This is a genomic window from Bacillus sp. LSHTCR4 (assembly GCF_057197025.1).
This window is the reverse complement of record NZ_JBXUNO010000001.1, coordinates 126,780-184,450: the sequence shown is the minus strand read 5'-3', so window position 1 is coordinate 184,450 and position 57,671 is coordinate 126,780. Positions and strand designations below refer to the sequence as shown.

The 57,671-nt window shown below is 35.9% G+C and carries 58 protein-coding genes and 2 pseudogenes (2 of these 60 cut by a window edge); 15 read left to right on the top strand and 45 right to left on the bottom strand.

What is annotated here, in order from left to right:
* From AC2CGR_RS00920 to AC2CGR_RS00910, 3 genes are all read right to left on the bottom strand, one after another.
* Positions 1-127: the 5' end (the start) of a hypothetical protein gene (locus AC2CGR_RS00920; protein WP_087965576.1), read on the bottom strand. It extends 302 nt beyond the left edge of the window; the window shows 127 of its 429 coding nt (coding positions 1-127); the start codon lies at positions 125-127; the stop codon falls past the left edge of the window.
* Positions 128-421: 294 nt separating this feature from the next.
* Positions 422-1,411, bottom strand: coding sequence for a lipoate--protein ligase (gene lplA, locus AC2CGR_RS00915; protein ID WP_071723806.1), 990 nt, complete (start codon positions 1,409-1,411; stop codon positions 422-424).
* Between the two features lie 9 nt (positions 1,412-1,420).
* The gene (locus AC2CGR_RS00910; protein WP_270185404.1) at positions 1,421-2,155 is read right to left on the bottom strand and encodes an MBL fold metallo-hydrolase; all 735 of its coding nucleotides are present in this window, start codon (positions 2,153-2,155) and stop codon (positions 1,421-1,423) included.
* A gap of 180 nt (positions 2,156-2,335) precedes the next feature.
* On the opposite strand from AC2CGR_RS00910, the gene yhfH reads away from it, so the two are divergent.
* Positions 2,336-2,464, top strand: coding sequence for a protein YhfH (gene yhfH / locus AC2CGR_RS00905; RefSeq protein ID WP_000567010.1), 129 nt, complete (start codon positions 2,336-2,338; stop codon positions 2,462-2,464).
* A 39-nt stretch (positions 2,465-2,503) separates the two neighbouring features.
* Here the strand turns inward: yhfH and AC2CGR_RS00900 are convergent, their stop codons facing one another.
* On the bottom strand, positions 2,504-3,517 hold the full coding sequence (locus AC2CGR_RS00900) for a LacI family DNA-binding transcriptional regulator (RefSeq protein ID WP_000103731.1): 1,014 nt from the start codon (positions 3,515-3,517) through the stop codon (positions 2,504-2,506).
* Between the two features lie 197 nt (positions 3,518-3,714).
* Between AC2CGR_RS00900 and AC2CGR_RS00895 the strand changes: the two genes are divergently transcribed.
* Both AC2CGR_RS00895 and AC2CGR_RS00890 read left to right on the top strand, forming a co-directional pair.
* A complete protein-coding gene (locus tag AC2CGR_RS00895; RefSeq protein ID WP_087965582.1) occupies positions 3,715-4,656 on the top strand; it encodes a helix-turn-helix transcriptional regulator in 942 nt (313 codons plus the stop codon).
* Positions 4,657-4,740: 84 nt separating this feature from the next.
* Positions 4,741-5,241, top strand: coding sequence for a DinB family protein (locus AC2CGR_RS00890; RefSeq protein WP_131101583.1), 501 nt, complete (start codon positions 4,741-4,743; stop codon positions 5,239-5,241).
* A gap of 106 nt (positions 5,242-5,347) precedes the next feature.
* Here AC2CGR_RS00890 and AC2CGR_RS00885 read toward each other — a convergent pair whose 3' ends face one another.
* From AC2CGR_RS00885 to AC2CGR_RS00865, 5 genes are all read right to left on the bottom strand, one after another.
* The gene (locus AC2CGR_RS00885) at positions 5,348-5,857 is read right to left on the bottom strand and encodes a GNAT family N-acetyltransferase (protein ID WP_087965586.1); all 510 of its coding nucleotides are present in this window, start codon (positions 5,855-5,857) and stop codon (positions 5,348-5,350) included.
* Between the two features lie 71 nt (positions 5,858-5,928).
* Positions 5,929-6,234: a DUF2087 domain-containing protein gene (locus AC2CGR_RS00880; protein WP_131101581.1), complete on the bottom strand. Its 306-nt coding sequence runs from the start codon at positions 6,232-6,234 to the stop codon at positions 5,929-5,931.
* A gap of 36 nt (positions 6,235-6,270) precedes the next feature.
* Positions 6,271-6,486 (bottom strand): hypothetical protein, encoded by a 216-nt coding sequence (locus AC2CGR_RS00875; protein WP_087965589.1) that lies wholly within the window; start codon positions 6,484-6,486, stop codon positions 6,271-6,273.
* Positions 6,487-6,630: 144 nt separating this feature from the next.
* Positions 6,631-9,492: a YhgE/Pip family protein gene (locus AC2CGR_RS00870; RefSeq protein WP_484480432.1), complete on the bottom strand. Its 2,862-nt coding sequence runs from the start codon at positions 9,490-9,492 to the stop codon at positions 6,631-6,633.
* Between the two features lie 216 nt (positions 9,493-9,708).
* Entirely contained in the window at positions 9,709-10,281 is a 573-nt protein-coding gene (locus tag AC2CGR_RS00865) for a TetR/AcrR family transcriptional regulator (RefSeq protein WP_000963375.1), read from the bottom strand.
* A 326-nt stretch (positions 10,282-10,607) separates the two neighbouring features.
* On the opposite strand from AC2CGR_RS00865, the gene AC2CGR_RS00860 reads away from it, so the two are divergent.
* A complete protein-coding gene (locus tag AC2CGR_RS00860) occupies positions 10,608-11,462 on the top strand; it encodes a hypothetical protein (RefSeq protein WP_087965593.1) in 855 nt (284 codons plus the stop codon).
* Positions 11,463-11,576: 114 nt separating this feature from the next.
* On the opposite strand, the gene AC2CGR_RS00855 is transcribed toward AC2CGR_RS00860, so the two are convergent.
* Both AC2CGR_RS00855 and AC2CGR_RS00850 read right to left on the bottom strand, forming a co-directional pair.
* The gene (locus tag AC2CGR_RS00855; RefSeq protein WP_014893236.1) at positions 11,577-11,876 is read right to left on the bottom strand and encodes a hypothetical protein; all 300 of its coding nucleotides are present in this window, start codon (positions 11,874-11,876) and stop codon (positions 11,577-11,579) included.
* Between the two features lie 103 nt (positions 11,877-11,979).
* Positions 11,980-14,346, bottom strand: coding sequence for a DUF6359 domain-containing protein (locus AC2CGR_RS00850; RefSeq protein WP_484480431.1), 2,367 nt, complete (start codon positions 14,344-14,346; stop codon positions 11,980-11,982).
* A 240-nt stretch (positions 14,347-14,586) separates the two neighbouring features.
* On the opposite strand from AC2CGR_RS00850, the gene AC2CGR_RS00845 reads away from it, so the two are divergent.
* Complete coding sequence (locus tag AC2CGR_RS00845; protein ID WP_087965600.1) at positions 14,587-15,939, top strand: DUF4026 domain-containing protein; 1,353 nt, start codon at positions 14,587-14,589, stop codon at positions 15,937-15,939.
* 56 nt (positions 15,940-15,995) lie between these two features.
* On the opposite strand, the gene hemY is transcribed toward AC2CGR_RS00845, so the two are convergent.
* The 4 genes from hemY to AC2CGR_RS00825 form a co-directional block, all read right to left on the bottom strand.
* The gene (gene hemY / locus AC2CGR_RS00840; protein WP_087965601.1) at positions 15,996-17,417 is read right to left on the bottom strand and encodes a protoporphyrinogen oxidase; all 1,422 of its coding nucleotides are present in this window, start codon (positions 17,415-17,417) and stop codon (positions 15,996-15,998) included.
* Positions 17,418-17,436: 19 nt separating this feature from the next.
* On the bottom strand, positions 17,437-18,372 hold the full coding sequence (gene hemH / locus AC2CGR_RS00835; protein ID WP_087965603.1) for a ferrochelatase: 936 nt from the start codon (positions 18,370-18,372) through the stop codon (positions 17,437-17,439).
* A 14-nt stretch (positions 18,373-18,386) separates the two neighbouring features.
* The gene (gene hemE, locus AC2CGR_RS00830; protein WP_000252613.1) at positions 18,387-19,433 is read right to left on the bottom strand and encodes a uroporphyrinogen decarboxylase; all 1,047 of its coding nucleotides are present in this window, start codon (positions 19,431-19,433) and stop codon (positions 18,387-18,389) included.
* Positions 19,434-19,610: 177 nt separating this feature from the next.
* On the bottom strand, positions 19,611-21,728 hold the full coding sequence (locus AC2CGR_RS00825) for a transglycosylase domain-containing protein (RefSeq protein WP_087965605.1): 2,118 nt from the start codon (positions 21,726-21,728) through the stop codon (positions 19,611-19,613).
* A gap of 127 nt (positions 21,729-21,855) precedes the next feature.
* Here AC2CGR_RS00825 and hmoB point away from each other — a divergent pair, with 127 nt between their 5' ends.
* Complete coding sequence (hmoB, locus tag AC2CGR_RS00820) at positions 21,856-22,353, top strand: heme-degrading monooxygenase HmoB (RefSeq protein WP_000644055.1); 498 nt, start codon at positions 21,856-21,858, stop codon at positions 22,351-22,353.
* A 184-nt stretch (positions 22,354-22,537) separates the two neighbouring features.
* On the opposite strand, the gene AC2CGR_RS00815 is transcribed toward hmoB, so the two are convergent.
* The 4 genes from AC2CGR_RS00815 to AC2CGR_RS00800 form a co-directional block, all read right to left on the bottom strand.
* Positions 22,538-23,956: a PH domain-containing protein gene (locus tag AC2CGR_RS00815; protein WP_087965607.1), complete on the bottom strand. Its 1,419-nt coding sequence runs from the start codon at positions 23,954-23,956 to the stop codon at positions 22,538-22,540.
* Positions 23,949-24,425, bottom strand: coding sequence for a PH domain-containing protein (locus AC2CGR_RS00810; protein WP_087965609.1), 477 nt, complete (start codon positions 24,423-24,425; stop codon positions 23,949-23,951). The genes AC2CGR_RS00815 and AC2CGR_RS00810 overlap by 8 nt, the downstream gene beginning before the upstream one ends.
* A gap of 73 nt (positions 24,426-24,498) precedes the next feature.
* Positions 24,499-24,795, bottom strand: a complete 297-nt coding sequence (locus AC2CGR_RS00805) for a protoporphyrinogen oxidase (protein ID WP_087965611.1) — start codon at positions 24,793-24,795, stop codon at positions 24,499-24,501.
* A gap of 302 nt (positions 24,796-25,097) precedes the next feature.
* Positions 25,098-25,901 (bottom strand): MerR family transcriptional regulator, encoded by an 804-nt coding sequence (locus tag AC2CGR_RS00800; RefSeq protein WP_484480430.1) that lies wholly within the window; start codon positions 25,899-25,901, stop codon positions 25,098-25,100.
* A 280-nt stretch (positions 25,902-26,181) separates the two neighbouring features.
* Between AC2CGR_RS00800 and AC2CGR_RS00795 the strand changes: the two genes are divergently transcribed.
* A complete protein-coding gene (locus tag AC2CGR_RS00795; RefSeq protein WP_087965615.1) occupies positions 26,182-26,817 on the top strand; it encodes a pentapeptide repeat-containing protein in 636 nt (211 codons plus the stop codon).
* Positions 26,818-26,925: 108 nt separating this feature from the next.
* Here the strand turns inward: AC2CGR_RS00795 and AC2CGR_RS00790 are convergent.
* From AC2CGR_RS00790 to AC2CGR_RS00755, 8 genes and pseudogenes are all read right to left on the bottom strand, one after another.
* Positions 26,926-27,773, bottom strand: a pseudogene (locus AC2CGR_RS00790) (hypothetical protein).
* 686 nt (positions 27,774-28,459) lie between these two features.
* A complete protein-coding gene (locus AC2CGR_RS00785; protein ID WP_087965616.1) occupies positions 28,460-28,831 on the bottom strand; it encodes a DUF1304 domain-containing protein in 372 nt (123 codons plus the stop codon).
* A gap of 427 nt (positions 28,832-29,258) precedes the next feature.
* Positions 29,259-29,525 (bottom strand): CPCC family cysteine-rich protein, encoded by a 267-nt coding sequence (locus AC2CGR_RS00780; protein WP_061688123.1) that lies wholly within the window; start codon positions 29,523-29,525, stop codon positions 29,259-29,261.
* A complete protein-coding gene (locus AC2CGR_RS00775) occupies positions 29,522-29,989 on the bottom strand; it encodes a hypothetical protein (protein WP_484480429.1) in 468 nt (155 codons plus the stop codon). The genes AC2CGR_RS00780 and AC2CGR_RS00775 overlap by 4 nt, the downstream gene beginning before the upstream one ends.
* An 84-nt stretch (positions 29,990-30,073) precedes the next feature.
* On the bottom strand, positions 30,074-31,525 hold the full coding sequence (locus tag AC2CGR_RS00770) for a PH domain-containing protein (protein WP_087965623.1): 1,452 nt from the start codon (positions 31,523-31,525) through the stop codon (positions 30,074-30,076).
* Positions 31,518-31,994, bottom strand: a complete 477-nt coding sequence (locus tag AC2CGR_RS00765; RefSeq protein WP_087965625.1) for a PH domain-containing protein — start codon at positions 31,992-31,994, stop codon at positions 31,518-31,520. Before AC2CGR_RS00765 ends, AC2CGR_RS00770 begins: the two co-directional genes overlap by 8 nt.
* Before the next feature lie 79 nt (positions 31,995-32,073).
* Complete coding sequence (locus AC2CGR_RS00760; protein ID WP_165507123.1) at positions 32,074-32,241, bottom strand: hypothetical protein; 168 nt, start codon at positions 32,239-32,241, stop codon at positions 32,074-32,076.
* 2 nt (positions 32,242-32,243) lie between these two features.
* Positions 32,244-32,825 carry a TetR/AcrR family transcriptional regulator gene (locus tag AC2CGR_RS00755; protein WP_087965629.1) on the bottom strand — a complete coding sequence of 194 codons (582 nt, stop codon included), beginning with the start codon at positions 32,823-32,825 and terminating at the stop codon, positions 32,244-32,246.
* A gap of 155 nt (positions 32,826-32,980) precedes the next feature.
* Here AC2CGR_RS00755 and AC2CGR_RS00750 point away from each other — a divergent pair, with 155 nt between their 5' ends.
* Positions 32,981-33,124 (top strand): YjcZ family sporulation protein, encoded by a 144-nt coding sequence (locus tag AC2CGR_RS00750; protein ID WP_087965630.1) that lies wholly within the window; start codon positions 32,981-32,983, stop codon positions 33,122-33,124.
* Between the two features lie 40 nt (positions 33,125-33,164).
* Here AC2CGR_RS00750 and ecsC read toward each other — a convergent pair whose 3' ends face one another.
* Genes ecsC through ecsA form a run of 3 tightly spaced genes read right to left on the bottom strand, consistent with a single transcriptional unit; the run spans position 33,165 to position 35,833 of the window.
* The gene (ecsC, locus tag AC2CGR_RS00745; RefSeq protein ID WP_044792652.1) at positions 33,165-33,872 is read right to left on the bottom strand and encodes an ecs operon protein EcsC; all 708 of its coding nucleotides are present in this window, start codon (positions 33,870-33,872) and stop codon (positions 33,165-33,167) included.
* A 13-nt stretch (positions 33,873-33,885) separates the two neighbouring features.
* Entirely contained in the window at positions 33,886-35,097 is a 1,212-nt protein-coding gene (gene ecsB, locus AC2CGR_RS00740; RefSeq protein WP_484480428.1) for an ABC transporter permease EcsB, read from the bottom strand.
* A complete protein-coding gene (gene ecsA / locus AC2CGR_RS00735) occupies positions 35,090-35,833 on the bottom strand; it encodes an ABC transporter ATP-binding protein EcsA (protein ID WP_001292603.1) in 744 nt (247 codons plus the stop codon). Before ecsA ends, ecsB begins: the two co-directional genes overlap by 8 nt.
* A gap of 559 nt (positions 35,834-36,392) precedes the next feature.
* Between ecsA and AC2CGR_RS00730 the strand changes: the two genes are divergently transcribed.
* From AC2CGR_RS00730 to AC2CGR_RS00720, 3 genes are all read left to right on the top strand, one after another.
* On the top strand, positions 36,393-36,827 hold the full coding sequence (locus tag AC2CGR_RS00730; RefSeq protein ID WP_001016840.1) for an HIT family protein: 435 nt from the start codon (positions 36,393-36,395) through the stop codon (positions 36,825-36,827).
* Between the two features lie 178 nt (positions 36,828-37,005).
* Entirely contained in the window at positions 37,006-37,368 is a 363-nt protein-coding gene (locus tag AC2CGR_RS00725; RefSeq protein ID WP_000030300.1) for a YtxH domain-containing protein, read from the top strand.
* A 298-nt stretch (positions 37,369-37,666) separates the two neighbouring features.
* On the top strand, positions 37,667-38,224 hold the full coding sequence (locus AC2CGR_RS00720) for an HTH-type transcriptional regulator Hpr (protein ID WP_000834919.1): 558 nt from the start codon (positions 37,667-37,669) through the stop codon (positions 38,222-38,224).
* A gap of 5 nt (positions 38,225-38,229) precedes the next feature.
* Here the strand turns inward: AC2CGR_RS00720 and AC2CGR_RS00715 are convergent, their stop codons facing one another.
* Entirely contained in the window at positions 38,230-38,565 is a 336-nt protein-coding gene (locus tag AC2CGR_RS00715) for a DUF1878 family protein (RefSeq protein ID WP_000383651.1), read from the bottom strand.
* Positions 38,566-38,683: 118 nt separating this feature from the next.
* On the opposite strand from AC2CGR_RS00715, the gene AC2CGR_RS00710 reads away from it, so the two are divergent.
* The 4 genes from AC2CGR_RS00710 (at position 38,684) to AC2CGR_RS00695 (ending at position 43,543) form a co-directional block, all read left to right on the top strand.
* On the top strand, positions 38,684-38,878 hold the full coding sequence (locus tag AC2CGR_RS00710) for a hypothetical protein (RefSeq protein WP_484480427.1): 195 nt from the start codon (positions 38,684-38,686) through the stop codon (positions 38,876-38,878).
* A 425-nt stretch (positions 38,879-39,303) separates the two neighbouring features.
* A complete protein-coding gene (gene prsA, locus AC2CGR_RS00705; RefSeq protein ID WP_071723759.1) occupies positions 39,304-40,170 on the top strand; it encodes a peptidylprolyl isomerase PrsA in 867 nt (288 codons plus the stop codon).
* A gap of 395 nt (positions 40,171-40,565) precedes the next feature.
* The gene (gene helD, locus AC2CGR_RS00700; RefSeq protein WP_484480426.1) at positions 40,566-42,899 is read left to right on the top strand and encodes an RNA polymerase recycling motor HelD; all 2,334 of its coding nucleotides are present in this window, start codon (positions 40,566-40,568) and stop codon (positions 42,897-42,899) included.
* An 86-nt stretch (positions 42,900-42,985) separates the two neighbouring features.
* On the top strand, positions 42,986-43,543 hold the full coding sequence (locus AC2CGR_RS00695) for a hypothetical protein (protein ID WP_087965637.1): 558 nt from the start codon (positions 42,986-42,988) through the stop codon (positions 43,541-43,543).
* 176 nt (positions 43,544-43,719) lie between these two features.
* Here AC2CGR_RS00695 and glpD read toward each other — a convergent pair whose 3' ends face one another.
* The 14 genes and pseudogenes from glpD to AC2CGR_RS00625 form a co-directional block, all read right to left on the bottom strand.
* The gene (glpD, locus tag AC2CGR_RS00690; RefSeq protein WP_087965639.1) at positions 43,720-45,402 is read right to left on the bottom strand and encodes an aerobic glycerol-3-phosphate dehydrogenase; all 1,683 of its coding nucleotides are present in this window, start codon (positions 45,400-45,402) and stop codon (positions 43,720-43,722) included.
* 133 nt (positions 45,403-45,535) lie between these two features.
* Positions 45,536-47,026, bottom strand: coding sequence for a glycerol kinase GlpK (gene glpK, locus AC2CGR_RS00685; protein ID WP_061686223.1), 1,491 nt, complete (start codon positions 47,024-47,026; stop codon positions 45,536-45,538).
* Between the two features lie 13 nt (positions 47,027-47,039).
* Entirely contained in the window at positions 47,040-47,861 is an 822-nt protein-coding gene (gene glpF, locus AC2CGR_RS00680) for a glycerol uptake facilitator protein GlpF (protein WP_001272193.1), read from the bottom strand.
* A 228-nt stretch (positions 47,862-48,089) separates the two neighbouring features.
* The gene (gene glpP, locus AC2CGR_RS00675) at positions 48,090-48,650 is read right to left on the bottom strand and encodes a glycerol uptake operon antiterminator GlpP (protein WP_061686224.1); all 561 of its coding nucleotides are present in this window, start codon (positions 48,648-48,650) and stop codon (positions 48,090-48,092) included.
* Positions 48,651-48,747: 97 nt separating this feature from the next.
* Positions 48,748-49,192 (bottom strand): annotated as a pseudogene (locus AC2CGR_RS00670) (helix-turn-helix domain-containing protein).
* Positions 49,193-49,551: 359 nt separating this feature from the next.
* Positions 49,552-49,854, bottom strand: a complete 303-nt coding sequence (locus AC2CGR_RS00665; protein ID WP_131101565.1) for a DUF3902 family protein — start codon at positions 49,852-49,854, stop codon at positions 49,552-49,554.
* Between the two features lie 35 nt (positions 49,855-49,889).
* A complete protein-coding gene (locus AC2CGR_RS00660; protein WP_087965642.1) occupies positions 49,890-50,681 on the bottom strand; it encodes a hypothetical protein in 792 nt (263 codons plus the stop codon).
* Positions 50,682-51,526: 845 nt separating this feature from the next.
* Positions 51,527-51,727, bottom strand: a complete 201-nt coding sequence (locus AC2CGR_RS00655; RefSeq protein ID WP_000449227.1) for a sporulation YhaL family protein — start codon at positions 51,725-51,727, stop codon at positions 51,527-51,529.
* Positions 51,728-51,805: 78 nt separating this feature from the next.
* On the bottom strand, positions 51,806-52,678 hold the full coding sequence (locus tag AC2CGR_RS00650; protein WP_131102711.1) for an alpha/beta fold hydrolase: 873 nt from the start codon (positions 52,676-52,678) through the stop codon (positions 51,806-51,808).
* A 246-nt stretch (positions 52,679-52,924) separates the two neighbouring features.
* Entirely contained in the window at positions 52,925-53,182 is a 258-nt protein-coding gene (locus AC2CGR_RS00645; RefSeq protein WP_087965646.1) for a Phr family secreted Rap phosphatase inhibitor, read from the bottom strand.
* On the bottom strand, positions 53,182-54,276 hold the full coding sequence (locus tag AC2CGR_RS00640) for a response regulator aspartate phosphatase (protein WP_484480425.1): 1,095 nt from the start codon (positions 54,274-54,276) through the stop codon (positions 53,182-53,184). Before AC2CGR_RS00640 ends, AC2CGR_RS00645 begins: the two co-directional genes overlap by 1 nt.
* A 233-nt stretch (positions 54,277-54,509) precedes the next feature.
* Positions 54,510-55,487 carry a ring-cleaving dioxygenase gene (locus AC2CGR_RS00635; RefSeq protein ID WP_001072541.1) on the bottom strand — a complete coding sequence of 326 codons (978 nt, stop codon included), beginning with the start codon at positions 55,485-55,487 and terminating at the stop codon, positions 54,510-54,512.
* Positions 55,488-55,536: 49 nt separating this feature from the next.
* The gene (locus AC2CGR_RS00630; RefSeq protein WP_087965650.1) at positions 55,537-56,481 is read right to left on the bottom strand and encodes a ring-cleaving dioxygenase; all 945 of its coding nucleotides are present in this window, start codon (positions 56,479-56,481) and stop codon (positions 55,537-55,539) included.
* A 486-nt stretch (positions 56,482-56,967) separates the two neighbouring features.
* Positions 56,968-57,671, bottom strand: partial view of a serine hydrolase domain-containing protein gene (locus tag AC2CGR_RS00625; protein ID WP_484480424.1) — the end only. 724 nt of this gene lie beyond the right edge of the window; only the last 704 of its 1,428 coding nucleotides appear in the window; the start codon falls outside the window, past its right edge; its stop codon occupies positions 56,968-56,970.

Here is a 57,671-nt window from a genome sequence, read left to right as displayed (position 1 = left end):
AGATAACATTATCTTCCGCTGGCTTTCCAATCGATAAAAGTGTGCGACTTGAGGACGTTTCATCGTTACAAGCTGTCATTCCGATGACAAAGCTAAGCAATACTACCACGTACATTACCCTTCTCATTTCGATCCGCCTCCTTTTGAATATATATATTCCTTTATAAGGAGCAGATGTCCTGTGATTTTCTGGTACATGAAATTATATCGGCGTTTTTTCAGATATATCAGCGCAACTTGAAATATATCAGCGATTTTCCAAATATATCGGTCGTAACTCGAAATATATCAGCGATTTTCCAAATATATCGGTCGTAACTCGAAATATATCAGCGATTTTTAAAATATATCGACTTACCGACAAAACGCGACAATCTACGCAAAAAGAAAGAGGCTGCCTTTACGGCAGCCTCCCTTATTTTTAGAAGAACAAATGTAAGAAATCTTCTGTTGTAATATTACCGAAGTAACGTGCGATATCTACGCCTTCTAAAGCTGCAGTGAATGCATCTTTATCAAATTGTATGCCTGTTAGACGTTCTTCAATATCATGCACATCTAGTGAACCGAAGAAGTCACCGTAAATTTTGCATTCTGTTACTGTTCCTTTTTTCACTTCAAGACGAACGTCAACTTGTCCAACTGGGAAGCGGTGTGAATGTTGTAAGTTAAACTTCGGAGATTTTCCGTAGTTCCAGTCCCAATTGCGGTAGCGTTCTTCAGAAAGTTTATGGATTTCTTTCCAATCCTCTTCTGTTAATTCATACGTTGGGATTTCTGTTTCCCCTTCGAAAATTGTTTCTAGAAGAAGTTGTCTAAACTCTTCTGTCGTCATTTCTTCGTTTAGGAACTCTGTAATGTTCGCAACGCGGCTACGGATTGATTTAATACCTTTTGATTGAATTTTATCCATTTTTACTTTTAACGCTGATACGACGTGATCGATTTCAGAGTCAAATAGTAACGTACCGTGACTGAACATACGACCTTTCGTTGAGAACTGCGCGTTACCTGAAATTTTTCTGCCTTCAGCTAAAATGTCGTTACGACCACTTAGTTCTGCATTTACACCTAATTTTCCAAGCGCTTTCGTTACAGGCTCTGTGAATTTTTTGAAGTTGCTGAAACTATCTCCATCATCTTTCGTAATAAAGCTGAAGTTTAAGTTTCCTAAATCATGATATACTGCGCCTCCGCCTGATAGACGACGAACGACATGAATCCCTTTTTCTTTTACGTAATCTGCATTAATTTCTTCTACTGTGTTTTGGTTTTTACCAATGATAATTGAAGGTTCATTAATGTAGAAAAGTAAATATGTTTCGTTAATATCTAAATTCTTCACACAATATTCTTCGATTGCTAAGTTTATTCTAGGATCCGTAATTCCTTTATTATCAATAAATAACATCATATCACCTCATGAGTTCCATACGTAACCACTATGCGCTAGCGTAATATGGCCACTAAAAATTTGTTTTGCTTCTGTTACTAAATCAGCTGGATTGCCTGTATGCGGTAAGTGCGTTAATAAAAGTTCTTTTACATTCGCCTCTTTTGCAATACTTGCTACTTCTGTACTATTCATATGCCCTGCTTTTGCAGCCTCTTGATGTGCATACATATTACACTCACAAATGAAAAGATCAGCATCTTTCGTGAATGGAATAAACTCAGGAATATAACTGGAATCAGCGCTGTATACTACGATATCACTACCTGCTGTAATACGCATCGCAAAGCATGTAACAGGATGAACAGTTTTTAAGAATGAAATCGAGAACGGTCCAACTTGAAGTGTTTCTTCTGGATTGTACGCGATTCCTTTCGTGTGTGGTTCATGCGTTAAAGAGTTGAATCCATTCTCGTCAAACGTATGACCGTAAATTGGTAACTCCGGTAGCTGTCCTTTCGTGGCACTTGTAATTAATCTCGCATATTGCAATACCCCAATATCTGCAACATGATCGTGATGATAGTGCGACAATACAACTGCATCTATATGAGACGGTGTTATATATTTTTGAAGCTGTGCTAGTACACCACTACCACAGTCTACAAGTAAACGAAACCCATCGTGTTCAAACAAATACCCCGACGTTGCTTCTCCCGCTTCTGGAAAGCCGCCCCAAAAGCCGACAACAGTCATTTTCATATGTATCAATCCTTTCTAAAACCGAGTAGAAATGCATGTTTTACTTACATCCTACATTGTTAACTATAATCCATTTCCTAAACTTTTTCATTAATTTTCAATTTTGTTATAAAACAGTTGTTGACTTTTGTTTTTTGTACTAATACAATGATAGTAAGAAATGGAAATGGAGGGATTGACATGATCGATCAACCAATGGAGTTTTTCAGAAATTTACCGACGAAAACTTGTGCGCACTGCGGGAAAGAAATTGATGAGCAGCACGAAGCTTACCATAACAAATGTGATGACTGCGTTCACGAAGAATAGTAGTTTGTGAACAGAAAAAAACCTAGCAGACATAGTCTACTAGGCTAATAACATCGTATCCTTCATCGTTGAACCTTTCACCAAGAGCTCCAGTTCAAACTCATACAATTCTTTTTTTCGATAATTTTTCGTATGGATTTTATCCATCATCAGGTCGACAACTTTTCGGGCCATCTCATCGATTGGCTGTTCAATTGTCGTAATACCTGGCTCTGTAATCTGTGATAAGATTTGATTATCAAAACCGATAACAGCGAGATCATCTGGAATACTCCAGTCATGGCGTTTCGCCTCTGAGATAATTCCAGCTGCTACCTCATCGCCTCCTGCCAAAATCGCGGTAGGATTTTTTTTGTCCTTTAATACTTCATGGAATATTCGTTTTCCATCTTCCCAAGAGAAAGCGTTTTCAAGAAAATCGATCGCTTCTACTTGGCGGCTCTTTTCTGTTATCGCACGTAAAAAGCCCATTTTTCGCTGTTGGCTAACCACTTTGGTTTCGTTACCACGGCAAAAAATAAGATTACGATACCCTTGTTCTAACACATGCTTCGCAGCTATGTATGCTCCTTGCGCATGATCAAACTTCACTGTTGGAACATTTGCTTCCTCAATATATTCATTACATAACACGATTGGACCGTGCTGTAAGTATGGCTCTACATCTTCCCATGAATTTTCTAGTGAACATAGAATAATCCCATCTACTTGCTTCGTAGATAATAATTGTAAATACTCCATCTCTTTTTCCGGTAAATATCTTGTTTGACAAATAATCAGTTTATATTTATGTTCAGAAGCAGCAATCTCGATTGCTTCAATAAATCTACTGAAGAAAGGATTTGTAATCCTTGGAACTAGCACCGCAATTGTTTCCGTTTTTTGTTTACGAAGCCTTCTCGCCGCAGAATTAGGAACGAAGCCTAAATGCTTCATCGCTAATTGAACCCTTTTTTTCTTCTCATCTGAAACATATGGATGGTTATTGATCACCCTAGAAACCGTTGTCCTTGATAACCCCGCTAATTTCGCCACGTCCTCTATAGTCGACACGAAATTCTCCCCCTTTGCATGAAAACGTTTTCTTAAATTGATTATATAGTATATTATTGGAAACTGCAATACGGCTTCTTATGATTTTACTATATTAATATTATACATAGGGAAAAGTATGTTAATGGGAGGGGAAAACATACTGCTTTTAGAAGTTTACAGTAAGCATATCTATAAAAATTTGAAGGTGATATTTCATGAATCGGACAGATCGTTTATTAGCCATATTAATTGAATTACAAAGAAGACAAACTGTTACAGCAAAAAGTTTAGCTGAAAAATTCGAAACAAGTATAAGGACTATTTATCGAGACATGGATGCACTTAACGAATCGGGTGTTCCTATTTATTCAATGCCTGGTCACGGTTATTCATTAATGGATGGTTATTTCTTGCCCCCCATTCAGCTTACGCCTGAAGAGGCTGTTACTCTTTTACTAGGCGGTGATTATATCGAGAAAACTTTCACTTCTTCTTTTTCTGTACATGCACGATCAGCAAAAGAGAAACTTGAAATTGTTCTCCCTGCTGATCAACAAAAGAAAGCCCAGGAATTACGAGAAACTTTTCGTTTCCTTTCTCCTATATTTTCACATCAGCAATCTGAACAAGAAAAACTAGAAAATCAACTTCTCCTATTGCAAGAATCTATTCAAAAAGAACAAGCTATCTCTTTTTCTTATCGGAAACCGAGAGAAACTACAAAAATAAAGCGGACCGTTCATCCTTATGGCTTAGTCAATATTTCAGGAATTTGGTACATCGTTGCCCACTGTTTACTTCGAAAACAAATACGCAATTTCCGCTTAGATCGTATGGATACGTTACAGCAAGAACAAGAATTTTTCACAAAACCGAAAGACTTTTCTTTACAAAACTATAAACCTGAAAGCAATCGGACTGTTACGGTTCATTTACTATTTCCATCACATATTGCACATAAGATTATTGAATCCCGCTACTTTTTTATAGATTCATACGAGCATAGAGATAGCAGTTTTCACGTTTTTTTGAAATCAAGAAACATAGACGAAGTATTTCAATGGGTATTGAGCTGGGGAAGCCAAGTGAAAGTACTTGAGCCAAAAATTCTTTCTGAGAAAATTCGTGATGAAGCAAAAAAAATGTTAAAACTTTAATTTCACTACTGACATAATGCTGTCAGTAGCCATCCTTTATATTAGGTATTAACAAATACATTTTTATAAAAAGGAGTTAACACTATGAAGAAATTTGAGGAATTAGCTACGTATTACATGGAGGAATTAGAAAAATATTCGACCGAACAATTTAGGATAAAACCTTCTGCTGAAGAATGGTCTCTCGGTCAAATGTATAATCATTTAATTGCTTCTACATATATGCAGTTAGATGCAATCGCGAAATGTAGAACTGTAGTGCCTTCTGCAACTAACAAAAAAACGGATATGGGTGAAAAAGTATATAAACTTGGTGCTTTCCCGGATATACAAATCAAAGTACCAAATCATCCTGGATATACACCTGAAAATCCCTCTAATAAAGAAGAAATTCAAAAACGTATGCTAGAATTAATTACAGTTGTTAAAGACATTGAGTCAACACTTTCTTCTATTCCAAGTGATTGTAAAGTCGAACATCCTGGGCTTGGTTACTTACATGCAGCAGAATGGCTTCAACTTATTTCTATGCATTTTTCTCATCATCTTCGTCAGAAAGAAAGATTGGAACTTAAGGTTTGCTAATTCCACTAAAAAGAGACTGCCAATATTGGCAGTCTCTTCACTAGAATATGCACCGCCTATACAATTCATAAATTCCCACTTGCTATCAATAGAATACTCCTCTTTGTTATTTAATATAAAACCCCATCAATACGTCATCTCCATATGATCCATCTTCATACTTTATTTGCTTTCTTTGTCTGCCTTCCTCTACAAATCCCATACGTTTATACACCTTAATCGCCCTATCATTAATAGAAACTACGCCTAAGCAAATTTTCTCTAAACCTTTCTGCTCTTTAGCCCAACGAATAAGAAATTCAATTAACTTCGTACCAATGCCCTGATTACAGTACACCTCTTTAATTCCCATTCCCATTGTGCCTGCATGTCGTAAGCGGTCTAATTCATATCGATTGAAAATTAAAAAGCCAACCACTTTTTTATCTACTTCATAAACTATGTAAAGATTACCTTTTTCATTACTTTTCCGTATCTTTTCTCTTTCTGCATTCATATCATTTGATAATTTCTTTGGAGATACTATAAAAAATTTTGTAGTAGTTTCCGATAATATAATTTCTTTTCTAATATCCATAATTGCTTCCGCATCAATCTCTTTTGCTAATCGTATCACTAAATCACCTCGTACCTTTTTCTAAAAACTACAAAGAAGAATAGATAACGTGAGGATTCCCCTCTAATTCATTATTTTAGCTCCTCCCACTTCGTCCAAACTTCTCTCCTATTTACATGGTACATATTATCCTCACGATCCATAAACCCGTACACAATAAACTCGCGTCTAATCGTACAAAAATCATCGTGATATTGTTTTATAAATGTATTCATTTCTTTTTCTGTATATTGATTTTCAGCGTTTAATTTGCTAATTAAATGCTCCAACAATACTAGTTTTTTCTTCTTTTGACCTGGAATCGATTTTAAACGGTCCTCTTTATCGAAAAAGTTACGAATAGTCGCATCCCTATATTTCATGTCACTTTCAGTCATTTTATTGTCCTCCATTGATTTTTATACAATAAAACTTTATTGTTTGTCCTTACTATTCTTCTTCATTCTTTCACTTACAACATCCATAAAGTAATACCCACTAATTAGCACATAGTAAACTACAAGTATTCCTATTGCATCTTTCATATTTATATATTTTTCTTTATGAAACAAGATAGGTGAAAGGGCGTAAACAAGAAAGATGATTAACGGATTTACGATAAAATAATAAGTAAGATTTCCTTTCATCATATCAGCTCCTCTACTCTCTATTTCTCTGTAAATTGTTGTAATTCCTTTTCTTTCGTTTCTATAGTTTTTAGACAGATTCATATCCAAACTACAAAAAAGATGCCCTACATTAAAATAAAAAAAGCACCGAAAAGGTGCTTTTTTCTACGCTTCAACCGATTGATTTTCAGCAATATTTTTAAACTGTCGTTTATGCATCCAAGTTAATGAAGCAATTGTTCCAAGTGATAACACAATGATAAAGATCATGAGTATTCCTATGTTTTGCCACATGAAGTTAAAGTCTCCGCTTGATACGACTGCCTTCAATCCAGATACAGAGTATGTCATCGGTAACCAAGCATTAAATGGTTGTAAAAACTTCGGAATTAATTCTAGTGGGAATGTTCCAGCGCTTGTTGTAAGCTGAATAATTAATGTGATGATGGCGATAAAACGCCCTGCATCACCGAATGCTGTTACTAAACATTGAATTAACGCGATAAACGCTAAGCTTGTAACGATGCTAAAGAGTATGAAATACGGAATACTTTGTACTTCTACACCTAATCCGAACAGTAGTATGACATCAGCTACTACTGCTTGAATAATACCGACTGATAGTAATACGCCAAACTTACTAATAAACCAACTAAACCCTGATTTTGGAACACCAACTGTATCACGTAATGGATATACGATTGATAATAGTAATGCCCCAACGAATAAACCGAGTGATAAGAAATACGGTGTAAATCCAGTTCCGTAGTTTGGAACTTCCGCCATTTTCTCCGTCTTCACTTTTACAGGGCTTGCAAACATATCATACGTTTTATCCGTCCCTTTTACTTCACCCGTTTTCTCTGCCCCTTCGCCAAGTTTCTCAGCAAGTTCACCTGAACCGTCGTTTACTTTTACAAGGCCATCCGTTACTTTTCCTGATCCATCTGCTAGTTTATTTACGCCGTCGATTAGCTGTGTTGAGCCAGTTGACATTTTATTTAGACCACCATTTAGCGTACCTATGCCCGTTGTTACTTGACCAGATCCATCTGCTAATTGGGTTACTCCACCTGCCATTTGGTTTGCTCCTACAGATAATGTACCTAAACCGCCTGTTACTTGGCTTGAGCCGTCCGCTAATTTCGTTACGCCTACAGATAGTGTACCTAAACCGCCTGTTACTTGGCTTGAGCCATCTGCTAATTGATTGACACCACCTGCCATTTGGTTCGCTCCTGCAGATAATATGTCTAGGCCACCTGTTACTTTACCGGAGCCATCTGCTAATTGATTTATCGCATCAATTAATTGACCGGATTCGTTTTTAAATTTATTTGCGCCTTCTTTTGCTTCATTTAATTTCTTACCAAACTCTTGAAAATCCCCAATAAACACCTTTTGTACACCGACTAATTTCTCAATACTATTCGTTAAAGAGTCCAATTTTTCGGTATTCGGTAGCTTGTTTTGTAAATCACCTGTTTTTTGATTTATTTCGCTTTTTAATTGTTTTACTTCTTCATTTAATTTATTTGTTCCACCTGCTACTCCGGCAGCTTTTTGCTGAACTGTCGCTGTACTTTTTACAGCACTTGTTATGAATGGTTGTAACTGCTCTTGATATTCTTTTGGTAAACTCTCAATTTGCTTTTGTAAATTCGCTACATCTTGCGCTGCATTTTTTGCATCTCCCGCTGTTGATTGCGTAAATTCATTTAACTGGTTTACATTCGCCCCAGCTCCATTTATTTTCTCATTTACTGTATTCAATATAGAAGGGCCTTTCGACTGCATTTCCTTTAAATCTGCAGCAGAATTTTTCACTGTACGATCTAAATCTTCCAAACCCTTTTCAATTTTTTGAGAAGCTCCCTCTAATTGGCTTTGTCCCCCAACCAGTTGTTCCATACCATTTGATAGATCAATTGTTCCTGTTTTTAATTCACCGGATTGACTTACTAATGTATTTAAACCGTTCGTTACTTTCTTGGACCCATCTTGTAATTTCCCTATACCTGTCTGCATCTCACCTGTTTTACCATTTAATGTATTTAAACCTGCTGTTACTTTCTGAGACCCATCCTGTAATTTCCCTATACCTGTTTGCATCTCACTTGTTTTACTATTTAACATATTTAAACCGTTCGTTACTTTCCCGGAACCGTCTACTAATTTCCCGATACCTGCATTGCTATTTAATACATGTAAACCATCTGTTACTTTGCCTGATCCGTCTACTAATTTTCCGATACCTACCTGCATTTCACCTGTTTTACTATTTAGCACATTTAAACCGTTTGTTACTTTGCCTGACCCATCTACTAATTTATTAGATCCATCTGCTAATTTCTGAACTCCATCCTTCATCTCCCCAGACTTCCCTTGAAGTGTATGAAGTCCATCCGTTACTTTACTTGAACCATCATGCAACTCACTTGATCCGTCGTGTAGTTTACTTGCACCTTCCGCTCCATCTGCTAATCCTTTTGAAACATCTTGAATGGAATCAAACATTTTCTCTGCATATGTTTTCGTTAACGTACTTGCTACTTCACCTTTAATTTTTTCAATGGCTGTTCCACCAATTTGTGAAGATAAGAAGTTTAAGCTTTCGTTTGGGATATATTCTAAGTTTAATGGTTTCGGTTCATCTTTTAATAATGTTGTAGCGTTACTTGAGAAGTCATCTGGAATGCGTACTAACATGTAATACTTTCTACCTTCCATTCCTTTTTTCGCTTCTTTTTCACTGACAAACTCCCATTTAAAACTTGTATTATCTTTTAAATTATCAACGAGCCCTTTTCCGACCTCAATTGGTTTCCCATCAAATACTGCACCTTTATCTAAATTGACTACCGCAACTGGTAAATCATCTAACTGTTTATACGGATCCCAGAAGGCCCATAAAAACATGCCTGCATATAAAATCGGTACGAATAAAACCGCGATAATTGGAATTAATATTTTTTTACTTTTTATAATTTGTTTGAACTCTTTACGAAGTAACTGATTTCCTTTCATCATTTCTCCCCCTTTTTAAAATGACCAAAATGTTCATTTAGTCATTTTTACCCAAACAAAAAGGCTATACTTATTCATACATATGCCTCATCCCCGAATTTATACTATGCAACTGTTCCTTACTATGAAGTGAATATTTCTATTATCCCTCCTAAATTAAATATATGACCACTTTGTTCAATCGGTCACTTTTTTTATAATAATAAAAGGATTATCTTAGTTTGACAATCCTTTTAATAAATAAAGTTCAAATAATTCTGCGATTTTCTCTTTTTCTAGCGGTTCATGATTTTTTTCCCAATCAAAAATAAGCGATACGTATAAGCGAAGCATAATAAATGCTGTAATTTCTGGATCACATTTGCTAATTTCACCTTTGTCAATCGCAATCTTTAAATACGATTGAATGACAGAAACGATTTCCACATCTACTTGTTGCATCACTTCTTGTACTTCTTTCGTTCCCATATCGCGCTCTTCTTGAATTAACTTAATCATGAGCTGATGTTCTTTTCTGAATTCTAATATGCTATATAATGCTCTATGTACATTTTCAAAAAATGAAACATCTGAACGAATTGCATTTTCTGCAACTTGCTTCATTTCTGTAATTAAATTAGAAATAATTTCACCAAATAGCTCTTCTTTATTTTTAAAAAAAGTATAAATCGTCCCTTTTCCTACATTCGCTAACTTCGCTACTTGATCCATCGTTGTTGCTTTATAACCGAACGCTGAAAAAGACTTTGTTGCAGCTTCAATAATAGAACGTTTTCGATCTATCGCCACATCGTCACCTCCAAAAATGACCAATTGGATAATATAGTCAATCAGTACATCTTTGATATTACCACACGCTTACATTCTATACAAGTTCTCTTTTTTATTATTTCCATCATAAAAAATTTCAGTCAAGTTATATCATACTTTCCATAGTTTATCAGAAGAAAAGAGAAAAGGAAAAGGTGTTCTTGAGATATCCAGCTAAACCTTACTTACAAACAACAAATTTCTCTTTTTTTAAATAATCAAATAAAAAAACAAGAAAATCTTTACATTTAATAGTAATATAGAAAATAGACAAGTTCATCAAAATAGTGGAGGCTTTTTCAGTCATGATGCGTGCGCTTCGTTTAAATATAAAGCAAGCTTTTTGTAATCGTGTTTCTTTAATTATTTTATTTAGTGGATTCGTTCTTATTTGTATTTATCATTATTATTATGTCATTCGTTATTTAGGAGACGCTGCGAGCGGACCTATATCAACAGATATAAAATGGATTGGATTTCGTGATAATGAAATGGATGTTTATTTATTATTAATGCCAGTTATTGCGAGTTTTCCCTTTAGTACAAGTTACAATGCCGATAAGTCAGATGGTTTTAAACCGTTCGTAAGTAAAGGAATTTCGTTATTTCCTTATGCAATAACGAAATATATCGTTACATTTTTTTGCGGAGGATTTCTTTATACATTTCCGTTCATCTTATCATTATTATTTTGCAAATTAACAATTCCAGACGGAGAACCTATAGCTGGTTCAGGCATCATAAATGATGATGGAATGTTCGCAAACCTATATTTAGATGCGCCTCTCACTTACATTACGGTATATATCGGAATTAATTTTTTATTTGCAGGTTTAATGGCCCTCTTAGGACTCGCTGCATCTGCATGGTCACAAAAGGACTATATGGCGATTCTATTTCCATTTGCAGTTAACTCCATTCCGTACGTCCTGCTAAATACAATATTCCCTACAATAGGCGGAGCACCTATTCATTTATATGACCCAAAGCAACCATTGCAAGGCATGTCACCGTACATTTTAACGATGCAATGTGCTTTCTTCCTTCTCGTTAGCTTACTTATGTATATACAAGGAGTAAAGCGGGATAGAAAAAAATATAGAAGAAGACTGCAAAGAAGAGATCGGTGTAGAAAAGCGTTTCAAGTAATTTCAGACTAAATCATTGAGCGAATAAGAGCGTAATTCCCTGAGTTAGCTTAGGAAATTACGCTCTTATTATCATTTACATGTATCAATCGTATATTTTTACTATTCATATCATCACCCTCCCCTTTACGGCGTACCAGCCAATCCCCATAAAATAACGACCGCTACAAAATAAATCGCTTTAATACCTACCACTAAACATAATGAAATAATTGCATATTTACTTAATTCTCTTCTTGCGCCAATTAAAGTAAAAATAACTGCCAAACTAAATGTTATATAAGATGCCGCTGTATGTATTAAGTTATATGTAATATCTAAACTTTGCGTAAGTCCTATTACCTCCGCTACAAATTGGAGCATGACGATTGTACTAAAAAAAATTGCAAGCTGATTTATTAATTTTCCATTTAACCATGCTTGCATCTTCAACCTCCTCGTTAATAATACTGAATTTTTAAATAATTTTAACATGATTTTTACAGAAAAAGAACGCTCAGTATATCTCTAAGCGCTCTTTCTCAACTATTTAAAAAGCTTTCTTCAAATCAATTTGAGCAAGTACTGGGTCGTGGTCACTTACACGGCCATGCTCTTTCATAATGTTTGAGTTTAAGTGTACTGGGTCTACGATTGTGTGCGGTGCAATGTTGTTTGTTACTAAAATATGATCTAACACTTGTGCATTTCCTTCATGAATGTACGTGTAGCGATTTTCTTTCGGCACTGTGTTTAACATATTTTTCAAGATTGTTCCTTCTAGTGTTTTTAATGGTTTAGCAAACTCAAAATCGTTCATATCCCCTAACACAACAACTGGTGCATTCGTGTTCTTTTTCTGAATTCCTTGTACGAAATGATTTACTTCTTGTGCTAACTGAATTCGTTTTTCTTCACTCTTTAATACGAGCGGCTGCACTTTTCCAAATGGTGTTGCATCTCCTAGTTTTGAGTTTAAGTGATTTGCAACGACAACAACGTTTTGTCCTTGGAACGTAAATTCTGCCGCAAGCGGTTTACGTGTACTTTCAAACAATGGATTTTCGTCTCCAATGCGAACGACATTTTTATCAAGTAACTTCGGTACTGTTGCTAATTTCACGCGTGATGGGTTGTAGAAGAAACCGACGCGAATATTCGCTCCTGGTGCTCCTCCGTCTAGATTATTATGCGGAGCAATTTCTACATACTCATACTTTGGCCCGCGAATCTCTAGCACTGCATCAATGATACGTTTTGCGCTTAATGAAGCATCCGTTGTACCGTCATTAATCGTTCCGTTATTATCTTGCATTTCCTCTACACCGATAATATCTGGCATTTTTAAATTGTATTTAATAGAATACGCTAACGCTTTTACTTTTTCATCTGTTGTTTCTTTTTTATTCGCTGAGAAGTTTTCAATGTTATATGTAGCAACTGTTAACTTATCAAGACGCGGCTGAATATTTGCTCCTATTTGCTTAAATCCACCGTCTACTACAGATGGTAATTCCGTTATTGGCGCAATGCGGAACGCACCGTAATCATATCCGACTACTCCTGTTATATCTCCTGTGAAAGTATCTCCTACTTTTGCTACATAATCACGAGGTACTTTTACAGAAAGACGCTCTGGGTTTAATTGATTTTCATCTAATACAGGTGTGCCATATTTCGTTACGACTTTATTCCCACCATTTTTCACTGTTACATATAAATTCCCGTTTTTCTGAGGAGCAATAATTTTTGGTGTTGGCATTGTAACGCGCATACCTTCTATACTTTCATAAAAGTCGATTGCATCTTCATTTGGATCAAATAAACCAAATGCATCATTATCGATAATTTGATCAGGAATTTTCACACCATTTTCTCCAAGTACAATCGGTGCTGGTAAAGCTTGATCTTTTGCGATTACAGCAACGCGGCTCGCTTTAATTTCCGTCGTCGTTAAGTCTGTTTCAAACCTTTCTGCATATCCAGGTCCAACATATTCTTCTACTACTCCATCAACTTGAATAAGATCTCCTACTGCTACATTCGCATCCTTTTTGTACACATACATACCTTCTGAAGTAGCTGGATCATTATCTGGCTGATTATCTTCTATATAAAAACCATTTTTATCAAGCGCTGTTACAACGCCTTCCACATTGTATACTTTCTTCCCGTTGTAAGGAGAAATATGTGATTTTCCTTGAATATCATGAATACGAACCTGTTCATTGTTTACGATAATAAATGAAAAAGTTGAAATTGCTGAAGAAGTAAGCCCTTCTTTCTCTGCAATTGCTTTCATTACACTGTTTTCATTCACAATAATTTGTCCGTTATAACGAACACTTTTATTTGTAGGGTTAGAGCCATCTAACGTATAGTAGATTGTTGCTCCTTCTGTATTCGTCGTTAATGTTACCGCTGTTCCTTTCGTAATTTCTCCGCCACTAGGTGAAGCTACTACATCACTAACACGGTTTTGTCCTTCTCCTTGAAACTTATGAGCTGTTACCGATTTTAAACCTGGACTACTAAAATATAATTCAAGCGTCCCTGTTAAACTAACTTTCTTCCCGATATTTTCAGGATGATCTTTCACGTTTACTGCCGCTCTCACATCGCCTTTTGGCAACTGAACAGGCATGATTTTGTCTGGATTCGTTTCATTTGGCGAATCAGCAATTGCTACGTTTGTATCATCAAACTTAGTCGGATCTTTCGTGTATTTAGAAGGACTTTGCGTATATCCGACAATATATCCTTCCACTGTCCCCTTCGTTTTCCCTTGCTGCTTAAATACTTGAATTGCTTTTTCTACTGACATAGAAGTAGTTTCTTCTGCTTGTACTAAAGTTCCAGTAAATGAAAGCAATAGTATGAATGATAAAAAGACACTTAACAATTTCTTCACAGCCATTTTCCTCTCCCTATTTCATATTTTCTCAGCATGTCTATCATATCAAATGATTCGTTATATAGAATGATATTTCGACAAGTTTTACAAAAAATTTATTTAATTTACAACCTTTCAAACTATAATACAAAATAATAATTTTACACCCTCTACGAATGCGTTTTATAATATGAAAGAGAAAAAACAGAAATATCGAAATTTAATTGGCATGTAAAATGGATTCATTTGAATAGGAGTGATTGGATGGAAGTGCAAACAGAAACATACCGCGCAGCTATGAATGGAACATTAGAACGTCATTTTTCAGATATGATTGCCGTTATACCAACTAGAATTACAATTGAGCAGTTAAAACAACGGCTAGAAACTATCGCTACTAAAGTTGATGAGTTAAAAATTGTTTATAGTGATGAGACAAGCCTTATTGTTGAGTTACATATGGATGAAACAATCATACCGTATGAACTGCATATTGATGAGGCGAATGACCCAGAAGAATATAAAATGTACAATAGACAAGATTCTACAATCGTAGATCGTAATTTTGAAGATGCGGCTTTCGGTACTGAAATTTTCACTCGTACGCTATTTGTAGGCGATGTACTGGACTGCTTTTTCCAGCAAATACAATTTTTATGGAACCTCGCCCCAGATTTGTTATTTGTAATTGATTCAAGTGCAGCAATGAAGGTAATATCTAGAAACTATATTGAATATCACGTTGAAAATGAATTATTACCTGACATTCCTGACTTATACGTTATTCATTCCGTTTATGAAGACGATAAAGAAGGCGAGCCTACGCAATATTGGTTTCATACACACGGCCTTTTAAGAGCGGGCGTAACAGAAATAGAATTAATTATTCCAAATCGCATTTCTTCCTACTACGGCATTGGTGACCTTTTTCAAACATTTGCTAATAATGCCGTTGAGAATGGCCAAGTCCCTATGAATGAGCCTATCGTTATCGCACATAGTCAGCAAGGTTCTATACATACAGTAGCAGTTCCATGGGAGAAAGGATTATCTTATATTGGGCATAAAACGAGTATGGATCAATTATCTTCAATTGAGAATGAAGAAGTAAAGCTACAACCTATAGATGCACAAAACACATTCTTAGGCGGGATGGATGACCGAGATGAATACCATCAATCGCCATCTGTTCTCTTGTTCAAATTTGATACTTCAGAAGAATGTATCGAAAGCTTTTTCAAAGAACACGAGGAAGCTACAGGGCTCATGTTTTATAAAACAAATAGTGAAACGGCTCGTATGGCTTACAATGCGAAGAATACTTTCGGGTATTTCAGCAACATTTTTCAAATTGAAAAATCCAATGAAGAGTTTCGTTTTCTCGCTAAGTTTGGTGTTTCCTATGAAGAGGGTAAAAGCGAACATATGTGGTTTGAAATGCAACATATTACAGAAGACCTGATTCAAGGAATACTCATCAATGAACCATATTTTATAGACGATATGAGTGAAGGAAATTCTTATCATTTAGATTTTGATAACTTAACAGAATGGGTTATTTATGCTGGTGATGCTGTGATAAAGCCAAATAACTTATATATGTTTATTGGCGAATAAGTATTTTATATAACAAACAAAACGCCTTCAATACGATTGAAGGCGTTTCTTATATTTTATTGTACGATTAATTCAGCATCTATTACTTTCTCCAAATGAGATAATACACGCTTTGCAGCCCTCTCACCTTGATCAATACAGTCCGGCAGACCAGAACCAGCGTAAGAACTACCTGCCAAGTATATACCTGGCAACTCTTTCTCCATAAATGTTGTGAGTTTCTTCATTCGCTCGTTATGACCTACTGTATATTGGGGCATCGCTTCTTTCCAGCGACTTACGATGGTAAACTCTGGATCCTCTGTAATATCCATCGTCTTTCGTAAGTCTTCTAGTACAAGCTGAACGAGCTCCTCTTCTGTTTGTTCTACAACTGCTTCATCACCAGGTCGTCCAACGTAACATCGAAGAAGCATTTTTCCTTCTGGCGTTGTATGTGGCCATTTTTTATGTGTCCACGTACATGCTGTAATTGTGTAATCACTATTCCGAGATACGACAAATCCTGTACCATCAATATCGCGCTGAATGGCTGATTTCGGGAAAGACATTGCTACATTCGCAACTGATGTGGACGGAATGTTGCGGAAGAAACGAAACTGCTTGTACTGTGCAAACATAGATGGCAATACTTTATGTGAACTTGCCACTACGACCGCATCCGCTTCTATTTCTTTTCCGTTACTAAGAGTAATCGTATAGCCATCACCAAGTTTTGCAACTTTTTCAATGCGAGTGCCCTTTATTATCGTACCTTCATGCATCTTTGATTCGAGAGATTCTACGATAGATTCTAAACCAGTTTTCACTGTTTGAAAGATTCCTTTTTTCGGTTCAGCTTTCTCTGCTTTTGGAGCGAGCGTACGCATACCAAGTGAAATACTGCGATGTTTCTGCTCAATTTGATACATTTGCGGGAATGTTGACATTAAGCTCATTTCATCAATATCTCCTGCATAAATACCCGATAGTAATGGTTCGATTAAATTTTCAACCACTTCGTTTCCGAGGCGATGCCTGAAAAAATGCCCCAGTGATTGGTCAGATACTGGCTTTGATCTCGGCATTAATAGATCAAAACCAGCTCTTAGTTTACCAATTGGGGAGAACAGCCCGGAAAATAGAAACGGCGTAATTTGCGTTGGAATTCCCATCATTGATCCGCTCGGCATTTTATGTAACCGATTGTTTACGAGGATAAATGATTGACCGGCCTGATTATTTACAAGTTCATCGCCAAGACCTAATTCTTTCACTAATCTAGCTGCACTTTCTTTTCGTGCTAAGAAAGAATCCGGACCGCGTTCAATTGTAAATCCATCTTTTCGAACGGTTTGAATTTTCCCGCCAAGTTTACCCGATGCTTCTATCAGTAATGTATCAATCGGCAAGTTCTTGTCATGAATATCTCTTTGTAAGTTATACATTGTTGTTAATCCTGTGATGCCACCGCCGATGATTACAACTTTTTTCCTCAAGCAGGCTCCCCCTTTCTTCTTACATTACAGATTCTTTTTTCTTTAATACAACATCTGTTAAGCAGTCAATAAATGCGTCCGATGCGTTTGGCATTTCTGGACGATAATATTTTGCGCCAATTTCATCCGTTACAACTTTACACTCAAAGTCATTGTCATATAAAACTTCTAAATGTTCCGCAACAAATCCAACTGGTGCATATACGAATGAAGTATAACCGTGCTTTTCATTTAGTTCTCTCGTTAAATCTTGTACATCTGGACCAATCCAAGGATCTGGTGTGTTTCCAGCACTTTGCCAACCTACTGCATAGTTTGCTACTTCAGCGCCTCTTGCAATATAATCCGCTGTTTCATTTAATTGATTTGGATATGGATCGCCCATTGCAATAATTTTTTCTGGTAAGCTGTGAGCTGATACGATTAATACTGCTTTTTCACGTTCTGCGTCTGACATACCATTATATATTCCTTTCACTGCATCAACCCAGTACTGGATAAATTTCGGTTCTTTATACCAGCTGTCGATGCCATGAATTGTTAAGTTTCCAAGTTTCTCAGCTTCTTCTTGTGCTCGTCCAACGTATGATTTTACGCTAAACGTAGAATAGTGCGGTGCAAGAACAAGTGCGATTGCATCTTGTATACCGTCGTTATGCATATCTTTCACTGCGTCTTCAATAAACGGTTCAATATGTTTTAAGCCAAGATACATATGGTACTCTACTTCATCTTGTACTTCATTTAAACGCTTCTCTAACTTCTTAGCTTGCTCTAATGTAATAGTAGCTAAAGGAGAAATACCACCAATTGCACGGTAGCGCTCTGTTAAATCTTCTAGCATTTCAGGACTTGGCTTTCTTCCTCTGCGAATATGTGTATAGTAACGTTCAATATCTTCTTCTTTATATGGCGTTCCGTATGCCATTACAAGCAAACCAATTTTCTTTTTCATACAGCAATGCTCCTTTACTTCGCTAACTGTTCTTTAGAGTACTCATGAATAAATGTAGTTAAACGTTTTAATGTATCTGGATTTACTTCTGGGAATACACCGTGACCTAAGTTAAAGATATAACCCGGCTGCTTCATCCCTTGATCTAAAATACCTTTTACATGTTCTTCAATAACAGACCATGGTGCAAGTAAGAACGAAGGATCCATATTACCTTGTACCGCCTTATGAACGCCGCGTGCACGTGCCTCTTCGATTGGTAAGCGCCAATCTAAGCCGACTACATCAAGCGGTAAGTCGTGCCATTCATTTACTAAGTGTGCAGCTCCTACGCCGTGCATAATCATCGGTACACCCATCGTGCGAACTTCTGCAAAAATACGCTCCATTGCTGGTTTAATAAATACGCGGTAATCTGCTACGTTTACTGTTCCAACCCAAGAATCGAAAATTTGAACTGCTTTTGCTCCTGCGTTAATTTGCGCTTTTAAATATGTAATAACCATATCTGCTAGTTTATCCATTAAAGCGAACCAAGCTTTTGGCTCTGCATACATGAACGCTTTCGTATTATGGTAGTTACGAGATGGACCGCCTTCAATCATATAGCTCGCTAATGTAAATGGAGCTCCTGAAAAACCGATTAACGGTACGTCTAACATTTCTGTCGTTAATAAACGAATTGTATCTAATATGTACGGTACGTCATCTTCTGGATTGATTTCCCCTAGTTTTTCTACGTCTTGTAAAGAACGGATTGGATTATCAATAACTGGGCCAATACCTGATTTAATTTCTACATCCACGCCAATTGCAGGTAGTGGTGACATAATATCTTTATAAAGAATTGCTGCGTCTACGTTATATTGATCAACTGGCAACTTTGTAACGTAAGCACATAACTCTGGATTATGTGTAATTTCAAATAAAGAATACTTTTCTTTTATCTTTCTATATTCCGGCTGCGAACGACCTGCTTGACGCATATACCACGCTGGTACATAATCAGTACGTTCCCCCCTACATGCTTTTAAAAATGTCTCATTTATAGTTCTTACCAAGACCCTTGCTCCCTTCCTTACCAATGCTTCGAATACGTTCGATATTTATCTTTTTTTACTATACAGCTTGTAAAAACAAAATGCATAATATTATGTACGTTGTTCATTAAATTGACACAAACATTCTTAAAAACGCTTACTATTTTCACAACATTCTTATTATAACATAGAGAAAAACTATGGTTTAGCTACTTTTGACTTTTCTCCTTCACGATTCGTTTGTGTGTTATATGGCACAACGTAAAAACTCGGTTTTGAAAAGATGTTAACGAACTTTTCCTCATATTCCCCAGCACCGTTTACAGTACCTACATGCGTATGAATTCCATTTTCCACTCTATAAATACGATACATAATTCTTTCATCTGGAAGTGGTGTCCAGCTTAATTTCGCTTTAAATAAACCGAAAGGGCTAAATGCTAATTTCATTTTCACATCTTCTATCTTGCGCAGCCGAATCGGAGCACCGATTGTTTCCACACCTTCTGGTTTCATAAATTGCTCTTTCTGTTCTACATTTGCCTTCGTTAAAATTTTCTTAAACAATTTTGTTGCTGACGCACTTTCTCCTTGCAACTGATGCTCTTTATCTATGCGGTCATATCCAATCCAAACAGCGCCTACTAAATTTGGCGTATAGCCAACGAACCACATATCTCTCGCTCCATTATCGTCATTTGGTAAGGAAGTTGTACCTGTTTTCCCAGCTAACGCCCCGTTATATACACCGGCTTTCGCTGTCCCTTCCTTCACAACTCCTTCTAACATTTTCGTCATATACCATGCCGTTTGTTTCGAGAAAATTTTCGTTTCTACTTTTGGCGACTCTCCAATGACTGCGCCGTGTCTATTGAATACTTTATCAATAACGTGCGGCTCAATAATATCGCCATTTGCTAAAAACGCACGGTACATTTTCACAAGATCAAATGTTGAAACGCCATTTTTTAATCCGCCAAGCGCTGTACTTAAACCAGCATCAGCAATGTGAACATTTCCTTTCTCTAAATATTGCTTTCCTTCTTCTACCCCTAACTCATTTAATAAAGAAACTGCCGGTACATTTGCTGACTCTACAATCGCATCGTACATCGTTATTTCTTTCGAATATTCACGGTTATAGTTCCGAGGTTCATAACCTTCAAAAGAATGTCTTTCATTCGTCAGTAAAGAATACGGATTATACTTTTTCGTTTCGAGTGCTGGTGCATAGACGATAAGTGGTTTTAGTACAGAACCGGGCTGTCTTTTTGCAAAAACACGATTAAATCCTCTCGGGACGTACTTTCTTCCGCCAATTGCTGCTTTAATTCCGCCCGTACGATTATCCATTAATAAAAAAGCACCTTGCGCTCCCTCTTCTTTCCCAGGGAAATTCCTTGCATCTTGAAACTGGTTATACGCTACCTTTTGAATCTTTTCATCCATCGGTACAACAAACGTATATCCTCCGCGAAGCACTTCTTGATGAGACAATCCGTATAAACGTGCTGCTTCATCTATGACCATATCAACATACGGCATATATGCGAGTTCGTTCTCATCTAAATTTTTATATAGAGCAATTGTCTTCCCTTGATAACGTACGCTTTCTTCGGCAGTCAAATAGCCTTGTTTATGCATAAGTGACAATACGAGATCACGCCGCTCCTTACTCTTCTCTGGAGAAAAATAAGGTGAATATCCGTTTGGCGACTTCGGAAGACCTGCAAGCATTGCCCCTTCTTCTACTGTTAAATCCTCTACATTTTTATTAAAATACAATTTTGCTGCTGCTTGAATACCGTAAGCTCCATGTCCAAAATAAATATGATTCATATACATTTCAAGAATTTGTTGCTTCGTATATTTTTGCTCTAATTGAAGGGAAATTGCGACTTCCTTCAACTTGCGCGTAAATGTTTTTTCACGAGTTAAAAAGACGTTTTTAGCAAGTTGCTGCGTAATCGTACTGCCGCCTTCGACCTTCCCTCCAGCTAACGTGTCTTTATAAAGAGCACGAAATATAGACGGGTAATCAATTCCTTGATGCTCATAAAAACGAGAATCTTCCACCGCAATAAACGACTGCTGCACGTATTTTGGGATTTGTTCGATTGGTACGAGGTCTCTATTTTCTACGTATAATTTCGTAATTTCTTTCCCTTTCTGGTCAACGATACGTGATGAAGAGTGGAAAACGAGCTGCTTTTCATCCATCATATAGCCACCAGCTAACACGATAAGTTTATAAAGGACAATCGCTAATACAAGCGTTGCTAACCCACCTAATAAAGTCCACTTTACTTTCTTCATACATCGTCCTTCTTTCCAAATGATGGTACATTTATTATTTGAAAAAGAAGTATCTTTATGTATATAATCTTCGAAGTTTTTTAAGAGAGTTGATATAATAGAAACAAATAAGTAAGGGGGCATGAAAATGAAGGCTATTATTTCATACGAAACACCTCTAGAACAAGCACATTTCACTGCAAAAAATGATGAAAAAAATATGTTTTATAAAGAAAATACAGAAGAATCTGTAGAAGGATCTCTTAAGTATGATGTACTAGACGCTGTTGGAGAATTTAAAGGACAACCTGGTTATATCGTTTGTAACAACATTTCTGTAACAGACGAAGGTCGCCCAGTATTTGAAAACCGTTTTAAAAACCGCGCAGGCCTTATTGAAAACGAACCAGGATTCCAAGCGATCCGCGTTCTACGCCCATTAAGTAACGATACATACGTCATCTTAACGATGTGGGAAACAGAGCAAAACTTTAAAGACTGGACAGAATCACGTTCATTCGAAAACGCTCATAAAAAACGCCCCGCACAAGCAGAAGGACAAGCTCCGGCACATCCACATGCGGAACAGCAAAAGAGTATTTTCTCTCGTCCGTCTTTCGTAACTACTTTTGATGTGTTAGTTTAAGTTTGGGAGTTTGGAGTTTAGAGACAGCGGTATATGAAATTATATCGGCGATTTTTCAAATATATCGGCGTATCTCGAATTATATCAGCGATTTTCTGGATATATCAGCGTATCTCGAATTATATCAGCGATTTTTCGGATATATCGATTTATCGACAAATCACGACACAAAAAGGAAACACCGTTACACGCCGGTGTTTCCTTTTTCTTTGTACCAATTATATATACGAAGCGCATCTTCTTTTTGCATATGTTTCACTTTATAACGATGCCCTGCTACTGATACGGTAGCTGTACATAGCTCGTCTTTCTTTTGAAAGTACGACTGACTATATCCGACTGCTTGCACATGCCTTCTTCGCATGATTCCTGTATATTTCGCGAGTCCTCGGTACACCATGATTAACTGATTTTCTCGTATCATATAACCACTACTTGTATACCGAGCGTATGCAAGTAACGTAAATATAATAAATAGTGGTATGAGAGTGAATAACGCGATATTTTGTTTAAAATATATACTCGCACCGATGATCGGAACAGCGAGTACAGCACTTGTAATCCATCCCATTATTACGTAACGACGTAATGCAGTCTTTGGCAAATGAACCATTTCCTCTTCCATTTCATACGGCAACTGCAAATACGTAAGTAACTGCCGCACATCTGTTTTCTTCATAAAAGGATGTAACATCACTTCATTTCCTGCCGCTTCTATACTTTGAATGACTTCTACTTCGACAGAGCAATAACCGAAAGGCTGGCGGAGAATGCCTTCTTTCACCGTAATCGCTTGAATGCGGTGTAATTTTAACACAAACTCTTTCTTATCAAATAATCCTTGCACGATGCGAACTTCATTTCCGTTTCGCTCTATTTTAAAGTTCGCATATTTTAACGCATAGCCAGCTGTAGAAACGACCCACGAAACCGCCATTAAAATCGCCGCCATAACGATTAATTCATATACACCGTTATCCATCACATACGCTTCCACTTTATTAATGAGCCATTCTGGTAAAAATTGATTAAACTCTGTGTAAAGGATGACTAACATAGAAAACACTAATCCAAATCTGCCAGATGTAATAGATGCTGCTAAAATTTCTTTCGTTGTTAACTGATAAACCGTCTTACTTCCTTCTTCCGCTGGCGTCTCTTCACTCACAGCGCTTTTTTCTTTATGTAATAATGCAATGAGTTCCTTCGCTTCTTCTTCTCTAATACCCGCCAACATCACTTCTGGCTCAGTCCCGCCGCCCGCTACTTCAATATTTAATTTCGTCAGTCCAAGTATTTGATAAATGATGTTAGAAGACGTACTAATATTTTGCACACGTTCTTTATTTAAGTAACTTTCTTTCTTTACAAAGACGCCATGTTTAATATGTAAAATATTATTTTCAACCCAGTACACTTTAAAATACCATTTTATAGCTGAGAAAATAGCCATAATGAATAATAGAGCCAAAAGAACAAGGTGGAAGAAATACCATGGTTCTACTTGACCATCTGATCGAAATAATACAAGAAAAATAAAAGGCAACAAACCCGCAATTCGAATACCTAATAAAATCGTAATCGGATGTTGCCTTTTATACATCCTCATCACTCACTTTCGCAAGTTCTCCAATTTGTCTTTTCAGCTGCTCTGCTTCTTCTTTCGTTAAACCTGGAATACTATGAGAAGTTGCCGCTGTTGAAATATGTAATTCTGCTAAATTGTACTTCCTCATAATCGGGCCCTGTTCAATCGTTACATGCTGCACACGAATCATCGGAATAAGCACACGTTTTACAACGAACACTCCCTTTTGAATTTCAATTTCTTCTTCATTTAATCTATAACTATAATAGCGCTGACGTAAATTTGGAAATACAAAATAATCAAGCGGGATAAATAGAATAGCGCCTGTTACTAACAATCCGAACAGCCAACCCCACCAATTAAAATTGATCATAAAAAAGAAATACGCAATTACGACTGCTAGTATAACTGCCGCTCCAATTAAAGCGTGAATTCGCCACACTTTCAGCATATTAGAATGAATCTCCCTTTCTAACGGCTGCATTTCATCACTCCAATTATATGAATTTATTACTTATATATTAGTTGGTATATACATTTTTGTAAAATTATAGTTTTTACATCGTGTCCATTACTGCTTTAAAATTCCCTTCATTAATCGAATACACTTGAAACTGAATGTAATCTATCTCATTCGTATCTGGTTTAGCAAATGGCAAAATGTTAAATCTCGCCGCTGATCTTCCTAACATATCCACAATCATAAGAGAAACGTCAACATATTCGAAGTCTACACGGAATACTACCGCTTCTCCTGTATATTCATAATCTTGAATCGCATCATAAGACTTATTCGCACTAATGAGCATCACTTTTAATAGTTGGTTCAAATTTTCTGGTTTAAAATTAATCATATATACAGCTCCTTTTTCAACAAAACACTACAAAAATAGTGTAATCTTATACTTTCATAGCTTCACACATCAATTATATTAAAAATAAAGCTAGTTTTTTATAAATTTTTTGATATAATTACTTACGGGAAAAGGGAAGAATTTTGTCTTCCCTTGTGTTTTTATTTGCATCTAGTACTTTTGCTAGATGCTTTTTTTTATGCTAAAAAAGCATCCTCGCATACTTTGAGGATGCCTTTTCAACAATTGTACTTACCATCTTCTAGTTTATATTATTTCTGAGTATGCTCTAAAGTGCATTTTCACTCATTCTCGATAAGCAATTGCATTTGGCAACTGTAAGAATCCGTACTAAAAAACTCATCTAACAATTCCACTTCAATGCAATTTTTGATTGTTACATTATTTTTCTCTATATAATCTTTTAATTTCTCCATACTTTCTTCTTTATTATTCTTTTTATAGGCCAGTGTCAAATAGTTACCTTCTGGTAATATATCTATATTTTGCTCGTTCTGTGTGTAATCATATTTACATAACACAGAAAAAGCATACTTTGGTTCAAATCTGTATTTGGAATGAATGGTATATGCTATACCAATCTCCATCGTTGTTTCTAAATTTCTCTCCTGAATCATTTTATCTACATCTGAATAATAAAGGAATTCTTTAAAATTACCCACTTCTTTACATGGAGCAGTAACGATATAACGTTGCTCAAAATACTGTATTGTTATTTGATTATGTACTAGTACCTTTTTAGCGACTTGTACACTATTATCTAGTTTATCAATCGTATGAATGACTGCTTGCATCTCTTTTATCTTTTGCTCCGTTTCTTCTCTTTTTAATGCTAAAAATTTTAATAATTCGTCCATATTCTTTTCTGTAAAAATTTGTTGCAGTTCTTTCGTACTCGTTCCTAAAGTTCTACAAACTTTAATTATATCAATGTAAACAAATTGATCTACCGAATAGTATCTATAACCCGTTTTTGTATCAATGTATATGGGGATAAGAATGCCTGTTTGATGATAATATCTTAAAGCTTTTATTGTAACACCTTTCATACTAGCAACTTCACCAATAGAAAATAAATTTTCCAATCTTTTTTGCCCCCTTATTCTTGACTCTCCTCTTAAGGGAGACATTATTATTTTATCGTTAAAGTTAATAGAAGGGTAATAAAAAATAGGTCATGCAACAGTAGATGGCTATCACGTATCATTGTTTTTTTGAAATACTGCAACGTGAAATGAACCGTTAACTTTTATTGCTAAAGTTAATAAAAGAGTAGTATAAAAAGAGAGGGAATTTCTACAAAGCTCTTTCTATAGGACATACCATTGTTTCTAGCTAACTAATTCAATGAAAGAAGGATATAATATGAAAATTGATAGACCAAAAATTTCGCCAGAGTTATCTTTAAAGAGTTTTCACGATATTTTTTATGAAGAAGATCCAACATTAGAAATGTGTGAAATTATCGATTCTACTTTTGAACACGAATCTGTAGATAAAGTGCGTTTATATAATGCAGTGATAAAGAATTGTAAGTTCACGAATACAGACTTTAGCAATATCGATATCACAGATGTTTGTTTTGAAAACTGCGATTTATCAAATGTTAATTTAAGCAATTCTTCTATTCACAGAGTCGAATTTAAAAACAGTAAATTAATTGGAGTTAATTTTACAGAATCTAGCTTAGGGAATGTTGAATTTGAAAATTCAATTTTGAATTTAGCCTCATTTGGAAATTCTAAGCTAGAAAAGATTATATTTAATGAAACTTCATTAAATAATGCAGACTTTTTTGACTGTAAGCTAAAGAAGGTTGAATTTGATTCATGCAGCCTTGACGAAGCAAATTTTGATCAAACATCACTAAAGGGAATAGATATTAGTTCCTCTACTTTTGATACACTTACCGTTTCAGTGAACGACCTAAGAGGATGTAAAGTATCACCATATCAAGCTATTCAGTTTGCATCTTTATTGGGATTGATTATTAAAGATTAGTTAAAAAGAACAATTAAAATGTAAAAAGGTATCCTCGTACTACTTAAAGGATACCTTTTTATTATCTCTATTTTTGTTACTGTTTTGTATCATGTTCTTTTCATCAACTTAATGCACTTCAACAATTGTACCATCTTCAAATACTTTGAATACGCCAGTAAATCCTGATCCAGCTGCGCCTTCTATTTTATATGTCGTACGCACTCTCATTTGATAATATTTCTTTCCATTCTCTACTTGCGTATGTTCTAGCGTGTAATCATAGTTTTCTTTATATTCATTTTTAATGTATGCTGTAGCTTTCTCAAAAGTAAATGTATCTTGATTCTTTCCTGTCTCTACTTTTGGGTTCTTTTCTATTGCTACCTTTTGACCCGTTGCTGCATTTATTTTTTTGCCTTTGCTGCTGTTTCATTCTTTGCAGTTTTTTCGTCTTCACTAATTTTCGTAACTAATCCTACTGCTTTTTTATTATATTCTTCAAGGTTCTTGTTATTTTTTGTTTCTGAAACTAGCTTATTTAATGTCTCTTTCGCTTCTGCATAATTTTTCTTATTTATTAACTCTTCACTTTTCGTCAGTTGCTCGCTATACTTCTTTTTTTGTTCTAAAAGGGCTAGTAATGCTGTTCGTTCTTCTTTGGCCTGCTTTATAAGCGTAATATTTCCATCTTTCATGTTCTCTACTTTTTCAAATGACTGAATTGATTCTTCTATCTTTGTTTCTGCTTTTAACTTTACTGCTTCCATCATGATTTTCGTTTGTTCTACAAGCACGATTGCATCTGAATCGTCTTTTTTCTCATCCAGCGCTCGTTCAAATGATGATAAAGCATTTTTATATTCTTTATTTGTTAAAGCGGTCTTCCCTGCATCTATTTCTTTTTCAAAATCTCCATTACTACATCCTACTAACATTAAAAATGTAATCCCAATTACCGTTAATAACTTCCTCAATGTTTCTCCCCCTATGTATTCCTAAAACAATAACGTCATATGTATAAAAATCTGTGTAGTAATTAGACTGAAAGTAAATATGTACTACATTGTGTGTGGGAAAGGAAGTACATTTCATTTACTATCATTACTTAAAACCCCTAATTAGTTGGTTTTCTTCTTCTTTTAAGACAGAAAGGAATTTTAATAATGTGCGTAAAGCTCTCACCAGGCTCTTTACTACACACACTCTTATACACATAGGAAAACTATTTTTATTTTGGTAGTTTTTTAACTTTATATATTCTCGGTTGATTGGATACGCACCTCAATTCGTAACATACCGAAAACCAACAGAAAACAAAGTGTAACAAAAGTCACATCTTGTAACTTTATCGTAACACAAATGTAACATAAAGTTTTTAAACATACAATATTTTTTTACATTATTTTCCCCACTTTCTATATTTTAAAGCGTTAATCCGGTTCCAATCCTTAATGTAATACGTATTTTCATAACAATCATGCAAAAAAAGAGGGAATTTACATTTCTAAGTGAAAAGGTACAAAGTTATTATTTTCGGATGTTATAAACTTCTTAAGTTGAAGGATATGAAAATGAAAAAATACGCTATTCTTTCCTATGAGCCTACAGAAAGAATAGCGTATTTTTCAAAAAAGAGTTCTTTTATACAAACGCTTTGGTTCTATATCACAATTAAAAGGGCAATCAACGCTAATATAGCTGGAAGTCCTTGTTTCACAATAATTGATTTATTAGATGTAAAACCGCCGAAAAGAGCTGCTACTACCACGCAAATTACAAAGAATAATTGAACCATATAACCAATCGAATTGAGACCAAGTATAAGTCCCCAAATGAGACCAACGGCTAAAAATCCATTATATAAACCTTGGTTTGCAAACATAATGGCGACGTTTCGATCTCCTTCTAAATGCTCCGGTAATTGAAAAGCACGTTTTGCCACTTTTGAATGAATAAAAAACATTTCGAGGATCATGATAAATAAATGTTCTAACGCTACGATCCCGACTAAAATAGCTGCGATGATTTCCACACTATTGTGCCCCCTCTACTCCCTAATATCAAATTTATACTATCTTTGCTTTAACTTTGTAGCTTATATAAAATCCCGCCTTCTTTCTTATCAAATATTAATTGACACATCAATATTTGATGCATCAATTAATATACAACTCCTCTTTTAATTTTGCAAATTTTTTTGCTCAATTAGTCTTATTTTGTTCCATCAACTTTAAATCAATTCAAATCCTCTGTTCACATCTCTAGAAACTATACTGTTTTTTTATAACTTCATAAAAGGAATCAGCTATATCATCAAATTAATAATTCATAATCTCCAAAAACGAAAATTTTATTTCTTTTCTATTTTATTGTTTTATCTTATAAGGCGGAGTTAATTCTTTCATCATGGCATAAAAAAATGTTATTACTCTTGTTAAATTGAGTAATAACATTTTTATTTAACAAATTTGCTTCCAACTAGCATCCTTCACATCTTCACTAGTCGGCTTTCTAACTGATTTCACAAAACATTCCTCACAAGCACCGAACGTAATGAAATTTTTCTGTGCTTGTCTTAACGAAACTTCATTCGCTCCGCCTTCATAGTCAGGATCGTTAAATTGAACGGGATCATCTTCCCAATAACATATACTGCAAATTTCATATGTACCTGGTGGTTCTTCTTCTATTGTTTGATATCCGCAGCATGGACATGTGTATTTCATTTTGTCACTCCATTATTAATTTGTTTTTTCTCCCATATATTCCGGCCTACAAAGAATGTAACAGCGCAAATCATGGTTATCCCTATGAAATACATCGTTTCAAGAGTGCGAACTTCTTCATATGCAGCTGGAACTCCTACCATTACAGACACAAAAATAAAAACAATACTAAAAGCTAAAAGTAGATATAATAATAAAGATATAATATAGCTTAGTTTAAATCGTAAAATGATACCTCTAAGCAATAGTTCACCAAGTAGACAGCCACCTAAAATGATAGGTACTCCGAAATACAATGTAAGGACTCCCATTTGCGCAGTAGATTGAATTATCTTACCAAGTATGTTCGGCGAAACCATCTCATTATTTGTTCCCATCCTATCATATAAATCAAGTGCCGTTGCTGAGATAAAGAAACTTAATATAGAAAATGAATATGGTATTAAAAATTTGCTCACTCTCATTCACCTCACTTTTCCTTCCCCATATATTATTCATTAGTTTCACAAAACAACAGCCCGCCTTCCGCAAAAGACGAGCCATTCCACTTAATTCTCACTTATTCTCTTCTTATACCAATCCTGCATTCTCTCCGCATCTTCTACTCTCGTATGCTCTAGTTTATAATTCGATGATGCGTTAGAGAACTTATACGTACATAAATCTGCGCGGCGCTGGAAATAGGATTGCGTCTTTTCCATTGATTGGATGTGTCTTCTTCTAACAAGTCCTGTATATTTTCCGATGCTGCGATATACAAGCGTAATTTGCTCTCCAGTTACACTGTAACCATTTGTTTTAAATGTTGCGTATCCGAGTATAAAAATGAGAATTGCGAGCGGAATTAATGCCCACATGATGAAGTGCTTTTCAAAGTATATACTTATTCCAATAAGCGGGATAGCTAACATTGCGAAGAAGATGAAACTATCAATGAGATAGCGGCGTAATGCTGCTTTTGGTAATGAAATAATATTTGTATGCAGTTCGTATGGTAATTGTAAATGCGCGAGTAACTGTTGTACTCGATCTTTTCGAATGATTGGATGCAGTGTAACTTTTTCTTTTTCGTCACTCGTTCCCTTACTTTGAATCACTTCTACTTGCACAGCACAATAACCGAATGGCTGACGTAAAATACTTTCTTTTATCGTAATCCCTTGAATACGATGTAACTTTAGGACGAGTTCTTTTTTCTCAAGTAATCCTTGTGAAATGCGGACTTCGTCATTTCTTCGATTTACTGTGAAATCTCCATGTTTTAGCGCATAACCGATTGTAGATATAATCCACGAAAGGACGAGAAAAATAACTACCATGAAAATCCAGCCATATATATTATGTTGCATTACATATGACTTTACGCTATTCTCTATCCATTTCGGAATGTACTCCTCTACTTGGTGATACACGAAAAAGATTAATGAGAATAATAGTCCAAACTGTCCAGATGTAACAGATGCTAATAAAATCTCTTTCCAAGTTAATTTATATTCTGTCGCTTGTTTTTCTTCTGTAACAATTTCTTTTTCTACTACATTTTCTGTTGCTTCGTCTAACGTTCCTTCTGCTTTCACTTCTGGAGTTGGCTCATTTAGCAAAGTAATAAGCTCTGTTGCCTCTTCTACTGTAATACCAGCTAAGCTAACTTCTGCATCATCGCCTCCACCAGCTGTTTCGATTTGAATTTTCTTTAAACCGAGCATTTGATATAACACGTTAGAACTTGTGTTGATTGTTTGCACACGTTCTTTATTTAAATAGCTCTCCTTCTTTACAAAGAGACCTTGTTTCACATGTAATACGTTATTTTCAACCCAATATACTTTGTAATACCAGCCTACGATAGCTGAAACAATCGTGATTACTGCAAAACCGATAGGAACTAAATACCAAAATGGGAACTTTCCTTTTAAACTAAAGAGAAAAATAATAAATGGTATAAAATCTGTTATTTTTAATTCTAATAACATCGTGATTGGATGCTGCCTCTTATACATCCTCATCACTCACTTTCGCTAATTCTGCGATTTTCGTTTTCAACATTTTTGCTTCATACATCGTTAAGCCTGGGATGCTGTGAGAAGTTGCTGCTGTTGAAATGTGTAATTCTGCTAAACCGTATTTTCTCATAATCGGCCCCTGTTCAATCGTCACGTGCTGTACACGAATCATCGGTACTAATACGCGCTTTACGACGAAAAGACCGTGCTGAATTTCAAGTTCTTCTTCATTTAGTTGGTAGCTGTAATAACGCTGACGTAGTTTTGGGAATACGAAGTACTCCAATGGTGCTAACGCAACTGTTAAACCGATTAACACGTACAAAATCCACGCCCACCAATCAAACTTTATCATGAGGAAAAGGTAAGCTAAAATGACAAGAATACCGATTCCTTCTTCAATTACAGCCCGAACTTTCCACACCTTGACCATGTCAGGGTGAATTTTATTTCTCAATGGATCCATGTAACCACTCCAAATCTAGTAATCTAATATATGAATAGTCTCAATCTATATTTTACATAACCTTACAGAAAATTGAAATTTAATCTTCTTTCTTCTCAGGAATAAAATATCCGAACCAAAGTAGCCAAATGAAACCGATTAACTTCATCCAATTTCCATCCGCTTGAAAAGCTTCTATCATGCTCGGAATTTTATACAACCCAATGAACCCAAGAAAACCGAGCCACCAGTTTTTTTGCATTTTCATCTTTACTCCTCCTTCATGACGTTTTTCACATTTCGAATCCAAATTTCTTTATACTTTAACTGAAATCCCATGAGCATGTAATTGCTCATATTATCAATTACGAGCGCTAGCGTATGAGCGTTTTCTTCCGTTGCATCTTGTGACACAACGCCCAGTCTCGCGCCTTTCTTCAATAGATCGTGGAAACCATTTAAAAACTCTTCTTGTATTTCAAATAAACGTTTCTGATACTTTTCATTTCGCGCCGCAGTTACGATAAATTCATTTATAACACGTAGTATTCCTTCTTGTCCTTCATACTCAGAGAGCATATGTAAACCATCTGCGATTAACTTTTCTGCAAAATTTTCTCTCGTATATTGCTCTTTATCAAAATAACTCACGAAATGATATCCAGAAAAAACTTCTTCAAATAAAAAATCCACTAACGCTTCTTTAGAAGAAAAATGATAATAAATAGCCGGTTTTGAAATACCTACCTCTTTCGCAATCATGGAAAGGCTCATCTTCTCAATGCCGTGCTCTGCCATAAGTTTAAATGAAGCCTCTACAATGTTTTGCGATGTTTGTAAATTCCTTGTCATACTGTACCTCACTTGTTTTTACTTACCGGTCGGTAAGTGAATTATAAAATGAAACGAAATGATTTTCAAGTTAGTTAACGCTACAGAAGGGATTTATTGGAAAGCATAGAAAATTATAAAGTAAAAGCAACATATAACAATAAGGAGGATATCATATGGGACTTGGTGGTAAAGGCGGTAGTGGTGGCACTGGCGGCGGTGAAGCTGGACAAGCTGGTAAGAGCGGATTTTCATTCATCATTGTACTTTTTATCGTATTGATTATAGTTGGAGTTAGCTATATCGGACTTGGCTTCTAAGAAAAGGCGTCCTACATTACACATGTAGGACGCCTTCTTTTTAATCCTTATTCAACAATCGCATACGATAACAATTCATCGTCACTTCTCCAAGTCGTTGCAATAATTGATAGTTCGCATATGCGCCGACCGGGGCACCGATTATTGGCACGAGCTGAAGCATTTTCGCTAAATCGATATAGTCTCGGTACTCTGTTTGGAACTTTTCCCAGTCCATATGATTTTCTTCTTCTGTATCCCACGTTTCGATTGCTTTCCATATTTCTTTTCGATGGTCGTCACTTGAAAAGGCAAGCTGGAAAACGTGAAGGATAAAAAGGCGCTCTTCTTTGTTACTCGTATCAAATCCGTACAATGTTGCTGCATCAAATAAAAATTTAATTTTAATGCCGAGTAAAAGCGGAAAGTCAGCAAGGCCAAGAAGAATACCACCTGCTCCCGTCCCAGCCCCTTCTGCCGCTGCTATTTTTTTGTACTCATCCATTTTTTTACGTACTTCATCGTCTCGTCTTTGCAATGACCAGTTCGTCTCTTTTAATTTCGGCTTTATAAAGTTTGATCCGGCACTAATTGTTTGCACCATCATCCGAATCGTTTCTGTTAATACTTTTTGCACTTTCGCCGGAATAAGCTGTTGTACTTTCGTCTGCACTTTCTTTGAGAACCGTGTCATCATAGAAGAATCTTTCATGAATGTAGCTTTCCACTGCTCCAGTTCTTTTATAACCTTTTCTTCATATGTAATCATAGGTTCATTCCCTTCAATTTAAACGCTCAATACGTTTTGCCCCGTATTGATAAACGAAACCGATACTAAATACTATGCTTACGACTAGTAAAATTCCCGTCATCATGAAATCTTTCGTAGCAAGTGCAAATATAATTGTAAATATAACGCTACCTGTAATAAGAATTGCATTTAGTAAAGTAAGAAAATCTTTCTTTTTCCCTTCTCCCCCAATCGGATACAAATCAAGCCAAATCTTCATGCGGTGATGCTTCCATAAAGTTAATAGCTGATAACCGATTAAGTATAAGAAAATAAGGCTTACAATAAATCGTCCATATAAAAACGGAATGAAGTAAAGAATAACTCCGCCAAGAGCGAGCAGGCGCACATATAAGCCGAAATAGTTACCAGATCTTAAGAACGTTCTCGTATATAAGTATAAATAGGTACGCTTTTCACCAATCATCGACAGAATGAAATCAAGCCATTTTCTGCGTGCTACTCTCTCTTTTAATGCTGGTACATCAACGAACATATTCGCGATGCGGTACAGCAGCATCATCTTCTTACCTTCTTCAGAAATTAAATACTCCCAGTTTAGTGGTTTCCCCTTCACCATTTGATGCAGAATAGCGAGGTATAACACCATCAGAAGGACGATTCCGGCAATAAACATAACGGAAGTACGTTCTACAAGGAAATAAACAAATAAGGCGTTTAAAATAAATCGAATGAACCAATCGGCTCTTTGTATATTTTGATCTGTTAAAAATGACTTTTCCCACGCTACGAATAAATTCCACGCTTTTACAATAACAAACGCGATTACAATCCATATGTAAGCCGCTCCTGTTTGTTTCATTTGCTGGAAGTATAACGGGGCAAGCGCTGCTGCTACGATTGCAATTATGTATAACTGCATCATAAACGTAAAAAGAAATGCCTTTGTGAAGTACGGTTTTAACTTTTCTTCAACTGGCAGTAAGTAAACGAGATCTGCTTCTTTTAACAACGTTTGAATGGATCCGGCCGTTAATACGAGTCCAAGCAACACTGCCATAACGAGCGCCGCCGGAAACGAAGGTGTTAACGTTTGTAACCACTGCTGGTAATAATACGCTCCTGCGCCGATGATGAATACGAAAATAAATTTTAAATGATCATTAAATACGTATTTACTATATGTACGAACTTCTTGTAGAAAGTGACGAAATCGTTCTTTCCATAACGCTGTGCTATTCATAATCTTCTTCCTTCGTTAATGCAATATAAATATCATCTAACGTTGCACCTGGCATATTAAACTGTGATTGCAGCTCAGATAATGTTCCCTTCGCTCTTACTTCGCCTTGATGCAAAATAATGAACGAATCACAATAACGCTCTGCCGTCGCTAAAATATGTGTACTCATTAAAATACCTGCACCACTCTTTTTCATTTGATCCATCATTTGAAGGAGTGATTGAATTGCTAACGGATCAAGCCCAACGAACGGTTCGTCCACAATATAAAGAGATGGCTCCACTAAAAACGCACTCATAATCATTACTTTTTGTTTCATCCCTTTTGAGAAATGAGACGGAAACCATTTCAAACGATTTTTCATACGGAATTCTTGTAATAATTGTCCTACACGTTCTTCATATTGTTTTTCATCAACGCCATAAGCCATCGCTGTTAACTTCAAATGTTCTTCTAGCGTTAGCTCATCATATAATACTGGTGTTTCTGGGATGAACGAAAAACTAGAACGGTACGCTGTCATATCATCACGAATTGTTTTCCCATTAATTGTGACAGTTCCTTTTTTCGGTTCCATTAAACCGATAATATGTTTAATCGTCGTACTTTTACCCGCTCCATTTAAACCGATTAAGCCGACAAGTTCGCCTTTATTCACAGAGAACGAAACATCTTTTAATACAGGTCGTTTCGTATATCCTCCTGTAACATTTTCTACACGCAATAACTCGCTCATACGACACCACTTTCTTCATTTATATTCGTTCTATATTCATCTTACCAAAAATTACGCTGTACTACATAGTATCGATGCATTCAAAAAAAATTTAAATTTGTTCGCATATATTTTTACGAAAGCGGACATCATAATTAGTGAAGAAGGAACACATTGAAAAAGCGACCACCTATTGATGAGTACAACAACATAGTGAAGTCATCATGAAATGGGGTGTCCATGTTGGACAAAGAAATTTACACATAACCAGATCATTTGTTTCATTTTAGAAACGGGGTGTCTCTGAAAGAGCATATACTGTTTTAAAAATAAACAATTTCCTTTTATAAAAGATTGCAATTCATTTCACTTGAAAATGGGGTGTCTACGGCAGAAACTTTAGCCGATTTACCGTGCATTTCTTAAATAAATGAGGTGTCTGCGAAACGTAAATTACGATAATGCTTTTTCAATCCCTCTTCAGAAAACAGGAAGCTGAGTCAGCTTCCTGTTTTTCGTGTTTGTTCTCTTATGTAATTATGGTAAAATACGGCTAAGGATATTTGAAAGGATGAGATCGATGAATCATACAGCAGATAATTGTATTTTTTGCAAAATCATTGACGGGCAAATCCCTTGCTCAAAAGTATACGAAGATGAACATGTGCTTGCATTTTTAGATATTAGTCAAGTAACAAAAGGACATACTCTTGTTATTCCAAAAGTTCACAAACAAGACATTTTTGCGTTAACGCCAGAAATCGCATCACATATTTTTTCTGTCGTTCCAAAAATCGCAAATGCGATTAAAGCAGAGTTTAATCCAGTTGGCTTTAACCTACTTAACAACAACGGCGAGAAAGCTGGACAAACTGTGTTCCACTTCCACCTTCATTTAATTCCACGCTACGGTGAAAACGATGGTTTCGGTGCTGTTTGGAAATCACATCAAAATGAATACACAATGGAAAATTTACAAAACATCGCAAGTACAATTGCAAATAGTGTGAAATAATGACACTATAATAAGAAGTCATACATAACAAGCCATTTTCCTAAAGTGATTAAATATTGCACGGCTTGTTTCTCCACTTAAGATGCTGGGGACTGGGCACTATTCTTTCCCTCGTCTTAAAGATATGCATATTTTTTCACATCATGAATACGAACAAAAAATAAGGAGGTCTCCTTTTATGTCAAAAGCTAAATCCTTTATTACAGGTGTCATTTGCGGCGGAGCAGTTGCTGGACTAGCTGTTCTTTTCTCAACTCCTTCTTCTGGCAAAGACATGCGCGGCAAGTTAAAAGAAAAAGGAAATGATATTAAAAAGACTTTAGCTGATATTACAGCTGATACAAAATTATTAAAACGTCAAATCGTTGAAACTGCTTCAGAAGGTAAAGAAGTGTTCCAAGAATTAAAAGACGATATGCACGATACACTTTCTAACTGGAAGCAAGACATTTCTCAAAACAAACGACATATTGAGAAAGAGATTTTGGACATTCAAAAATCAATTGAGAAACTACAAGAAGCTGTTCCGGAAAAAGCGTAAACAAATTCCTGCTTAGTTTTTTGCATATAACAAATATTTTTTATATAAATTGACCTTAACACGGCATATCACATAGATATGCCGTGTTTTTATGCATTTACAATATATGTTATCACTCAACATGTATGGACAACGCATGTATTCACGACTCATAAAACGTTTCCATAGTTATGCATGATTTGTATAGAATGTCATTTTTCCAAAAAATTTTCACAATTCTCACAAAAAGACTTTATTAATTTTTATTTTACTGGCATAATAGATAGTAATGAAAAAGAATGTTAAAGTGGGTGAGTATATGAAAAGTGGAGAAAAAGATTACTCGGTAAAAGAAGCGATGATTTTCAGCCAACGCATTGCTCAATTATCGAAAGCGTTATGGAAATGTGTAGAAAAAGATTGGCAGATGTGGATTAAGCCTTACGATTTAAACATCAATGAGCATCATATTTTAACAATCGCTTATCATTTAAAAGGGGCTTCTATTTCTGAGATTGCTAAGTTTGGAGTTATGCACGTATCAACGGCGTTTAACTTCTCGAAAAAGCTGGAAGAACGCGGCTATCTTGTATTCTCGAAAAAAGAAGATGATAAACGAAATACGTACATTGAAATTACAGACAAAGGGGAAGAATTACTACTTCGCTTAATGGAGGAGTATGACCCTGAAAGTAATTCAGTGTTTAATGGGGCTCTTGCACTTCGTAATTTTTATGGGAAGTTCCCCGAAAATATCGAACTGATCGCTATCTTGCGTAACATTTACGGACAAGACTTCATCGATATTTTTGAGAAATCATTAGAAGATATTGAAGAGAACTTTACAGAATCCGATCAGAAGTTAGTTAAGAAGTAATCTATTTATTTTTTCGCAATCATGCTTAAGAATTCATTCATAAGCGGTTTGAATAAACCTTGTTTTGCTAGCGCTTCCGCAGTTTCGTGTACTTCGAGCTGATGTGGAAGCGCTTTTTCAAATTGATCTAACAGCGCATCGAACAAAAGAAGTCCTTCTGCTTTCTCCACTACATATTGCTCGTTCAGTATTTCACAAAGATTTAGTATACGTTCAATATCTTTTTTACGAGCTTTTTTCTTTATGATCAAAGAATAAAATGGACACTTTTCTTCATCAATCATTTTAAATAGTAGGTCTACGTAGTATTCAGCTTGTTCTAATCTTCTAACAACGTCCATTTTCTCCCTCACTTTCTAACACAAAGTCTTCTATTTCTGAATTTTATAACACGAACAAAATATCGTATGATACAATATATAAAGCATATGTATTTTAGCCAAAAGGAGGTCTCGCCTCATGACACTTATAACAGTTGTTTTTGTCGCATTCGCACTTCTTGTTATATTTTACACGAATTTCATGACACATACACTGTGTGAACGAAAACAAATAGCTGCGAGCCGCCAACCCGGTGTCTTTCGGGTTATTAATGTATGTATAACAATTTTATTAGTTTCTAGTTATATAGAAATTATATTTCATGGAAAGTGAGGAAGGAAAGCCCCTTCCTCACTTTTTTCCTCTATAAGCAAATTATACCTACTATAACCAATAAAATAAACAGTACAAGTAATAAAATAAGTTGAGAATTCATCCCCATCCCCTCCTCTTTTCTGTATATGCGGCATATGCCCATTACGGTACACCTGCAAAATCTGACACGTACTGGTTAATTTTTCTTTATCAATATGAAAACACGTCGAAATATGATATATTAAATTTTGTACATATTGCTTATACTATGAAATAAATGACACGCATCTTAACTTTATCCTAAAGCCTCGGTAAGCCCTGTTAAGCGCGCTTTACCAATATAAAAAGCAAAAGTATCAGTGAGACTTAATCGGGCTCTTATGAACTAAAATTCATCGGTATAGGATAAATTAAAAATACATAATAGTAGGAGTGTTTATTGAATGAAGAAAGCTATGCTTGCCTTAGCCGCAACAAGTGTAATCGCACTATCAGCATGTGGAACATCATCATCATCAGACAAAGTTGTTACTTCTAAAGCTGGTGACATTACAAAAGAAGATTTCTACACGCAAATGAAACAACAATATGGTAAACAAGTACTAAACAACATGGTTATGGAAAAAGTACTTATTAAAAACTACAAAGTCGAAGACAAAGATGTAGACAAAAAGTTCGATGAAATGAAAAAACAATACGGTGATCAATTCGATACACTATTAAAACAACAAGGTATTAAAGAAGAAACGATAAAAAATGGTGTGCGTGCTCAATTAGCGCAAGAAAAAGCTATCGAAAAAACAATCACTGATAAAGAATTAAAAGATAACTACAAGCCTGAAATTAAAGCAAGCCACATTCTTGTAAAAGATGAAGCAACTGCGAAAAAGGTAAAAGAAGAACTTGGACAAGGTAAATCTTTCGAAGAGTTAGCAAAACAATACTCTGAAGATACTGGTTCAAAAGAAAAAGGTGGAGACTTAGGATTCTTCGGACCTGGTAAAATGGTTAAAGAATTCGAAGAGGCTGCTTACAAACTGAAAAAAGATGAAGTAAGCGAACCTGTAAAATCACAATTCGGTTACCACATCATTAAAGTAACAGACATTAAAGAGCCAGAAAAATCATTCGAACAATCTAAAGCTGACATCAAAAAAGAAATCGTTCAGAAGAAAGCACAAGATGGCGAATTCATGAACGACCTTATGATGAAAGAAATCAAAAAAGCTGACGTAAAAGTTGACGATAAAGATTTAAAAGATCTTTTCGAAGAGAAAAAAACTGACGCTAAAAAAGAAGAAAAGAAATAATGAAATAAAAAGCTCGGGCTTAGGCCCGAGCTTTTTTTATACCCTCTTCTCCCCTTAAATTCTGTCTAGATTCGGTAAATAAAATTATATCAGCGATTTTTCAAATATATCGACCATAACTCTAATTATATCGGCGATTTTCGAGATATATCGACTTACCGACAAAAACTGACAACGATTGCGATCCCCTCTTTAGAAACAAAAAAACCTTGATCCACACCACACGGAACCAAGGTTTATCTTATTATCATTGATTAAATTCAAAAACTATGTTAAATTAGTACAGAAACACGTTTTCTAAAATTAAAGGAACGTATTTATCCGTATCTTAATTTTACACCAAAACACATCTTCAGTCAACCTCTATTTTTCACTTTTAAAGGAGTGCTTACCGTATGAACAAAAAACTTGATTTAGAGCAAAAAAGATTGGATACCGTAATCGAAACGATTACGCAGCAAATTGATAAGCTGGAAAACGAAACTGGCAGACGCCGGGCAGAAGTAATCAATATTCGTAAACACTTTTGGGATGATGTGAAAGTGAACACGGATACTTTTGATGATTATCTTGAAACAGTTATCAACTTAAGACAACAAGCTCAGTCACTAGCTGTCACACAAATTACTCATAAGCACACCTTTAATCGACTTGCCGCACTAAAACGCATGCATAAATCACCTTATTTTGGACGAATTGATTTCAAAGAGGAAGGCGAATCTGCTGCGGAGCAAATTTATATTGGCGTTGCTACACTTACTGATGCTAGCGGAGAAAACTTTCTTATATATGACTGGCGCGCACCCATTTCGAGTGTCTACTACGATTATCCACCAGGACCGGCTGAATATAGTACACCAGGCGGCGTAATTCACGGTAATGTGGAGAAAAAATTACAATACATTATTCAAAATGGCGAGATTGATTCTATGTTCGATACGAGCCTTACAATTGGCGATGAGATCTTGCAACAAGCACTCGGAAAAGGTACAAACAAACATATGCAAAGTATCGTTGCTACAATTCAGCGCGAGCAAAATGAAATTATTCGTCACGATGAAGGCCGACTCCTTATCGTGCAAGGAGCTGCTGGTAGCGGTAAAACATCCGCTGCGCTACAACGAATCGCCTACTTACTATATAAATATCGTGAATGGTTAAAAGCTGATCAAATTATTCTCTTTTCCCCTAACTCTATGTTCAATAGCTACGTTTCTAACGTACTGCCTGAACTCGGCGAAGAAAATATGCAGCAAGTGACATTCCAAGAGTATTTAAACCATAGACTAAGTAAGTCATTTGACGTTGAAGACCCTTATGAACAATTAGAATATATGTTAACTAAAACGGATAGCCCTATCTATAAAACGAGAAATGCAAGCATTCGATTTAAGGCATCCACTCAATTTTTTGAGATGATTAGAGCGTACAGACAGTCTCTTGAATCTTCAGGCATGCTATTTAGAGGAATGAAATTTAGAGGGAAGCTGATTGTCTCTGCTAAAGAAATTACAGAGCAATTTTACAATACCGACTCCTCCCTTCGCTTCCATAATCGAATTGAAAAGTTAACGGATTGGCTAAATAAACAAATAGATGAAATTGAAAAAGCAGAACTGAAAAAACCTTGGGTAGAAGAGGAAATTGAATTACTTAGTAAAGATGAATATCAAAAGGCTTATAAATATTTACAGAAAAAAGGTGAGTTTGACGACAACTCCTTTAACGATTTTGAAAAAGAAGCGAAAGTACTTGGACGTATGATTGTCCGTAAAAAATTGAAGCCACTGCGTAAAGGCGTTCAAACATTACGCTTTATCAATTTCACAGGTATATATAAACAACTTTTCACAGATGCATCATGGGTTACTGGAGAAAAACCGAAAGAATGGGATGACATTTGCTCACTAACGGTGAACATGTTAGATGAAGGAAAACTATATTACGAGGACGCAACTCCATTTTTACTTTTAAAAGAATTAATTGAAGGCTTTCAAACGAACAGATCGATTAAACACGTACTCGTAGACGAAGCGCAAGATTATTCGCCGTTTCAATTCGAGTTTTTAAAACGTCTCTTCCCTGCTGCAAGAATGACGGTACTCGGGGACTTTAACCAAGCGATATTTGCCCATGCAAGTGAAACAGTGAATTTCAATACGCTCACTAGCTTATACGGACCAGATGAAACGAACGGTATTAACTTAACTCGTAGCTATCGCTCAACAAAACCGATTATTGAATTTACACGTGCTCTCGTACCAGAAGGCAAGAACATTCACGCCTTTGAACGTGACGGCGAGAAACCTACAGTGACGAAAGTAGCGAATGAGAGCGAACTGCATGAACATATTACTGCCAAAGTTGCTGAATTACAAAAACAAAATCACAACACGATCGCAATTATATGTAAATCTGCAACTGAAAGTGCTGCTGCCTATGAGGCACTTAGTAGCATTGAAGATATTAAACTTGTGAAGAGCACCTCTGCTGAATACGAACAAGGCGTTGTTATTATCCCTGCTTACTTAGCGAAAGGTATCGAATTTGATGCTGTTATTATTTACGATGCTTCTAAAGATGTGTACAGTGATGAGAGCGTTCGTAGATTGTTCTACACTGCTTGTACGCGCGCGATGCATGAATTACAACTTTATAGCGTTGGCGAGGTTAGTCCTTTTATACTTGGGGCTGATTCGGAGAGTTTTGAACTTATTACAACACCTTGATAACAATCAAGGTGTTTCTTTTTTGTGCAGGATTTACACCTTTAAAGTAGAATATATCAGTTTAGAAAAAGTTAAGGAGTGAAAAGATGAACCATTATTTTATTGCTATTTATGACGGTAAATTTCCTACCGAAAAATTACATACCATTTTACAATCTAATCCCACTTTTACTAACCTAAACGTCCGCACCATTTCAATCTCCTCACCAAGACCTTTCACATTATTAGTTGGTGAAGAACACGATGCACTCACAACTGGACTTACAGACAAATACCACTTATTAACGAAAGAGTTACAAACACTTGAGCAGCAAGAAAAGTACTACTATGTATACGATTATAAAATTAGAAAGACCATCGAGAATCCTACCCAAAAATGCTTTCCATTCGCACAAATCAATATAAGTGTTACGAAATTTCATCAGATGATTCAAAAAGTAAAAGACTTAAAACAACCTGTATTTGCAGGTTATAACATCATTTCTCATGATGCAGACATACTTACGATTGATGTACTTCTTTCTTCACCTTTATTGGATCCTAACACTTCTGAAAAAGATGCGGAAGAACACTCCTACTTACAACAATTAACTGAATCAATTTCTCGTTCTGAATATGGAATTACATACAGATATGCCATCTGAATTTCAGAATCGTAAGTAATTATTTTTTTCATGATACACCTCATATTGGTATCTTATTGTATGAAACTTCTCTCAACAAGCTAAATATTAGGTTTTTCAGTTATAAAATACAAGTACATTCTATACATAACGCACAAAAAACCACCTAAAGGCTCCCCTTCAGGTGGTTCTCTCTTTTATGCTAACGCAGCTGCATGCTCTTGTTGATCTACAGGAATGACAGCGTCTCTTAATGCTTTCTCTAATTCAGCTGTATATTTCATTTGCTCTTCTTTGCTCCAGCCTAATTTCGCAGCCATGTAGTTGATTACTGCTTCTTTCCACTCGTATACCCAGTGGATGTTGAAGAATACAGCGCCTCTGCGGCGTACGAAGAAGTCGACTGGTTTTGCTGTCATTTCGTAATCCATTGCGTATACAAGCGGGATTAGAACGTCAAGCGGCATGTTGTATTCTTTCGCTTCGTCTTTATGTTTTTTCGCTAAGTCGAATAGTACGTCAACGTTAGAGCCGTAGAATTTTGCGAATTCTTCTGCTTGTGCTGTCGTTAAACCGTATTTTGTACCTTCTCCTGCTTTTTTCGCAACGAATGCTGGGAATCCTTGTGAACCACTTACATGTCCACCAGAGATTGGCATATGTTTCGTGTCGCTCTTCGGATATGCACTATGACCTTCTTTTTGTAGTAAGTTCGTTACATAGTCTACTACCATTTCAGCCATTTTACGGTATCCAGTTAATTTACCACCTGCGATTGTAATTAAGCCAGATTCAGAAGTCCAAATTTCATCTTTACGAGAAATTTCAGATGCACTCTTACCTTCTTCGTAAATTAATGGACGTACACCAGCCCAGCTTGATTCGATGTCTTTTTCCGTAATTTTTACGCTTGGGAACATGTAGTTAATCGCATTAATGATATATGTGCGATCTTCTGTTGTCATTTGTGGTACAGCTGCATCTTTATCATAGAACGTATCTGTTGTGCCTACATATGTTTTCCCTCCGCGTGGAATTGCGAATACCATACGTTTATCTGGTGTATCGAAGTAAATCGCCTGACCTAATGGGAAACGTTTTTGATCAATTACTAAGTGAACACCTTTTGATAACTGAAGTACTTTTCCTTTTTTCGAGTTATCTTTTTCACGAAGTGTATCTACCCAAGGACCCGCTGCGTTTACAATTTTCTTACCGTAAACTTCATATACTTCTCCGTCTAGTAAATCGATTACACGTACACCACATACTTTTCCGTCTTTATATAAGAAACTATCTACTTTTGCGTAGTTAACAGCTTTTGCGCCGTGCTCAATTGCTTCTTTCATTACTTCAATTGTAAGACGCGCATCGTCTGTACGATATTCAACGTAGTAACCGCCGCCTTTTAATCCTTCTTGTTTTACAAGAGGCTCTTTCTTCAGCGTTTCTTCACGGTTAAACATTTTTCTGCGCTCGCTTCGTTTTACACCTGCTAAGAAATCATATACACGAAGACCAATTGATGTACTAAATGATCCGAACGTACCGCCTGTATGGAACGGAAGTAACATCCACTCTGGTGTTGTTACATGGGGACCGTTCTCATATACGATCGCACGCTCTTTACCCACCTCTGCTACCATTTTCACTTCAAGTTGTTTTAAATAACGTAGACCACCGTGTACAAGCTTCGTTGAACGACTTGATGTACCTGCTGCAAAGTCCTGCATTTCAAACACAATTGTTGATAACCCGCGTGTTGCTCCATCTAATGCAATACCAGAACCAGTAATACCTCCACCAATTACGATCACATCTAATTCTTGTTTATTTACTCCGTTTAATACGTCTTTACGTTGTTTACTTGAAAATTTCATGGTAATTCCTCCCTTTGATAACGAAAAAAGAGACCACAAACTCCGCTATAGATTTCGCCTCTATAGCGTGTTGTGGTCTCTCCAAATCTCCTACCGAATTATTAACTTGTCACCATTATAACACTGTTTATGATTATTTGAAAGCTTTTGTTGCTTCAATTGCTTTTTTCCATCCAGCATATAGCTCTTCGCTTGTTTCCGCTTCCATTGTTGGTTCAAAGCGTTTGTCCATATGCCACTGTTCTTTAATTTCATCTTGGTTTTTCCAATATCCAACCGCAAGACCAGCTAAGTACGCTGCACCTAAAGCTGTTGTTTCATTGATCACTGGACGCTCTACAGGAACGTCTAAAATATCACTTTGGAACTTCATTAAGAAGTTATTTTTAACTGCTCCGCCATCAACGCGTAATGTTTTTAGTTCAATACCTGAATCTGCTTCCATTGCGCATAATACGTCTTTTGTTTGGTAAGCTAAAGATTCTAGTGTTGCGCGAATGAAATGCTCTTTCGTCGTACCGCGCGTTACACCAAACATAGCGCCGCGTACTTCACTATCCCAGTAAGGTGTACCTAAACCTACGAATGCTGGTACAACGTATACACCGTCAGTTGATTCAACGCGAGAAGCGTACACTTCACTCTCACTTGCATCTTTAAACATGCGCATTCCGTCGCGTAACCACTGAATTGCAGAACCCGCTACGAAAATACTTCCTTCTAATGCGTAGTTTACTTTACCATCTATTCCCCATGCAATTGTTGTTAATAGACCATGTTCAGAAGCTACTGCTTTTTCACCTGTGTTCATTAACATGAAGCAACCAGTTCCGTAAGTATTTTTCGCCATACCTTCACCGAAACAAGCTTGTCCAAATAATGCTGCTTGTTGGTCACCAGCTACACCTGCAATTGGTACATTTTGACCGAAGAAGTGATAGTCAATTGTTTCTCCATACACTTCAGATGATGGACGTACTTCTGGAAGCATGCTCTTTGGTACTGTTAACATTTCTAGAAGCTCATCATCCCACTGTAAGTCGTGAATGTTAAACATTAACGTACGTGATGCGTTTGAGTAATCCGTTACGTGCGCTTTACCACCAGATAATTTCCATACAAGCCACGAATCAATTGTTCCGAATAATAGATCGCCGTTTTCTGCTTTCTCTCTTGCACCTTCAACGTTATCTAAAATCCATTTTACTTTCGTACCAGAGAAGTATGCGTCAATTAAAAGACCTGTTTTTTCGCGAACCATTTCGCCATAACCTTTTTCTTTTAACTCATCACAAATTTCAGCTGTTTGGCGAGATTGCCATACGATTGCGTTGTAAATTGGTTTACTAGTTGTTTTATCCCATACAACCGTTGTTTCGCGTTGGTTCGTAATACCGATACCAGCAATTTGTTCTGGTTTTACATCTGCTTCGCTTAAGCAAGTTGCGATAACTGCTAAAATAGATCCCCAAATTTCTTGCGCGTTATGCTCTACCCAGCCCGGCTTTGGAAAATGTTGTGTAAACTCTTTTTGAGCTGAATGAACAATTTCACCTTTTTTATTGAAAAGAATTGCGCGTGAGCTAGTTGTTCCTTGGTCTAATGAAAGAATATATTTTTTCATAATGGTTTCCCCCTTATGCTACTTTTCTACTATTTGTATTGCTTCCACTTTTTTTACTTGTCATATAAGAGATTGCTAGTACAATCACAGTTGCAATAATCACATAAATAAGTGCTGCATTTTGTTTTCCTTCAAATACAACTTGATGGAATAAACCTGCAAGTGATCCACCTAAAATTGGACCTACTACTGGAATCCAAGCATACTTCCAGTTTGAACCGCCTTTTCCTGCAATCGGAAGGAAGAAGTGCGCGATACGCGGACCTAAATCACGTGCTGGGTTGATTGCGTATCCTGTCGTTCCACCTAATGATAAACCAATACTTACAATTAAGAAACCTACGATAAATGGATTTAATCCATCTGCAAATTTATTTGCACCAATTGCTAATATACCAAATACTAAAACGAATGTTCCAATCATTTCACTTAAAAGGTTTGCAAATGTGTTCGGAATTGCTGGACCTGTTGCAAATACGCCTAACTTTGTTCCTGGATCTTCTGTTTCTTTCCAGTGTGGTAAGTAGTGTAAATATACGATAACTGCCCCGATAATTGCCCCAATCATTTGTGCTGCGATATAACCAGGTACGTCACTCCATGGGAACGCTCCCTTAAATGCTAATCCTATCGTTAAAGCTGGATTCAAATGTGCCCCACTAATTGATCCAACCGCATATGCTGCAACCGCTACCGCTAAGCCCCAGCCCATTGTAATTACAATCCAACCAGAATCTTTCGCAAACGACTTCTTTAAACTTACACCAGCACAAACGCCGCCACCAAGTACGATTAACAACGCAGTCCCTATTAACTCTCCTAAAAATGCTGACATAGTATCCCTCCACAATCAATTTAAACGCTTCCAAATGTGATAGAGGTAAAATGAATGGCCATTCGTTTTTGTCAAAAGAAAAAGACCCACAGCTTTGCACGCTTCTATATAAATTTATATAGAAACAATGAAATGTGGATCTCTTCTTTTCTCCGTCACGTTTATTAACTTGTCTATAATGTTAACTGTTAATGAAAGCGGTGTCAACAGAATTATTTCACATTTTCGTCACTTTTTTTGGTAATGTTTCCATAGTTCGCGTTTTGATGTCGTAATTGCTGTCGCACCAGCATGTAACGCTTTCTCCACATCATCCACTGTACGAATAAAACCACCCGCCAAAATCGGTACACCAGTACGTTCTTTCACTTCAGCGATAATGTCCGTCATTGCTCCCGGAAGCACCTCTATATAATCCGGCTTCGTCTTTTCTAAAAGATTACAACTCTTCTCCATTGCACTCGAATCGATTAAAAAGATACGCTGAATTGCCACAACACCTTTTTGCTTCGCCTTCATAATGACGCTCGCTTTTGTTGAAAGTAACCCGTACGGTCTAAACTCCTGACATAAATACTCCGTCGCATGCCCATCACTCTGCAAGCCATGAATTAAATCCACATGTAAAAACACCTTCTTACAATATTGCTTCGCAAGTGATATAACACTTCTCAACTGACCGACATGAATATCTAAAATAACGATATACTCATACGAACTATGTAATAGCTTTTCCAAATCTTTAATTTGCCTCACTGCCGGCAAAATCTTCTGTTCATGAAATTCCATTCTAAATGTCCCCTTCTTTATGTCATCCTATCCTTTATAGTACACAATTTAAGTGAAAAGAACAGCTAGTGTAGGGGATTTCTTTCAAATCTTTCCTCTATCTATATATCTTCTTCAACTTATCAGAAGCCATGCCACCTATAATCATGAATGCAAGGGGCAAAAGATTCATTACATATGGCGCATCTGCTACAATTTTAATACTTGCTCCTGCAAACTTATTTAGCATCCATACAACGATTTTTGCAATAAACAAAAATACTCCTATTATAAATAGACTATCAAAAAACACCTTCCATTTTGGATACGCCAATTGCTTACTATCTTCAATTACTTTCTGCGTCAATTCTTCATCACTCCTTAGCAATTCATCGTAATACCGAACAGGTCACTTAAATGAATAATAATTTCAATGCTCGGATAGTTCTTTTCCGTCTCCCATTTCGAAACAGATTGCCTGCTCACATGAAGTTTTTCAGCCAAATCATTTTGCGACCAATTTCTTTTTCCCTTTCTTCTTTTAAACACTCACTAAAAATCATACTGTGTTTATCACCTCTCTACGTCTAGTATGGTCAAATAACTGATGAAGAGTAAAGCGAGTTATCGTTGCGTTAGCTGTGCAACTTGTGCGTTACACCTGAAAATGAAGCTATGTAGTATGCCAATTCCATATATTTTTCTTCTATAATAATTTCCCGAACAATAATACAAAGAACAGATACTAGTTAAGACTAGATTCAGCATAAAAAAGACGCCATCCTTTCCTATAATTCTACAGAAAGGATAACGTCTTTTTTGCTTTATGGATAGTGTAAAACCTTAGCTTGATAACAATGTAACGCTATCCCTTGAAAAAGAAAATCAATTTCTATAAACAAATAACAAGAAAATTAACTAATTATATTCCCGATTTCCAAGCAATAATGATAAATGTAGTCCATAATATAGTTCCTAATACAAGAACTATATTTAAAAGAATTAAAAATTTATATGCCATTGTATATTGTGGCGTCCTACGATATATAAGTATCAGAGTTATCAATGATATTATTGTAAATAAATATGCTAATACCGCTCCTACCCAATACCATACCATTGTGTTAGAACCCCAATAAGCCATAGACTGAAATGTTATACCGAAAACCATTCCTAAAATCGCAAAAAATAAGGAAATAACTATAGCTTTCGAAACAGATTTCATGATGTTGTTACCTCCTTTTAAAAATTTTAATTGAATTAATAAAATGTTTTCACTAAACTTGGTCTATAGTTGTCAGCAAAACTATCTAATAATCCATAAGGTCCTATAATAGTTGTAGAAGTAGGAACCATAAATGGAAGGTTACCCGAACCATAATAATATGCTTGATATACAATTTTTGAACAATATGTTGGATCAGTACCTTTTGTATTCAAAGTAACTCCATAACTAGGAAATCTATCTTGAGTAGCACTTCCACTAGAAGAATAATATGTTCTATCTGCCCAAGAAGCGGCATTGCCAGCTACATAATCATATGAAGAAGAAACTCGATATACCCAAACAGTACCTTTTCCTGTATATTCATCTAACCATTGTTGTACAGTTCTTTGTCTTGTAGTATTTAATAATCCTCGGCTCGTGTTAATAGAATACCCTGGAGCATCTAAGATATAGCTGTCTCCATTTGCAATAGCTGCATGACCAGTAAGCCCATAAAAAGATGATCCATCAGTAATAAAAATATCACCTCTTTTTATATTGAATCCTTGATAATAAGCCCCTTGCCAGCCTGAATCTTTTATAGGGATCCCTTTAACTTTATCTTTTTTTATTTTCTCAAGTGCTTTTTCATTTTCTGCAACAATTTTTTCCCATTGTTCATAAGTTATACTTTTGTCGATAGCTCCATCTTTTATACCTTCATTATATTTTTGTTTTAAATCTCCATTTGTTATATTCTCAGTTGCTGAAGCGGATGGTGAATTAATAAAGAAAATCATAAATACTGATAATACCGTTAAAATAATTGAAAAAATTCGTTTCACCGTTCCTCCTCCTTTTAATTTTTCTGAATTTTCTAATTTTAATTATTCTAACATTAATATCTTCAAAAAAAAAATAAAATAAAGTTGAGAAATAATTGAAAAACAATTTCTCATATAAAGATTCTACCGCATTTGTTAGTAGGCCCCCTTAAGTGATCTTTGATATTCTCCTTATTTTTGGTCTGTTCGGCTTGGCGAAAGCTAAAGAACAGCCGAATTTCGGAATGCAATGGAAAAAATACTACCTGCCCACGGCTTGAAGAAAAACCCCTTATAGGAGTAGTGACACATCACCATCAAGTTAAGAAATTCATTATTTCCTAAAACAACACATGAACTAGATTCCTATAGATAACTAAAAAGAGATAAAATTTTAGTTTTGGGAGTACTTCAAAATATTAGCTTGATGGGTATGGGGTACCGCCAATATTTCGAAAAAAACACGCTAAGAAGTTTTTAATATAAAAGACCAAAAAATTCAATAATGAGCAACAAAACCACTAACCAATCTAATCCCTCCCATTTCACATAAAACATAATGAATTCCTCCTGCCAAACGAAAATTCATTTCTTCCTTTCGTTAGGAAGAAAATAAAGAAAAAACACTGTCGTCAAGAAATCTTCTTGTTAGATAGTGTTTCACTTCACTTATAACTATTTTTTACTTGGTTTCGCTAGTAATCAATTTTTTGTTGTTTTAGCGATTATACCTTACCAGCCCATACTTAATTCAACATACGCCCCACTCTTTATCCTATCAACTTTACACTAATCTTCTCTAATAAAAAAAGCTATCTTAAAAAGATTGTATTTCACAATCTTTTTAGATAACTTCTCTCCCGTAATTATAATAATACCGAATCCTTATCACTATCTTGATTACGCTTCTCGCGTTCCTCTGCTAAGCGCTTCATATACACTTCGCCTTCTTTTTCAATAAACTCATTATCCATCTCTTGCTCTTTTTTTGAAGTATATAAAACCATGTAGCCACTTAATACGATTCCAACAATTACAAGATACACCCACCATGGTAAAGTTTCCACTCAACTTCATTCCTTTCCTTAGACAAGCCTTATTAGTTTCACTGTATGAGGAAAGAAGTGGATTTATGCTTAAAATTTTTATTGTGGATGCTTCGCGAAGAACGCTTGTACATACTCCATAAACTCGATTGGTTCCTGGCGAAACGGTGCGTGGTATCCTTTTTCAATGATATGGAACGTACTATTCGCAAATAGCTGATGATACAGTTCACCATTTTTCCAAGAAACGCTCTTATCATTTCTGCCCCATATAATTAGAGTCGGCACCTTAATCTTATCGGCTTCCATCGCAATGCGGCGCTCTCTCATTTTCGTCAGCTGATCATAGTGCTCTTTATCATCGCGACTGTTTTTCACTGCATTTTTATTATAATCCGTAATCTCTGTTACAGTTTGTAAGTCTGTCGATAATGGCGGCACTTCATAACTTTCTTTTTGCTGGAAAGACTCTATCCCTGTAGAATCCGCTAAAATGAGATGCGTCACTGCGTCAGGATATAAATATGCTAAATTGAGGGACATCTCTCCGCCCATCGAATGACCGAGCACCGCAAACTGATCGTATCCGAGCTTCTTCATTAACTTATAATATAAATTCACTTGCGCAGGAAACGAATACTCGAAATCAATCGGCTTAGAAGAACGTCCAAATCCTAAAATATCAACCGCAATAATCGTATGGTCTCGTGCAAGTTCTGGATAAATATCACTAAAACCATCTGAAGAACCACCAAACCCATGTAACATAAGTAAAGGAGGTTTCCCCTCACCAATTTTCTTAAAATAAATCGTCTGCCCGTCAATTTGCGCCATACTCTCTTTCGTATTCAGCTTCATCATAACAGTATCTTTCACTTCTCCAACCTTCGCAATCGGCTTATCAACGAAGTTACATACGATAAGCAAAACGAGCACAATACCGCTAATCAAATAAAACTTAAACCGTTTCAACATTCCCGTCTCCTTTCTCTTGTTGCTATTTAAAGTTTTTACATTTTTTGGTTGTTTTATGATTAATTTTAATTGTAACTAAGACAGTTACAATTGTACTAAAAAAATATAACTCATTTCTATTACTAATGGTTGTTTTGTAACTATTATAGTTACATATTTAAAGTAAGTCAATTCTTTTCTCTGCATGGCCTAATAACAAAGAAAGGGACCTCGTTGTGAGATCCCTTCACTTTATTATTTAATTTAAAAATGGTCAGCGTGTGAGTCTTTTTTGCTAATACCGCCGCCGTCTCCTTTATTGAAGTTGGCTGGTGCTCCACCATCGCCTTTATTATTTGCTGGTGCTCCTCCCGTGTCGCCAATGTTAACGTAGTCTGGTCTTGCTGGTGCTCCTCCTGTCTCTCCTATATTTAATGCTTGATTTGTAAACGCACTGTTAACTCCAATTGATAACGTACCTACTAACGCAATCCCCAACATTCCAAAGTGAATCTTTTTCATTATTTTAGCGCCCCTTTTTTTAATAATTTTTTCTGAGCTTTATGACTCATGTAAAAATAATGACTTGCTTTATTGTGATTCTCTTCTTTATAAAACCTTAGAGCTAACATTTCAGCGTATTCCTGCATACACTCCCATAGCTCTTCTTTTTCAAAATAAGTAATACCTTCTAAAACTACTTGCTCTAAGCTTAATGTAGGTGATTTTTTGTTTACGCTTTTCAAAATCATAAAACGATATTGAAACTCTTCCTTATTTAATTCTTTACAAATATCCAAACCTTTTTCAACCAGATCTGCTGCTAATTGATATTGCCCTAATTTATAACATTCACGCGCTTCAACAAATAGCGCTTTAAAAAATTTCGGCTGTTTTTTTGTAACTTCGGATGCATGGCGAACTGCAAGTTCCGATAAATCTTGACTAGCATACAAAAAGGCTAAATTATGACGCACCATTAAAATATATTTTTCATAATTCACCTTTTGGAAAATATCCATAGCAGCATTAAAGCTTTCTTCCGCGAGTTCATAATTTTTCAAATCTACACAACACAGACCAAAAGCATTTTCACATAGCGCTATATTTATTTCGCAACCTATATGTTTTTTAAACTCTTCTTTCGCTTTTCTCAAATAATCAATTGCATTAACTTGTTGATATGTCTGATAGTAAAAATTACCCATACGATAATCAAACTCTGCATTTTCTAAAGAGTGCGAAACGTATTTCAGTAATTCATTTGCCTTTTCATAACTTTCCTTCGCATCTCCATATTTAGACATTGAAGTACAATATATCCCTTTAAAGAAATGATAATAATATGCTAAAAATCCTTCAGTTGGAATTTCAAAAGATTCTATTCTCTCAAAACTATTTTCTTTTATATTCAACCAATCCGTCAGCATCTTATATCTAAAATCTAATAATGTAAAATACAAAGATAACTCCTGATCCACATCCAACCCACTAATCTTACTTTCAATTTCCTCTTTCATTTCCGTAGCTTTCTCTATATTTTGCTGCAACATTACACGATACCAATCATCTAAAGAATGTTTCATTTGCTCCCGCGTTACTACATCTGCTCCCATACACTCCGCATCCCCTTTTCTCCAAAATTAGTATTTTTATACAATTATCAAAATTGTATATTACCACTCCTTTTCTATGCATTGAAAAACAATTATCAGAAAATTTAATATTTTAATTAATTATACCAAAGTTTTCCTTTTTAATAACTTGAGAAACAATTGTCAGAAAACTTACTAGAATAAATAAAAAAGCAAGCAGTTCCAGCACTCCGCTAAAACTACTTGCTCTATTTTTACTCTTTAATAAATTCCTTCGTACTTCTCACTGTATCAATTGGACGAACTAATTTTTCGATTTCTTCACGTTTTGGCTCTAAGAACGGAGGTAAAGATAATTTTTCGCCAAGTGTTTCGTATGGCTCATCTCCCATAAATCCTGGGCCATCTGTTGCAAATTCAAATAGGATTTGTGGTGCAACTCTTGCGTATAATGATTCGAAGAAGTGACGGTCTACATAACCAGATGAAGGAAGCCCAACGCTACTAATTCTCTCAATCCATTCTTCTAATACAGCGCGATCTTCTACGCGGAATGCCGCATGGTGAACCGTACCAAAACCTTGTCGTGCTTCTGGAAGAACCGTATTATGTTCTACAATGACAGAAGCACCATTTCCACCTTTGTTTACTTCGAATAAATAGAATTCTCCTTCTTGCGCAACCTCTTTAAATAACAGAACTTTTTCTAACACTTCTTTGAAGAAACTAAAGTTTGCAATACGGATAAATACAGGTCCTAAACCAGTAATCGCATATTCTAATGGAACTGGACCGTTTTGCCAAGGTGTACCTGATTCGATCCCTTTATCAAGTTCATCCGAGATTAATTGATAGTGTTGATCATCAAAGTCAACGAAAGAAAGAGTTTTCTTACCAAATTGCTCTTTAATTCCTGTATGTTCTACTTCCAGGCGGTCAAAGCGTTTTACCCAATATGCTAATGCTGCATCAGTTGGAACACGGAATGAAGTTTTTGAAATTTCATTTGTACCGTGTACTCCTTTTGGAATACCTGGGAAGTCAAAGAATGTCATATCTGTTCCTGCACTACCTTTATCATCTGCAAAGAATAAATGATACGTTTGAATGTCATCTTGGTTTACTGTTTTTTTAACTAAACGCATTCCTAAAACATGAGTGAAAAACTCATAGTTCTTTTCTGCACTACTTGTAATCGCTGTAACGTGGTGAATTCCTTTTAATTGGTTCATTTTATATTCCTCCGGTGGTTTTAAATTTTATTTTATATTTTCTCTTCTATTACTTCTCTTCAATAGGTGCTAAATTCGCTTCAATTTCTGCACGCTGATCTTCTAGGAACGGTGGTAAATCAAGTTTTTCTCCTAAATGTTCCACATCTCCATCAACTGTAAATCCTGGTCCATCTGTCGCAATTTCAAATAGGATTCCGTTTGATTCACGGAAATATAAGCTTTTAAAATAGAAACGGTCGATGATTCCTGAAGATTGGAAACCTCTTTGTATCACCTGTTCTTCCCAATAAGCAAGCTCTGTATCATTTTTCACACGAATTGCTAAATGGTGAATGCTACCGCGGCCTGGCTTTTCAGTAGGACCATCTAAATATTTCACAACGATTTCTCCAAAAGCCTCGCCTTTAATGGACTGAAAAATTGCTTCCTCTTCGCTGCGGCTAACCTCTGTATAACCGAACATCTCTGTAAGTGTACTCGCCATTTTATCAAGTCTACGAACTGTCATTTCCACAGAACCCATTCCTTGAATTTGATGCTTTGCAGGAACTTCTGATTTCTCCCAAGTTTCCCAGTGCTCTACTTTTTCTCCGTTTGAAACGAGTAGCACGAGACGCAGTCCTTCCGCATCCTCAAATTGCAAAGCAGGACGATTTGCATATGTTGTTATTTCACTATGTTCCACACCAAATTTCTCAAATCGTTCTTTCCAGTAATGTAAACTTTCTTCTGACGGAACGAGTAATCCAATTCGCGTAATTGCGTTGGTACCACGGTACGTTTTTCCTACTAAAGGAATTTCGAAAAACGATAATTCCGTACCTGGACTTCCTGTTTTATCTCCGTAAAATAAGTGATACATTGACGGATCATCTTGGTTTACCGTCATTTTCACACGGCGTAAACCAAGTACTTTTTTATAAAAATGATTATTCTCACTCGCGTTTTTTGTAACCATTGAAATGTGATGATGCCCTTTAATTTCATACATTGTTTATTCCTCCGTTTCATTTTACTAGTCAAGTGATACTTAAAAAATAATATGCTTCTTAGCTTTTCAATTTATTCTCATTATGTTTTTGTAAATTCATCTTAGTTTTTACTGAATAAGTTACTTCGTTTTTTTAATCGAAAGCAATTGAATGTATGTTTTTCATATGACTCAATCGCTTTCGTTACTATCACTTTACATCTCAAGTGATAAAAAAGCAAGTAATTTATCTCAAATTCGAGATATTTTTTTATAAAGTCTTATGTACTTCCTATAAAAACAGCTATGCAGAAATAATATAGTTGTTTAAAAATCCTTATTCCACGAACGGAACAGGTTCGTGGAATCTATGGTAATTAGGTTTGGCTGGGAATTTTGTCGATGATATTAAAAAAGACACCGAAGTGTCTTTTTTTTCAAATTAAGCATACCGATAAATTAAAATTTAATTACTTAACAGTATGCTTATCTTGGGAGCGAGGTATTTTATCGGTGAGTGTATACAAACCATGTAATGCTTGCTGTTAATAATGCTGACGAAATCAAAGCTGTAAGAACACTATATGTTTGCCACATAAGTATTGTTGACCAATCGAAAGCACAGCACAGTATACCCAGGGCAATCGTAGCGGTCAGGAAAATAACTGTTACGGTTATTCTCTTTTTTGTCATTGGCTGCCGCTCATTCGTTCTCCTTCTGCGTAATCCTAAGAGAAATAGCAAAACGGCCAATAGGCAAAGAATAATTGTGATAGACGACAAAATGATATCCAAAAGCTGTGTGCCGCTTATTTCATATGACTGAGTTAGATTGCCTTCTAATATATCTTTAACTTTTAGTACCATGTTTGTATTGGTATTTGCGCCGTTGCTCAGCAAGGAGACGGCTGTTCGTTCATTTGGCAGTATGACTACTTCGGTTCTGAAATTTGGATTGGCCCCAGTGTGTTCTATAATCGTTTGTTCGGCGTTTACGGACCAGCCTGCCGCATAATACATACCGTTGACAGCCGAAACAGACATATCACCCCTATGTGATTTTTCGATAACCATGTGAAATATTTCGGGTATGTCCTGCACGATCCCCATCTGTATGCCCATCCAACGCGCCATATCTTTTGTATTAGAAATGATGTAGCCTGCGGGTTTATTCCCAGCATAATCCGGAGCTTTAAATGGAGTTGTCATAA

Excerpts from the sequence above, each read along its gene's own strand:
- lplA (WP_071723806.1), bottom strand. The coding sequence starts at position 1,411 with ATGTTATTTATTGATAATAAAGGAATTACGGATCCTAGAATAAACTTA.
- AC2CGR_RS00910 (WP_270185404.1), bottom strand. The coding sequence starts at position 2,155 with ATGAAAATGACTGTTGTCGGCTTTTGGGGCGGCTTTCCAGAAGCGGGA.
- yhfH (WP_000567010.1), top strand. The coding sequence starts at position 2,336 with ATGATCGATCAACCAATGGAGTTTTTCAGAAATTTACCGACGAAAACT.
- AC2CGR_RS00895 (WP_087965582.1), top strand. The coding sequence starts at position 3,715 with ATGAATCGGACAGATCGTTTATTAGCCATATTAATTGAATTACAAAGA.
- AC2CGR_RS00890 (WP_131101583.1), top strand. The coding sequence starts at position 4,741 with ATGAAGAAATTTGAGGAATTAGCTACGTATTACATGGAGGAATTAGAA.
- AC2CGR_RS00880 (WP_131101581.1), bottom strand. The coding sequence starts at position 6,234 with ATGACTGAAAGTGACATGAAATATAGGGATGCGACTATTCGTAACTTT.
- AC2CGR_RS00875 (WP_087965589.1), bottom strand. The coding sequence starts at position 6,486 with ATGATGAAAGGAAATCTTACTTATTATTTTATCGTAAATCCGTTAATC.
- AC2CGR_RS00870 (WP_484480432.1), bottom strand. The coding sequence starts at position 9,492 with ATGAAAGGAAATCAGTTACTTCGTAAAGAGTTCAAACAAATTATAAAA.
- AC2CGR_RS00860 (WP_087965593.1), top strand. The coding sequence starts at position 10,608 with ATGATGCGTGCGCTTCGTTTAAATATAAAGCAAGCTTTTTGTAATCGT.
- AC2CGR_RS00855 (WP_014893236.1), bottom strand. The coding sequence starts at position 11,876 with ATGCAAGCATGGTTAAATGGAAAATTAATAAATCAGCTTGCAATTTTT.
- AC2CGR_RS00850 (WP_484480431.1), bottom strand. The coding sequence starts at position 14,346 with ATGGCTGTGAAGAAATTGTTAAGTGTCTTTTTATCATTCATACTATTG.
- AC2CGR_RS00845 (WP_087965600.1), top strand. The coding sequence starts at position 14,587 with ATGGAAGTGCAAACAGAAACATACCGCGCAGCTATGAATGGAACATTA.
- hemH (WP_087965603.1), bottom strand. The coding sequence starts at position 18,372 with ATGAAAAAGAAAATTGGTTTGCTTGTAATGGCATACGGAACGCCATAT.
- AC2CGR_RS00825 (WP_087965605.1), bottom strand. The coding sequence starts at position 21,728 with ATGAAGAAAGTAAAGTGGACTTTATTAGGTGGGTTAGCAACGCTTGTA.
- hmoB (WP_000644055.1), top strand. The coding sequence starts at position 21,856 with ATGAAGGCTATTATTTCATACGAAACACCTCTAGAACAAGCACATTTC.
- AC2CGR_RS00815 (WP_087965607.1), bottom strand. The coding sequence starts at position 23,956 with ATGTATAAAAGGCAACATCCGATTACGATTTTATTAGGTATTCGAATT.
- AC2CGR_RS00810 (WP_087965609.1), bottom strand. The coding sequence starts at position 24,425 with ATGCAGCCGTTAGAAAGGGAGATTCATTCTAATATGCTGAAAGTGTGG.
- AC2CGR_RS00805 (WP_087965611.1), bottom strand. The coding sequence starts at position 24,795 with ATGATTAATTTTAAACCAGAAAATTTGAACCAACTATTAAAAGTGATG.
- AC2CGR_RS00795 (WP_087965615.1), top strand. The coding sequence starts at position 26,182 with ATGAAAATTGATAGACCAAAAATTTCGCCAGAGTTATCTTTAAAGAGT.
- AC2CGR_RS00780 (WP_061688123.1), bottom strand. The coding sequence starts at position 29,525 with ATGAAATACACATGTCCATGCTGCGGATATCAAACAATAGAAGAAGAA.
- AC2CGR_RS00775 (WP_484480429.1), bottom strand. The coding sequence starts at position 29,989 with ATGAGAGTGAGCAAATTTTTAATACCATATTCATTTTCTATATTAAGT.
- AC2CGR_RS00770 (WP_087965623.1), bottom strand. The coding sequence starts at position 31,525 with ATGTATAAGAGGCAGCATCCAATCACGATGTTATTAGAATTAAAAATA.
- AC2CGR_RS00765 (WP_087965625.1), bottom strand. The coding sequence starts at position 31,994 with ATGGATCCATTGAGAAATAAAATTCACCCTGACATGGTCAAGGTGTGG.
- AC2CGR_RS00760 (WP_165507123.1), bottom strand. The coding sequence starts at position 32,241 with ATGAAAATGCAAAAAAACTGGTGGCTCGGTTTTCTTGGGTTCATTGGG.
- AC2CGR_RS00755 (WP_087965629.1), bottom strand. The coding sequence starts at position 32,825 with ATGACAAGGAATTTACAAACATCGCAAAACATTGTAGAGGCTTCATTT.
- AC2CGR_RS00750 (WP_087965630.1), top strand. The coding sequence starts at position 32,981 with ATGGGACTTGGTGGTAAAGGCGGTAGTGGTGGCACTGGCGGCGGTGAA.
- ecsC (WP_044792652.1), bottom strand. The coding sequence starts at position 33,872 with ATGATTACATATGAAGAAAAGGTTATAAAAGAACTGGAGCAGTGGAAA.
- ecsB (WP_484480428.1), bottom strand. The coding sequence starts at position 35,097 with ATGAATAGCACAGCGTTATGGAAAGAACGATTTCGTCACTTTCTACAA.
- ecsA (WP_001292603.1), bottom strand. The coding sequence starts at position 35,833 with ATGAGCGAGTTATTGCGTGTAGAAAATGTTACAGGAGGATATACGAAA.
- AC2CGR_RS00730 (WP_001016840.1), top strand. The coding sequence starts at position 36,393 with ATGAATCATACAGCAGATAATTGTATTTTTTGCAAAATCATTGACGGG.
- AC2CGR_RS00725 (WP_000030300.1), top strand. The coding sequence starts at position 37,006 with ATGTCAAAAGCTAAATCCTTTATTACAGGTGTCATTTGCGGCGGAGCA.
- AC2CGR_RS00720 (WP_000834919.1), top strand. The coding sequence starts at position 37,667 with ATGAAAAGTGGAGAAAAAGATTACTCGGTAAAAGAAGCGATGATTTTC.
- AC2CGR_RS00715 (WP_000383651.1), bottom strand. The coding sequence starts at position 38,565 with ATGGACGTTGTTAGAAGATTAGAACAAGCTGAATACTACGTAGACCTA.
- AC2CGR_RS00710 (WP_484480427.1), top strand. The coding sequence starts at position 38,684 with ATGACACTTATAACAGTTGTTTTTGTCGCATTCGCACTTCTTGTTATA.
- prsA (WP_071723759.1), top strand. The coding sequence starts at position 39,304 with ATGAAGAAAGCTATGCTTGCCTTAGCCGCAACAAGTGTAATCGCACTA.
- helD (WP_484480426.1), top strand. The coding sequence starts at position 40,566 with ATGAACAAAAAACTTGATTTAGAGCAAAAAAGATTGGATACCGTAATC.
- AC2CGR_RS00695 (WP_087965637.1), top strand. The coding sequence starts at position 42,986 with ATGAACCATTATTTTATTGCTATTTATGACGGTAAATTTCCTACCGAA.
- glpD (WP_087965639.1), bottom strand. The coding sequence starts at position 45,402 with ATGAAATTTTCAAGTAAACAACGTAAAGACGTATTAAACGGAGTAAAT.
- glpK (WP_061686223.1), bottom strand. The coding sequence starts at position 47,026 with ATGAAAAAATATATTCTTTCATTAGACCAAGGAACAACTAGCTCACGC.
- glpF (WP_001272193.1), bottom strand. The coding sequence starts at position 47,861 with ATGTCAGCATTTTTAGGAGAGTTAATAGGGACTGCGTTGTTAATCGTA.
- glpP (WP_061686224.1), bottom strand. The coding sequence starts at position 48,650 with ATGGAATTTCATGAACAGAAGATTTTGCCGGCAGTGAGGCAAATTAAA.
- AC2CGR_RS00665 (WP_131101565.1), bottom strand. The coding sequence starts at position 49,854 with ATGAAATCTGTTTCGAAAGCTATAGTTATTTCCTTATTTTTTGCGATT.
- AC2CGR_RS00645 (WP_087965646.1), bottom strand. The coding sequence starts at position 53,182 with ATGAAAAAGATTCACTTTGGAATGTTGGGGATTGCGTTAGTAGGTACG.
- AC2CGR_RS00640 (WP_484480425.1), bottom strand. The coding sequence starts at position 54,276 with ATGGGAGCAGATGTAGTAACGCGGGAGCAAATGAAACATTCTTTAGAT.
- AC2CGR_RS00635 (WP_001072541.1), bottom strand. The coding sequence starts at position 55,487 with ATGAACCAATTAAAAGGAATTCACCACGTTACAGCGATTACAAGTAGT.
- AC2CGR_RS00630 (WP_087965650.1), bottom strand. The coding sequence starts at position 56,481 with ATGTATGAAATTAAAGGGCATCATCACATTTCAATGGTTACAAAAAAC.